Source organism: Thalassobacter stenotrophicus, from assembly GCF_001458315.1.
Lineage (GTDB): Bacteria > Pseudomonadota > Alphaproteobacteria > Rhodobacterales > Rhodobacteraceae > Thalassobacter > Thalassobacter stenotrophicus.
In genome coordinates, this window is sequence record NZ_CYRX01000033.1 from 502,157 (window position 1) to 558,229 (window position 56,073).

56 protein-coding genes (1 of these 56 running past the window's edge) are annotated in these 56,073 nt (G+C 59.2%); 37 read left to right on the forward strand and 19 right to left on the reverse strand.

Annotation, left to right across the window (positions count from 1 at the left end; genetic code table 11):
- Together THS5294_RS16940 and THS5294_RS16945 are read left to right on the forward strand one after the other, a co-directional pair.
- Positions 1-545: the end of an adenylosuccinate synthase gene (locus THS5294_RS16940; RefSeq protein ID WP_038004767.1), read on the forward strand. It extends 751 nt beyond the left edge of the window; the window shows 545 of its 1,296 coding nt (coding positions 752-1,296); the start codon falls outside the window, past its left edge; its stop codon occupies positions 543-545.
- Between the two features lie 81 nt (positions 546-626).
- Positions 627-854: a DUF2842 domain-containing protein gene (locus THS5294_RS16945; RefSeq protein ID WP_058124649.1), complete on the forward strand. Its 228-nt coding sequence runs from the start codon at positions 627-629 to the stop codon at positions 852-854.
- Between the two features lie 170 nt (positions 855-1,024).
- Here the strand turns inward: THS5294_RS16945 and THS5294_RS16950 are convergent, their stop codons facing one another.
- A complete protein-coding gene (locus THS5294_RS16950) occupies positions 1,025-2,893 on the reverse strand; it encodes a hypothetical protein (protein WP_058124650.1) in 1,869 nt (622 codons plus the stop codon).
- A gap of 120 nt (positions 2,894-3,013) precedes the next feature.
- Here THS5294_RS16950 and THS5294_RS16955 point away from each other — a divergent pair, with 120 nt between their 5' ends.
- The 6 genes from THS5294_RS16955 to THS5294_RS16980 all read left to right on the forward strand — a co-directional run bounded on the left by THS5294_RS16955 (position 3,014) and on the right by THS5294_RS16980 (position 8,301).
- Positions 3,014-3,697 carry a thiamine diphosphokinase gene (locus THS5294_RS16955; protein WP_058124651.1) on the forward strand — a complete coding sequence of 228 codons (684 nt, stop codon included), beginning with the start codon at positions 3,014-3,016 and terminating at the stop codon, positions 3,695-3,697.
- A 37-nt stretch (positions 3,698-3,734) separates the two neighbouring features.
- Complete coding sequence (gene rpiA, locus THS5294_RS16960; protein ID WP_058124652.1) at positions 3,735-4,523, forward strand: ribose-5-phosphate isomerase RpiA; 789 nt, start codon at positions 3,735-3,737, stop codon at positions 4,521-4,523.
- An 18-nt stretch (positions 4,524-4,541) separates the two neighbouring features.
- On the forward strand, positions 4,542-5,981 hold the full coding sequence (locus THS5294_RS16965; protein ID WP_058124653.1) for an FAD-dependent oxidoreductase: 1,440 nt from the start codon (positions 4,542-4,544) through the stop codon (positions 5,979-5,981).
- A gap of 81 nt (positions 5,982-6,062) precedes the next feature.
- Complete coding sequence (gene hflK / locus THS5294_RS16970) at positions 6,063-7,229, forward strand: FtsH protease activity modulator HflK (protein WP_038004778.1); 1,167 nt, start codon at positions 6,063-6,065, stop codon at positions 7,227-7,229.
- Positions 7,229-8,101, forward strand: coding sequence for a protease modulator HflC (gene hflC / locus THS5294_RS16975; RefSeq protein WP_038004780.1), 873 nt, complete (start codon positions 7,229-7,231; stop codon positions 8,099-8,101). The genes hflK and hflC overlap by 1 nt, the downstream gene beginning before the upstream one ends.
- Complete coding sequence (locus THS5294_RS16980) at positions 8,101-8,301, forward strand: DUF2065 family protein (RefSeq protein ID WP_038004783.1); 201 nt, start codon at positions 8,101-8,103, stop codon at positions 8,299-8,301. Before hflC ends, THS5294_RS16980 begins: the two co-directional genes overlap by 1 nt.
- Positions 8,302-8,328: 27 nt before the next feature.
- On the opposite strand, the gene THS5294_RS16985 is transcribed toward THS5294_RS16980, so the two are convergent.
- Positions 8,329-8,739: a c-type cytochrome gene (locus tag THS5294_RS16985; protein ID WP_233486505.1), complete on the reverse strand. Its 411-nt coding sequence runs from the start codon at positions 8,737-8,739 to the stop codon at positions 8,329-8,331.
- Between the two features lie 112 nt (positions 8,740-8,851).
- On the opposite strand from THS5294_RS16985, the gene THS5294_RS16990 reads away from it, so the two are divergent.
- From THS5294_RS16990 to THS5294_RS17005, 4 genes are all read left to right on the forward strand, one after another.
- Entirely contained in the window at positions 8,852-9,337 is a 486-nt protein-coding gene (locus tag THS5294_RS16990) for a flavodoxin family protein (protein ID WP_058124654.1), read from the forward strand.
- Between the two features lie 228 nt (positions 9,338-9,565).
- On the forward strand, positions 9,566-12,358 hold the full coding sequence (locus tag THS5294_RS16995; RefSeq protein WP_038004788.1) for a bifunctional aconitate hydratase 2/2-methylisocitrate dehydratase: 2,793 nt from the start codon (positions 9,566-9,568) through the stop codon (positions 12,356-12,358).
- Positions 12,359-12,491: 133 nt separating this feature from the next.
- On the forward strand, positions 12,492-13,343 hold the full coding sequence (locus THS5294_RS17000) for an MBL fold metallo-hydrolase (protein ID WP_058124655.1): 852 nt from the start codon (positions 12,492-12,494) through the stop codon (positions 13,341-13,343).
- Positions 13,344-13,538: 195 nt separating this feature from the next.
- On the forward strand, positions 13,539-15,005 hold the full coding sequence (locus tag THS5294_RS17005) for a Do family serine endopeptidase (RefSeq protein WP_082645067.1): 1,467 nt from the start codon (positions 13,539-13,541) through the stop codon (positions 15,003-15,005).
- A gap of 75 nt (positions 15,006-15,080) precedes the next feature.
- On the opposite strand, the gene THS5294_RS17010 is transcribed toward THS5294_RS17005, so the two are convergent.
- Positions 15,081-15,617, reverse strand: coding sequence for a peptidoglycan-binding domain-containing protein (locus tag THS5294_RS17010; protein ID WP_082645068.1), 537 nt, complete (start codon positions 15,615-15,617; stop codon positions 15,081-15,083).
- Positions 15,618-15,651: 34 nt separating this feature from the next.
- Positions 15,652-16,041, reverse strand: a complete 390-nt coding sequence (locus THS5294_RS17015) for an OB-fold nucleic acid binding domain-containing protein (protein WP_058124656.1) — start codon at positions 16,039-16,041, stop codon at positions 15,652-15,654.
- Between the two features lie 103 nt (positions 16,042-16,144).
- On the opposite strand from THS5294_RS17015, the gene THS5294_RS17020 reads away from it, so the two are divergent.
- Entirely contained in the window at positions 16,145-16,468 is a 324-nt protein-coding gene (locus tag THS5294_RS17020) for a 2Fe-2S iron-sulfur cluster-binding protein (protein WP_038004792.1), read from the forward strand.
- Positions 16,469-17,230 carry an FG-GAP repeat domain-containing protein gene (locus tag THS5294_RS17025; protein ID WP_233486506.1) on the forward strand — a complete coding sequence of 254 codons (762 nt, stop codon included), beginning with the start codon at positions 16,469-16,471 and terminating at the stop codon, positions 17,228-17,230.
- 38 nt (positions 17,231-17,268) lie between these two features.
- Here THS5294_RS17025 and THS5294_RS17030 read toward each other — a convergent pair whose 3' ends face one another.
- Together THS5294_RS17030 and THS5294_RS17035 are read right to left on the reverse strand one after the other, a co-directional pair.
- Positions 17,269-18,645: a helix-turn-helix domain-containing protein gene (locus THS5294_RS17030; protein WP_058124657.1), complete on the reverse strand. Its 1,377-nt coding sequence runs from the start codon at positions 18,643-18,645 to the stop codon at positions 17,269-17,271.
- A 56-nt stretch (positions 18,646-18,701) separates the two neighbouring features.
- Positions 18,702-19,928, reverse strand: a complete 1,227-nt coding sequence (locus tag THS5294_RS17035; RefSeq protein ID WP_058124658.1) for a multidrug effflux MFS transporter — start codon at positions 19,926-19,928, stop codon at positions 18,702-18,704.
- A gap of 230 nt (positions 19,929-20,158) precedes the next feature.
- Here THS5294_RS17035 and THS5294_RS17040 point away from each other — a divergent pair, with 230 nt between their 5' ends.
- From THS5294_RS17040 to THS5294_RS17065, 7 genes are all read left to right on the forward strand, one after another.
- The gene (locus THS5294_RS17040) at positions 20,159-21,691 is read left to right on the forward strand and encodes an acyl-CoA carboxylase subunit beta (protein ID WP_038004798.1); all 1,533 of its coding nucleotides are present in this window, start codon (positions 20,159-20,161) and stop codon (positions 21,689-21,691) included.
- Positions 21,692-21,713: 22 nt separating this feature from the next.
- Positions 21,714-22,028, forward strand: a complete 315-nt coding sequence (locus tag THS5294_RS17045) for a hypothetical protein (protein WP_233486507.1) — start codon at positions 21,714-21,716, stop codon at positions 22,026-22,028.
- Positions 22,021-22,395, forward strand: a complete 375-nt coding sequence (locus THS5294_RS17050) for a DUF6497 family protein (protein WP_133244392.1) — start codon at positions 22,021-22,023, stop codon at positions 22,393-22,395. Before THS5294_RS17045 ends, THS5294_RS17050 begins: the two co-directional genes overlap by 8 nt.
- Before the next feature lie 205 nt (positions 22,396-22,600).
- Entirely contained in the window at positions 22,601-22,738 is a 138-nt protein-coding gene (locus tag THS5294_RS18460; protein WP_162834952.1) for a hypothetical protein, read from the forward strand.
- Between the two features lie 75 nt (positions 22,739-22,813).
- Positions 22,814-23,197 (forward strand): hypothetical protein, encoded by a 384-nt coding sequence (locus THS5294_RS17055; RefSeq protein ID WP_038004803.1) that lies wholly within the window; start codon positions 22,814-22,816, stop codon positions 23,195-23,197.
- Positions 23,198-23,465: 268 nt separating this feature from the next.
- On the forward strand, positions 23,466-23,675 hold the full coding sequence (locus tag THS5294_RS17060; RefSeq protein WP_038004804.1) for a YMGG-like glycine zipper-containing protein: 210 nt from the start codon (positions 23,466-23,468) through the stop codon (positions 23,673-23,675).
- 147 nt (positions 23,676-23,822) lie between these two features.
- Entirely contained in the window at positions 23,823-25,823 is a 2,001-nt protein-coding gene (locus THS5294_RS17065) for an acetyl-CoA carboxylase biotin carboxylase subunit (protein WP_058124661.1), read from the forward strand.
- A gap of 98 nt (positions 25,824-25,921) precedes the next feature.
- On the opposite strand, the gene THS5294_RS17070 is transcribed toward THS5294_RS17065, so the two are convergent.
- The gene (locus THS5294_RS17070; RefSeq protein ID WP_058124662.1) at positions 25,922-26,392 is read right to left on the reverse strand and encodes a DUF4174 domain-containing protein; all 471 of its coding nucleotides are present in this window, start codon (positions 26,390-26,392) and stop codon (positions 25,922-25,924) included.
- Between the two features lie 342 nt (positions 26,393-26,734).
- Here THS5294_RS17070 and scpA point away from each other — a divergent pair, with 342 nt between their 5' ends.
- From scpA to proS, 6 genes are all read left to right on the forward strand, one after another.
- On the forward strand, positions 26,735-28,879 hold the full coding sequence (gene scpA, locus THS5294_RS17080; RefSeq protein ID WP_058124664.1) for a methylmalonyl-CoA mutase: 2,145 nt from the start codon (positions 26,735-26,737) through the stop codon (positions 28,877-28,879).
- 105 nt (positions 28,880-28,984) lie between these two features.
- On the forward strand, positions 28,985-30,082 hold the full coding sequence (locus THS5294_RS17085; RefSeq protein WP_058124665.1) for an AI-2E family transporter: 1,098 nt from the start codon (positions 28,985-28,987) through the stop codon (positions 30,080-30,082).
- Positions 30,079-30,759: a P-loop NTPase family protein gene (locus THS5294_RS17090; protein WP_038004810.1), complete on the forward strand. Its 681-nt coding sequence runs from the start codon at positions 30,079-30,081 to the stop codon at positions 30,757-30,759. Before THS5294_RS17085 ends, THS5294_RS17090 begins: the two co-directional genes overlap by 4 nt.
- A gap of 50 nt (positions 30,760-30,809) precedes the next feature.
- Positions 30,810-33,017: an RNA degradosome polyphosphate kinase gene (locus THS5294_RS17095; protein ID WP_058124666.1), complete on the forward strand. Its 2,208-nt coding sequence runs from the start codon at positions 30,810-30,812 to the stop codon at positions 33,015-33,017.
- Positions 33,018-33,088: 71 nt separating this feature from the next.
- Positions 33,089-34,636 carry a Ppx/GppA family phosphatase gene (locus tag THS5294_RS17100; protein WP_058124667.1) on the forward strand — a complete coding sequence of 516 codons (1,548 nt, stop codon included), beginning with the start codon at positions 33,089-33,091 and terminating at the stop codon, positions 34,634-34,636.
- A 61-nt stretch (positions 34,637-34,697) separates the two neighbouring features.
- Complete coding sequence (proS, locus tag THS5294_RS17105; protein ID WP_058124668.1) at positions 34,698-36,038, forward strand: proline--tRNA ligase; 1,341 nt, start codon at positions 34,698-34,700, stop codon at positions 36,036-36,038.
- Positions 36,039-36,134: 96 nt separating this feature from the next.
- Here the strand turns inward: proS and THS5294_RS17110 are convergent, their stop codons facing one another.
- Genes THS5294_RS17110 through ccmA form a run of 5 tightly spaced genes read right to left on the reverse strand, consistent with a single transcriptional unit; the run spans position 36,135 to position 38,936 of the window.
- Positions 36,135-36,707: a DsbE family thiol:disulfide interchange protein gene (locus tag THS5294_RS17110; RefSeq protein WP_306434254.1), complete on the reverse strand. Its 573-nt coding sequence runs from the start codon at positions 36,705-36,707 to the stop codon at positions 36,135-36,137.
- Complete coding sequence (gene ccmD / locus THS5294_RS17115) at positions 36,700-36,870, reverse strand: heme exporter protein CcmD (protein WP_233486508.1); 171 nt, start codon at positions 36,868-36,870, stop codon at positions 36,700-36,702. The genes THS5294_RS17110 and ccmD overlap by 8 nt, the downstream gene beginning before the upstream one ends.
- On the reverse strand, positions 36,867-37,595 hold the full coding sequence (locus THS5294_RS17120; protein WP_038004814.1) for a heme ABC transporter permease: 729 nt from the start codon (positions 37,593-37,595) through the stop codon (positions 36,867-36,869). Before THS5294_RS17120 ends, ccmD begins: the two co-directional genes overlap by 4 nt.
- Before the next feature lie 55 nt (positions 37,596-37,650).
- Positions 37,651-38,307, reverse strand: a complete 657-nt coding sequence (gene ccmB, locus THS5294_RS17125; protein ID WP_058124669.1) for a heme exporter protein CcmB — start codon at positions 38,305-38,307, stop codon at positions 37,651-37,653.
- Entirely contained in the window at positions 38,304-38,936 is a 633-nt protein-coding gene (ccmA, locus tag THS5294_RS17130) for a heme ABC exporter ATP-binding protein CcmA (protein WP_058124670.1), read from the reverse strand. Before ccmA ends, ccmB begins: the two co-directional genes overlap by 4 nt.
- Before the next feature lie 164 nt (positions 38,937-39,100).
- Here ccmA and acnA point away from each other — a divergent pair, with 164 nt between their 5' ends.
- Positions 39,101-41,791 carry an aconitate hydratase AcnA gene (gene acnA / locus THS5294_RS17135; RefSeq protein WP_058124671.1) on the forward strand — a complete coding sequence of 897 codons (2,691 nt, stop codon included), beginning with the start codon at positions 39,101-39,103 and terminating at the stop codon, positions 41,789-41,791.
- Between the two features lie 66 nt (positions 41,792-41,857).
- Here acnA and THS5294_RS17140 read toward each other — a convergent pair whose 3' ends face one another.
- Positions 41,858-42,040, reverse strand: coding sequence for a hypothetical protein (locus THS5294_RS17140; RefSeq protein WP_058124672.1), 183 nt, complete (start codon positions 42,038-42,040; stop codon positions 41,858-41,860).
- 230 nt (positions 42,041-42,270) lie between these two features.
- Between THS5294_RS17140 and THS5294_RS17145 the strand changes: the two genes are divergently transcribed.
- Genes THS5294_RS17145 through nthA form a run of 4 tightly spaced genes read left to right on the forward strand, consistent with a single transcriptional unit; the run spans position 42,271 to position 43,985 of the window.
- The gene (locus THS5294_RS17145) at positions 42,271-42,702 is read left to right on the forward strand and encodes a protein tyrosine phosphatase family protein (protein ID WP_306434255.1); all 432 of its coding nucleotides are present in this window, start codon (positions 42,271-42,273) and stop codon (positions 42,700-42,702) included.
- The gene (locus THS5294_RS18855; RefSeq protein WP_058124674.1) at positions 42,699-43,040 is read left to right on the forward strand and encodes an SH3-like domain-containing protein; all 342 of its coding nucleotides are present in this window, start codon (positions 42,699-42,701) and stop codon (positions 43,038-43,040) included. Before THS5294_RS17145 ends, THS5294_RS18855 begins: the two co-directional genes overlap by 4 nt.
- Positions 43,030-43,293 carry an SH3-like domain-containing protein gene (locus tag THS5294_RS18860; protein ID WP_038004821.1) on the forward strand — a complete coding sequence of 88 codons (264 nt, stop codon included), beginning with the start codon at positions 43,030-43,032 and terminating at the stop codon, positions 43,291-43,293. Before THS5294_RS18855 ends, THS5294_RS18860 begins: the two co-directional genes overlap by 11 nt.
- 50 nt (positions 43,294-43,343) lie before the next feature.
- A complete protein-coding gene (nthA, locus tag THS5294_RS17160) occupies positions 43,344-43,985 on the forward strand; it encodes a nitrile hydratase subunit alpha (protein ID WP_058124675.1) in 642 nt (213 codons plus the stop codon).
- On the opposite strand, the gene THS5294_RS17165 is transcribed toward nthA, so the two are convergent.
- Together THS5294_RS17165 and THS5294_RS17170 are read right to left on the reverse strand one after the other, a co-directional pair.
- Entirely contained in the window at positions 43,982-44,677 is a 696-nt protein-coding gene (locus tag THS5294_RS17165; RefSeq protein WP_058124676.1) for a DUF1223 domain-containing protein, read from the reverse strand. The genes nthA and THS5294_RS17165 overlap by 4 nt on opposite strands.
- A gap of 79 nt (positions 44,678-44,756) precedes the next feature.
- Positions 44,757-45,206, reverse strand: a complete 450-nt coding sequence (locus tag THS5294_RS17170) for a methyltransferase family protein (RefSeq protein ID WP_072936589.1) — start codon at positions 45,204-45,206, stop codon at positions 44,757-44,759.
- A 221-nt stretch (positions 45,207-45,427) separates the two neighbouring features.
- Here THS5294_RS17170 and THS5294_RS17175 point away from each other — a divergent pair, with 221 nt between their 5' ends.
- Entirely contained in the window at positions 45,428-47,458 is a 2,031-nt protein-coding gene (locus THS5294_RS17175; protein ID WP_058124678.1) for an enoyl-CoA hydratase-related protein, read from the forward strand.
- Here THS5294_RS17175 and THS5294_RS17180 read toward each other — a convergent pair.
- Positions 47,455-48,441, reverse strand: coding sequence for an ester cyclase (locus THS5294_RS17180; RefSeq protein ID WP_058124679.1), 987 nt, complete (start codon positions 48,439-48,441; stop codon positions 47,455-47,457). The genes THS5294_RS17175 and THS5294_RS17180 overlap by 4 nt on opposite strands.
- 102 nt (positions 48,442-48,543) lie before the next feature.
- Between THS5294_RS17180 and THS5294_RS17185 the strand changes: the two genes are divergently transcribed.
- Genes THS5294_RS17185 through THS5294_RS17195 form a run of 3 tightly spaced genes read left to right on the forward strand, consistent with a single transcriptional unit; the run spans position 48,544 to position 51,607 of the window.
- Positions 48,544-49,593, forward strand: a complete 1,050-nt coding sequence (locus tag THS5294_RS17185) for an ABC transporter ATP-binding protein (protein WP_058124680.1) — start codon at positions 48,544-48,546, stop codon at positions 49,591-49,593.
- Complete coding sequence (locus THS5294_RS17190) at positions 49,586-51,064, forward strand: GMC family oxidoreductase (RefSeq protein ID WP_158508609.1); 1,479 nt, start codon at positions 49,586-49,588, stop codon at positions 51,062-51,064. Before THS5294_RS17185 ends, THS5294_RS17190 begins: the two co-directional genes overlap by 8 nt.
- Positions 51,065-51,079: 15 nt before the next feature.
- The gene (locus THS5294_RS17195) at positions 51,080-51,607 is read left to right on the forward strand and encodes an ester cyclase (protein WP_058124682.1); all 528 of its coding nucleotides are present in this window, start codon (positions 51,080-51,082) and stop codon (positions 51,605-51,607) included.
- Positions 51,608-51,610: 3 nt separating this feature from the next.
- Here THS5294_RS17195 and THS5294_RS17200 read toward each other — a convergent pair whose 3' ends face one another.
- On the reverse strand, positions 51,611-51,826 hold the full coding sequence (locus THS5294_RS17200; protein WP_038004833.1) for a hypothetical protein: 216 nt from the start codon (positions 51,824-51,826) through the stop codon (positions 51,611-51,613).
- 107 nt (positions 51,827-51,933) lie between these two features.
- On the opposite strand from THS5294_RS17200, the gene THS5294_RS17205 reads away from it, so the two are divergent.
- Positions 51,934-52,215, forward strand: coding sequence for a DUF2312 domain-containing protein (locus THS5294_RS17205; RefSeq protein ID WP_038004835.1), 282 nt, complete (start codon positions 51,934-51,936; stop codon positions 52,213-52,215).
- A gap of 67 nt (positions 52,216-52,282) precedes the next feature.
- On the opposite strand, the gene THS5294_RS17210 is transcribed toward THS5294_RS17205, so the two are convergent.
- Positions 52,283-54,667 carry a methyl-accepting chemotaxis protein gene (locus THS5294_RS17210; protein ID WP_058124683.1) on the reverse strand — a complete coding sequence of 795 codons (2,385 nt, stop codon included), beginning with the start codon at positions 54,665-54,667 and terminating at the stop codon, positions 52,283-52,285.
- Between the two features lie 105 nt (positions 54,668-54,772).
- Positions 54,773-56,035, reverse strand: coding sequence for a phosphoribosylamine--glycine ligase (purD, locus tag THS5294_RS17215; RefSeq protein WP_058124804.1), 1,263 nt, complete (start codon positions 56,033-56,035; stop codon positions 54,773-54,775).
- Positions 56,036-56,073 lie beyond the last annotated feature (38 nt).

The window sequence follows — 56,073 nt, forward strand, 5'->3', positions numbered from 1 at the left end:
CGGGTGTGGGCATTGGGCCCGGCTCGGTCGATTATGTTTTGGGCATCGTAAAGGCCTACACCACGCGCGTCGGTGAAGGCCCGTTCCCGACGGAGCTTGAGGATGCGGATGGTCAGCGTTTGGGCGAGCGCGGCCATGAGTTTGGCACGACCACCGGGCGCAAGCGTCGCTGTGGTTGGTTCGACGCCGCACTTGTGCGCCAGACTTGTGCCGTGTCCGGGGTCACCGGGATTTCGTTGACAAAGCTGGATGTTCTGGACGGGTTTGAGACGCTGAAAATCTGCGTTGGTTATGATCTGGACGGTACGCGGATGGATTATCTGCCCACCGCTGCGGATGAGCAGGCGCGCTGTGTGCCGATCTACGAAGAAATGGACGGCTGGTCGGAGTCGACCGAAGGCGCGCGGTCTTGGGCCGATCTGCCTGCGGCTGCGATCAAGTACGTGCGCCGGGTCGAAGAGTTGATCCAGTGCCCAGTCGCGCTATTGTCCACATCGCCGGAGCGTGATGACACCATTTTGGTGACCGACCCCTTCGCGGATTGATCGCAGCGCCCGAATGGGCGTGACACATTTGCCAATCGGGCGCGCCTTATGGGGCGCCCATATCGCCCCAAGGAGTGCCCCATGGCCCTGAGCTACAAAGCCCGTCGTCGTTGGTCGTTGGTCATCCTGCTTGTCGGGTTGCCCGCCTATATCGTCACGGCGGTGACGATTGTGAACTGGCTGGAGCGTCCGCCCCTGGTGGTGGAGCTGTTCGTGTATATCGCCCTTGGTGTTGTCTGGGCGTTTCCGTTTAAGTCCGTGTTCAGAGGGATCGGTCAGGCCGATCCGGATGCGCAGCCCAAGGACTAGACCTCAGCCCTTCGCGGGCTTCGCACGTCAAATTATGAAAAAATGGCGGAAGGATCGTAAGGATCGCTTCCGCCAGTTTGTTTGGAACGAGCTTCCAAAATCGGAAAGGGGGCGCCTCGTTCCTGCGCTCGCCTTGTTTGTGAGGGCGGCGTTCAGCCGCCCGAGGTGAGTTAGCTTGCGGACCGTTTGGCGGCAGGCTCTGCGTAGCGCGAAGTCCGTGTCAGCTCGAACGAGCCGCGCTTGATTTTCTTGATGGTGCCATTGCGCAGGAGTTGGCCAAAGCTGCGCAGGCCCTCTTCGCGGCTGAATGTTTCGTCTGCTTCCATCGCGAGGTGCAGAAGTTTGGGGCGTGAAAAGCTTTCGCGGCCCTGCACAAGTTGGCTGTAGGCGGCAGCTGCTTCTAGGATATCGACCAATTCTTTGGCGCCTAGTTCGGTGGCGAAATCCTCAAAGTCGGACCCAAGCTCAGCGCGGTTTTCACCTGCGGCAGCGGCCACGGAGGCGAGCGTATCGCGATCGCTTTCAAAGCTGTCGGTCATTGCGCGGCGGACCCGGCGGGGCAGGACTTTGCCGCCAATGGGCTCTGCACGCGGAGCGGAGATTTCATCGGTATCTTCTGGCGAGGGCGCTGCGAGGTTCTCAATTGCGTCATCTTCTGCCGTATCGTCCAGATCGTCGAGGCTATCCTCGTCCGACCCATCGTCCACACGCTGCTCGGATACGAGTACGAGGGGAGTAGCGCGCTCCACTTCCATGGCCTCTGGGGTTTCGGTCTGTGGTTCCGCAATCCGAGGCTCTTGGTCTTTGACGGCGTTTGCCAGATCCTCGCGGTAAGCTTCGGTTTCGTCGTTTTCCTCGACGCTAGCGGCTGGGGCGTCTGCGTTACGGGCGGCAACGGCGGCCTTGAGGTGCGAGATATTGGCATGCGCACGGGAGGTTTCGGCCCCGTCAAAGCGGGTTTCAGTGGCGTCGAACAAACGCTCCAGATCGGCGGGGTTGTTCATCGCCGTTGCAGGCAGGGCTTCGGCGCGGCGCTTGGCGGTTTCGGCTTCGATCCGGGCCAGACTGGCCAGCATCTCGGCCTCATCCTCTGGGGAAATCGTGTCGTCTTCGGCAGAGACGTCGGGCTTGGACACCTGCATCTTGGCAATATCTTTTGCGGATTTCAGAACCCTTGTCACAATTGCGCGGGCGATGGGCGCGGGCTTGGCAATCGGGGCGAGGGGCGCTGTGTCTTCGATCGTTTCGATTTGGTGGCCATCATCCAGGGTGCCGTCATCAAAATCGGTAACCTCAAAGCTGTCCTCGATCATTTCCGGCTCAGAGGGTGGAAGAATGTGATCATCGGCCAAGAGGGCGGCGATGCTGTCTTCTGCCGTCTCTGAGATATCCTCGGCGTGCTGATCCTCAGAATACGTGTCGATAAAGGCATCGTCATCTTCGGGGTCGGTGTCTTGGGCGACGACGGCGCGGATGCGGGCCAATCGGTCGGCAACGGTCGAGGTGTCCTCGGGCGTCTCGACCTCTTCTTGGTCGGTGATTTCGACCTCGGCGGGGGCCTCTTCGATGATGGTCTCATCCGCCACGTCTTGGACCGGTTCTTCGATTTCTTCGGTCACTTCGGGGGCGTCGTCTGTATCTTCGTCAATCGCTTCGATGTGCTCGGCGATCTCTGGTTCATTCTCAATTTCAAGGGTTTCTGGAACCTCTGGCGTGATCGGTTCAGGTGTCTCAGTGACGGTATCGGTGGGGCGCAGGGTTACGGCATTGTCGCCCATCTGCGCCGAAACGGAAGCCTGGGTATTCACCTCCGCAATGTGTTTTAGCATGTCGGCGTCTAGCTTTGGCGGTTCTGCCCCAAAGAAACGATCCTCCGATGCGAGGTTGCGAAAATACTCGGAAATGTCTTTCATGGTTGAGAAGGGATCATCAAACCCCTCCAAGGTGCATGAAAATGTGCCATAAGACACTGTGAGAATTTTGCTCGCGTTGACCATTTCTTGCTGCACTTTCTCCCCGGAATGTCCGAGGCTATCCATACCTTGTCAACGATTGGTTAAACAAAACGATTCCAGTTAAAAGGCGACGCGTTTGGGGCGATTTCAGGATGATTAACCACAAATTAGGCATAATTGCGGCGCTGGAGGGAGCTCTGTCTTATGATCGTAACCAGTGAAACCGGTGTCACCTTGGTGGGTGGCGCGCCGATTTCGGCCCAGATGCTGGGGTTGTGCCTTGAACGTGCGCCGACGTTGGTGGCCGCTGATAGTGGCGCGGGCCGTGCGCTGGCGCTTGGGCATCGGGCAATCGCCACCATCGGAGACCTCGATAGCCTTGATCCAGACGTGCGCGCGCGCCTGCCGTCTGACAGCTTGCACCCCATCGCGGAGCAGGACACCACGGATTTTGCCAAGGTCTTGCGCAGCGTAGAGGCACCGTTTCTGTTGGGGATCGGGTTCACTGGTGCGCTGCTGGATCACACTTTGGTCGCCCTCAGCACGCTCGCCGCCCATAAGGGAGCGCCTTGTGTGCTGGTCTCGGACCATGAGGTGATCATTCACGCGCCGCGCTCCTTGTCGCTGAACCTGCCGCTGGGCACGCGGGTGTCGTTGTATCCCCTGTGGCCCGTGACGGGGCGGTCCCGCGGGCTGGAATGGCCGATTGAAGGGCTGACGCTCGGGCCGCAGAACCAGTTGGGCACCTCCAATCGGGTGATCGCGCGGGACGTGCACTTGGAATTTGACGCGCCGGGAACGCTCGTATTTTTGCCGCCAGAGATGTTGGACGCAGCACTCGCGGGCTTGGGCATTTCCGCTCGCAGCCCCGGCGTGGGCGGTTTATAGAGAACGCGCCTGCCACCTTTTATGCAAGGATTCTGCCGTGTCCGCTGATCTGAACCCCATCGAAAAAGCAAAATATGTCTCGGCGCGCCGGGCCGTTGACTATGTTGAGGACGGGATGCGCGTCGGATTGGGCACCGGCTCAACCGCGGCGTGGATGGTGCGGTGTCTGGCTGAGATGGTGCGCAACGACGGGCTTAACATTACGGGCGTGGCCACCTCGACCCGGACGGCCGAATTGGCGACGTCGCTGGGTATCAAGGTCGTGGACCTGAACGAAGCCAAGTGGCTGGACGTCACGATCGACGGTGCAGACGAATTTGACGACAACCTGACCCTGATCAAAGGGGGCGGTGGCGCGCTGCTGCAAGAAAAGATCGTGGCCACGGCCAGCGACAAAATGGTCGTGATCACGGACCCGACCAAGCACGTCAAAACGCTGGGTGCGTTCCCGCTGCCGGTTGAGGTGATCCCCTTTGGTTGGCAGACGACCCAGTCGCTGATCGAAAAGGCGCTGGTCGATCTTGATGTGGATGGCCGCAACATCACGCTTCGGCTGAACCAAGATGCGTCGTTCCGCACCGATGAGGGCAACTTGATCCTTGATCTGCACCTAGAGCGGCTAGAGGATGCGCAGCAGGTAAGCCACGTGCTGAACCAGATCCCGGGCGTTGTGGAAAACGGGTTGTTCATCAACCTATGCGACGTCGTGATCGTGGGGGCCGCCGACGGCAGCGCGATTGTGCGTGACATTAATAACGGCACAGTGACCAACGAACAGGTCGCCGTGAATGAGAGCGACAGCATCTTTACGGATGTTGGTGGCTAGACTTTGGAAGGAACTGCAATGGCGTTTGACTATGACCTCTTCGTAATCGGAGGCGGGTCGGGTGGTGTGCGTGCAGCCCGTGTGGCCGCAGGCGAAAACGGCGCCAAGGTGGCTCTGGCAGAAGAAAGCCGGTACGGCGGCACCTGCGTGATCCGGGGCTGTGTGCCCAAAAAGCTGATGGTGTTCGCCTCCAGCTATGGCAGCGTCGCACAGGATGCGGGCGCCTATGGCTGGGACGTCACGCAGGGCGGTTTCGACTGGACCAAGTTCCGCACCAAGATGAACGCCGAGTTGGACCGGCTTGAGGGTGTCTATCGGTCGCTGCTGAAAAATTCAGGCGTTGAGAGCTTTGATCAGCGTGCACGGGTCAAAGACCCTCACACCGTTGAGCTGGCTGATGGCCGAACCTTTACCGCCAAGCACATTCTGCTGGCTATGGGCGGGCGTCCGGTGCGCCCCGATATGCCCAATGCGCATCTGGCGATGGTGTCGGATGACATCTTTAATATGCCCAAAATGCCCAAAACCGTGCTGATTGTGGGCGGCGGCTATATTGCATGTGAATTCGCCTGCATCCTGCAAGGGCTGGGTGTGCAGGTGACGCAATACTACCGTGGTGCGCAGATCCTTCGGGGCTTTGATGATGAGGCTCGTGGCCTGATTTCTGAGGAAATGCGGACCCAAGGGATCGATATCCACACGGGGGCCAACGTGCTGCAAATGGCACCAGAGGCGGCGGTGAAGGCCGCGGGCGGTGCCGATGCGGCGATGGCCTATCCCGCTGGTGAAACCCCGGTGATGACTGGCGACGGGGACGGCCCGCTATGGGTCAAATCCACCACCGGCCATGAAGGCGTTTACGACGCTGTGTTCTTTGCTACGGGCCGCGCGCCCAACACGGACAACATGGGCCTAGAAGACGTCGGCGTGAAACTGGGCCGTGCGGGTGAGGTTGTCGTGGACGACTACAGCCAGACCGATGTGCCCTCGATCTACGCCATTGGCGACGTGACCAACCGGGTCAACCTGACGCCTGTGGCTATCCGCGAAGGTATGGCTTTTGTTGAGACCGTGTTCAAAGGCAACCCCACCAAGGTTGACCACGATTTGATCCCATCTGCGGTGTTCACACAGCCAGAAATGGGGACTGTCGGCCTAAGCGAAGAGGCCGCGCGAGAGATTGAACCCGTTGATATCTATTGCACATCTTTCCGTCCGATGAAGTCCGCCTTTGCCGGTGCGCCCAACCGCGTGTTGATGAAGCTGGTCGTCTCCAAGGCGACGGACATCGTTCTGGGCTGTCATATTGTGGCGCCTGACGCGGGCGAGATGATCCAACTTGCGGGTGTCGCCGTGAAAATGGGCGCAACCAAAGCGGATTTTGATCGCACCGTCGCCGTTCACCCCACGATGTCTGAGGAAATCGTGACCATGAAGAACCCGGTGCGGAGCGCCTAGTAAGGGCTTGAATATTCGTCCTTCGACCACAAGTTGAAGAACAACGCTAAAGAGATAAGACGACAAAAGGGGAAGACCTGTATGGCTGGGAATAACGGCGGCCCTTGGGGCGGCGGAGGCGGCTCTGGCGGCGGTGATGATGACCGCGGCGGCAACCGAGGCGGGGGCGGACGTCGCCCCAACGGCAATGGCGACGGGCCTCAAATCCCTGAAATTGATGAGCTGGTGAAAAAAGGCCAAGAGCAGTTGCGCGTCCTGATGGGCGGCAAAGGCGGTGGCGGCAATGGCCGTGGCCCAATGGGCGGCAGCGGCGGCCCGATCTTTACCAAAGGCACCATCGGTTTGGCGGCCTTGGCGGCTGTTGGTCTGTGGGTCTATGCTTCGCTCTATACGGTCCGCCCGGAAGAACAATCCGTTGAGCTGTTGTTCGGCGAATACGTGGCCACCGGCAATTCGGGTCTGAACTTTGCGCCTTGGCCCGTTGTGCGCGCCGAAGTGATCCCGGTCACGACGGAGCGGACTGTGGACATCGGCACAGGTCGGGGGCAGGCGGCGGATGCTGGTCTGATGCTTACGGGTGATGAGAATATCATCGACATCGATTTCCAAGTGTCTTGGAACATCAGCGACCCGCGTGCCTTCTTGTTCAACCTGCGCGATCCCGAGCAATCGATCCGCGCTGTGGCTGAGTCCGCGATGCGTGAAATCGTGGCACAGTCTGAACTGGCTCCGATCCTGAACCGCGACCGCGAAGCCATTGCGCAGCGCCTTGAAGAACTGATCCAGTCCACCCTCGACAGCTATCAGTCCGGTGTGGCGATCTTGCGTGTCAACTTTGACCGCGCCGATCCGCCCGAAGAAGTGATTGATGCCTTCCGCGAAGTGCAGGCCGCTGAGCAAGAGCGTGACCGGCTGCAAAGCCAAGCTGATGCCTATGCCAACCGTGTGCTTGCGGGCGCGCGTGGTGAATCTGCTCAGCTGTTAGAAGAAGCCGAAGCCTACCGGGCGCAGGTTGTGAACGAAGCCGAAGGTGAAGCCAGCCGTTTCGTCGCCGTTTTGGGCGAATACACCAATGCCCCTGAAGTGACGCGCAAGCGGCTCTATCTGGAAACGATGGAGAACGTTCTGGGCGGTCTCGACAAGATCATCGTTGATGACAACATCGGCGGTGGTGGCGAGGGCGGTGGCCAAGGCGTCATCCCGTTCCTGCCCATCAATGAACTGCGCCGTGGCGGAGGAACCAACTGATGAACAAATCAACTTTCCTGATCCCGGTCGTCGTTGTTGCGCTGGTCGGTGTGCTGTCCTCGGTGTTTATCGTGGATGAACGTGAAAAAGCGCTCGTGCTGCAATTTGGTCGTGTGGTTGCGGTCAAGGAAGACCCCGGTCTGGCCTTCAAACTGCCGCTGATCCAAGAGGTTGTCCGTTATGACGACCGCATCCTGAGCCGCGATGTGGACCCGATTGAGATCACGCCGTCGGATGATCGTCGTCTCGTGGTTGACGCGTTTGCCCGATATCGGATTTCCGACGTTGAAGACTTCCGCGAAGCTGTGGGCGTTGGTGGCATTCGGACTGCCGAAATCCAGCTTGATCGGATTTTGCGGTCGCAGTTGCGGGCCGTTCTGGGTTCGGTGTCGTCTAACGACATTCTGAGCACGGATCGGGCGGTTCTGATGGACCGGATCGCGACACTTGCCCGGAATGAGGGCCGTCAACTGGGTCTGGAAATCATCGACGTTCGCCTCAAGCGGACCGACCTTCCGGCGCAAAACCTTGACGCGACCTTTGCTCGGATGCGCGCAGAGCGTGAACGCGAAGCTGCAGATGAGATCGCCCGTGGTGAAGAAGCCGCGCAGCGGATCCGTGCCCAAGCGGACCGGACCGTGGTTGAGTTGGTCTCGGACAGCACACGTCAGGCCGAGATCGTTCGTGGTGAAGCCGATGCGCGCCGCAACAACATCTTTGCTCAGGCCTTTGGTCAGGACCCGGAATTCTTTGAGTTCTACCGCTCGCTCACGGCCTACAGCCGCGCGTTGCAGGGGAACAACTCGACGATGGTTCTGTCGCCCGACAGTGAGTTCTTTGACTACCTAAAAGCGGACACTGGTCGTCAGTAATGATCGAAGCAGTGTTACTGGGCCTTGCGATGGCCCTTGTGATTGAGGGGCTGGTGCTTGCACTGGCCCCTCGGCGTTTGGAAGACCTGATCGCGATGATTGCGGAAATCCCGTTTGAAACCCGCCGCATGATCGGCCTGATTTGTGTGGGCTTGGGTGTCGTGGGCGTCGGATTTGTGCGGGCGGTGTTTGGGGGTTAGCCCCGATTTTGGCCCGGTTCATGGGGGCTATTCGCCCTGAAGGCTTTGCAGATAGCTGATCAGGTTTGCCAACTCTGGGCTGACAAGGACCGGCTGGCCGCTTTCGACCTTGAGCGGGACGTTTTGATCGGCCTCAAGAAACGCGCCAAAAATCGGCATGTCGCCGCCGTGGGCCAGCAACGGGGACCGACCGTCGATTTGCATCAAAGTCTGTTCTGTCGGAAAGGTCCCACCGTTGCGATCCGATAGTGTGGTCAGGTCTGGTGGTGCGATGGCGAGCATCTCGGCCATTGGCCCCGTACCCGCGCCGCTTTTGCCGTGGCATTGCCAGCAATAGGTTTGGAAAAAGTCGCGCCCGGCTCGTGGGTCGGCCTCTTGCGCCTGCGCGGGTAGGGTCGCGGCCAGCGCGACTGTTAACACTCGAAGTCCCATCGACATTGGTCACCTCCTGCTTTCAGTGTACCAAAATGGGCGGTTTTCGACAACGCTGCTGCATTTTGTGCGCGGGATTGGCGTGTTAAGACAGGTTAAACCACCGGAGCCGCGCACCATGACCCAACTGCTGATCGTGTATCATTCCCGCACAGGTGGCAGTCTGCAGATGGCGCAGGCCGCTGCGGACGCGGCGGGGCAGGAATGCGAAACGGTCCTGAAATCCGCGCAGGATACAGGGCCGGATGACCTATTGGCGGCAGATGGCTACATCTTTTGCGCGCCCGAAAACCTTGCGGCGATTTCGGGTGTGATGAAGGATTTCTTTGATCGGTGCTATTACCCGGTTTTGGGTGAGTTGAACGGGCGGCCCTATGCGCAGATGATCTGTGCAGGGTCTGATGGGCAGAACGCGGCACGTCAGACGGCGCGCATCGCCACAGGTTGGCGTCTGCGAGAGGTGCAGGAGCCGCTGATCCTGTGCACTCATGCCCAAACGCCAGAGGCCATTTTGGCGCCGAAGTCCCTGACGGAGGCCGAGTTGGCCCCCTGTCGTGATCTGGGGGCTGCGATTGGGGCGGGGCTGAGCCTGGGCGTGTTCTAACCCGTCTGTTGTGCAGGAAATATGTCGCGTTGTGGATGGGGCCCGAGTCGGTGTGTAATCACCCCTAGCGGCGTTAAATTCAGGCCAGTGGGGCAACATGCCACGTTTTCCGTGCTTGAGATTTTGTCCGCCATAGTATACCGCGGCATACAATTGCTTCTCGGGAGCGGTGACCCACGGGTCCCGGCGTCGAAGCTGCCCTCTAAACTCTAACTCGTCGGGATCATCATGAGCTTGTACACAGCCTACCTAGAAGAGATCGAAACGCGCAAAACCCAAGGTTTGCACCCCAAGCCGATTGATGACGGGGCGCTGACCTCTGAGATCATCGCGCAGATCAAAGATACCAGCAACGCGCACCGCGAAGCGTCGCTTGAGTTCTTTATCTACAACACGATCCCCGGCACGACGCCCGCTGGCCGTCAAAAGGCTGACTTCCTCAAGGAAATCATTCTGGGTCAGGCGAACGTTCCCGAAATCACACCTACCTTCGCGTTTGAGCTGCTGTCGCACATGAAAGGCGGCCCTTCGGTTGAGGTTCTGCTGGATTTGGCGCTGGGTGATGACGCGGATATCGCGAGCCAAGCCGCCGAAGTCCTCAAGACCCAAGTGTTCCTTTACGAGGCGGACACCGACCGTCTGGCTGAGGCGTTTGCTGCAGGCAATGCCGTCGCCAAAGACATCCTCGAAAGCTACTCAGACGCTGAGTTCTTCACCAAGGTGTCGGACATCGACGAAGAGATCAAAGTCGTCACCTATATCGCGGCTGAGGGCGATATTTCGACCGACTTGCTGTCGCCTGGCAACCAAGCGCACTCTCGCTCGGACCGTGAACTGCACGGTAAGTGCATGATTACCGAACGCGCGCAGCAAGAAATCGAAGCCCTCAAGATTCAGCACCCCGACAAGCGCGTGATGCTGATCGCGGAAAAGGGGACGATGGGTGTTGGGTCCTCACGGATGTCGGGCGTGAACAACGTCGCACTGTGGACCGGCAAAAAGGCCAGCCCCTACATTCCGTTCGTGAACTATGCGCCCATCGTGGCAGGTACCAACGGGATTTCGCCGATCTTTTTGACGACCGTCGGCGTGACCGGTGGTATCGGTGTCGACCTGAAAAACTGGGTCAAAAAGGTTGATCAAGACGGCAACCCCATCCTGAACAACGACGGCAACCCTGTGTTGGAGCAGCGCTATTCGGTGGAAACCGGCACCGTCCTGACGATCAACACCAAGGAAAAGAAACTGTTCTCTGAGGATGGTTCCGAAGAGTTGGTCGACATGGCCGACAGCTTCACGCCGCAAAAGGTTGAGTTCATGAAGGCCGGTGGCTCCTACGCTATCGTGTTCGGCAAAAAGCTCCAGACATTTGCGTGCGAAACGCTGGGCATTCCGCTGAAATCCGCCTTTGCACCGTCCAAAGAAATCTCGCACGAGGGCCAAGGCCTGACCGCTGTTGAGAAAATCTTTAACCGCAATGCTGTTGGTGTGGCTTCTGATACGCCCCTGCACGCGGGATCGGACGTTCGGGTCAACGTCAACATCGTCGGCTCGCAGGACACCACCGGCCTGATGACCAGCCAAGAGCTGGAGGCCATGGCGGCAACGGTTCTGTCGCCCAAGGTTGACGGCGCGTACCAGTCCGGGTGCCACACCGCTTCGGTTTGGGACCTCAAGGCGCAGGCCAACACGCCCCGCCTGATGGCATTCATGCACAAGTTCGGCCTTGTGACGGCACGTGACCCCAAGGGCGTCTATCACGCGATGACGGACGTGATCCACAAGGTGCTGAACGACATCACCGTGGACGATTGGGCCATCATCATCGGCGGCGACAGCCATACGCGGATGTCCAAGGGCGTGGCCTTTGGTGCGGACTCCGGTACGGTTGCACTGGCACTGGCCACGGGTGAGGCGACAATGCCCATCCCAGAGTCGGTCAAAGTGACCTTCAAGGGCCAAATGGCCCCACACATGGATTTCCGCGATGTGGTCCACGCGACCCAGTTGCAGATGCTGGAACAGTTCGGCGACAACGTCTTCCAAGGGCGCATCATCGAAGTGCACATCGGCACATTGCTGGCCGACCAAGCGTTCACGTTCACCGATTGGACCGCAGAGATGAAGGCCAAAGCCTCGATCTGTATCTCTGAGGATGAGACGCTGATCGAAAGCCTTGAGATCGCTAAGTCGCGGATCCAGATCATGATCGACAAGGGTATGGAAAACGATGCCAAGATGTTGACCGGCCTGATCGCGATTGCCGACAAGCGGATTGCGGAAATCCGGTCCGGCGAAAAGCCCGCGCTGACGCCAGACGCTAACGCCAAGTACTTCGCCGAAGTCGTGGTCGATCTGGATGCCATCAATGAGCCGATGATCGCAGACCCTGACGTGCGCAACGCCGATGTGTCCAAGCGCTACACCCACGACACGATCCGTCCAATTTCGTACTACGGTGCGGAAAAGAAAGTGGATTTGGGCTTTGTTGGTTCGTGCATGGTGCACAAGGGCGACGTCAAGATCGTGGCGCAAATGCTCCGTAATCTTGAGAAATCCACCGGCAGCGTTGAGTTCAAGGCGCCACTGGTTCTGGCCGCACCGACCTACAACATCATTGATGAGTTGAAGGCCGAGGGTGACTGGGAAGTGCTGCAAAAGTACTCAGGCTTTGAGTTCGACGACAACGCGCCCAAAGAAAAGGCGCGGACCGAGTATGAGAACATTCTCTATCTTGAGCGCCCCGGCTGTAACCTGTGCATGGGCAACCAAGAGAAAGCGGCCAAGGGTGATACGGTGCTGGCGACGTCCACACGTCTGTTCAAAGGCCGTGTGGTTGAGGATGCAGGCGACAAAGCGGGTGAGAGCCTGCTGGCCTCCACGCCGGTTGTCGTGCTGTCCGCAATTTTGGGGCGCACCCCCACGGTTGAGGAATACAAAACCGCTGTCGAGGGCATCGACCTGACCAAGTTCGCGCCCCCCAAGGCCGAAGGAATGGCGAGCCTGTCCGCGCACTACTAAGCCGCACTCGCTTTGCAAATAGGGGGCCATCCGGGACAACCGGGTGGCCCTTTTTCGTTACTGGCGTTCGCTGTTGGGGGCGGCTTCCATATCGTGCAAAAGCGGCTAGGGTGCGGACAACCAAGGGGGGCATATGAACGATATCATTCTACTCGGCACCAAGGGTGGTCCCGCGATCCGGCAGGGCGGGGCACTGCCTACGGCGTCGTTGTTGCGGCTGGGCGGGCGGACTATTCTGATCGATTGTGCCATTGGCGCGGCCCGCAGCGCGGTTGAGGCGGGCGTGGGCCTGCTTGAGATTGACGATATCTTTATCACTCACCTGCATTCTGATCATGTGCTGGAATTGGGGCCGCTGATTTACACAGCTTGGACGACAGGGCTGCAACGGCAGATCACGGTCTATGGCCCGCCGGGAATTGCGGAATATTGGCAGGGGTTCATGGCCTCTCTGGCGTTTGACTATAAAATCCGTCTTGCGGATGAAGGGCGCCCACCGCTGCTGGATTTGATCAAGATTGAGACCTATACTGAGGGTGCTGTGATGCAGGACGACACGCTCAGCGTTGCGGCTTTGCGTGTAGATCACCCGCCCGTCACGGACTGCTTTGCACTGCGGTTTACGGGTGCTGGCGCGACGGTCGTATTTTCCTCCGACACTTGTTATTTCCCACCGCTTGGCGCGTTCGCCAAAGGCGCGGACGTGTTGGTGCACGAGGCGATGTTGACCGATGGTGTTGAGGCTTTGATCAAGCGGACACCGGGGGCCAGCCGCCTGCGGGAGCATCTTTATGCATCACATACGCGGGCCGAAGATGTGGGGCGGATCGCGACGGCAGCAGGCGTGGGGCATTTGGTGCTGAACCATTTGTTGCCAGCCGATGATCCCAACTTTTCCGAGCGTGATTGGCATGCCGCGATCCAACCCACATGGGACGGCCCGCTCACCGTGGGGCGTGATGGTTTGTGCATCCCGCTTTCGTGACTGGCCATTCGCAAGCTTTTGCCCAAAACGGCGCGACTTGCAGATATTTGGCTCTAGGTTAACCATAGATTAAGAGACATCTCACACTGTTGTGAGAGGCGCGCTCTATTGAAAGCTCCGCCCGAGGCCCCGATATGCATCAGCACGGGCGCACCGGGTACGGGCCGCGCCGACAGGGTTCAGGAGGACGATCATTTGACACTTAAAACTACCGCACTCGCCCAGCCCGCTCAGACCCAGCCGACATGGCTGCGGGGCTTGTGGCTTTTGGTATTGGGCGTGGCACTGACGCTGGCGCAGGCGATAGCCGCGCAGGCCCGTGGCGCCCCTGACAGTTTTGCCGACCTTGTGGAGCAAGTCTCGGGCGCGGTGGTGAACATCACCACATCGACCACCGTGGAACGCGGCACCGGGCCCCAAGTGCCGCGCGGCTCTCCGCTGGAGGATTTCTTTGAAGAATTCCGCAACCGACCCGGTCAACAGAACCGCCCCCAACGTCGGTCCTCGGCGCTTGGGTCCGGGTTCGTGATCTCAGAGGACGGGTATATCGTGACAAACAACCACGTCATTGAAGGCGCGGATGAGATCTTGATCGAGTTCTTTTCTGGTGCGGAACTGCCCGCCGAAGTGATCGGGACCGACCCCAACACCGACATCGCGGTACTTAAGGTGCAAAGCGATATCCCCCTGCCGTTTGTGCCCTTTGGGGATAGCGATGCGATGCGCGTGGGCGATTGGGTGATGGCGATGGGCAATCCGCTGGGCCAAGGGTTCTCGGTCAGCGCGGGTATCGTTTCTGCGCGGGAACGCGCGTTGTCGGGTACCTATGACGACTACATCCAGACCGACGCCGCGATTAACCGGGGCAACTCGGGTGGGCCGTTGTTCAACATGGATGGCGAGGTGATCGGCGTGAATACGGCGATCCTGTCGCCCAATGGTGGCTCCATCGGGATCGGCTTTGCGATGTCCGCAACCGTTGTGACCCGCGTCGTGGATCAATTGCAGGAATTTGGCGAAACCCGTCGCGGCTGGTTGGGTGTCCGCATCCAAGACGTGGATGCGGAATTGGCCGAAGCGCTTGAGCTGGACGCCGTCCAAGGCGCGCTGATCACCGATGTGCCCCCCGGTCCCGCCCTTGAGGCAGGCTTGCAGGCGCGTGATGTGATCTTGTCCTACGAGGGTGAGACCGTTGAGGACACGCGCGGTCTGGTGACGATGGTCGGCAACTCGGACGTTGGCGCGGTTGTACGCGTCGTGGTGTTCCGCGATGGCGGCACGCAGACGATCCTTGTGACGCTGGGCCGTCGTGAAGAAGCCGAACGTGCGGTGCCCGCTTCTGCCCCGGTTGAGGAAGTCCCGACCGAGCAAGAGTTGATGGGGCTGACCGTCGGAGTGCTCGATGACCAGTTGCGCGCTGAATTGGACCTGCCGGAGGCTGCATCGGGTCTTGTAGTCAAGGAAGTGGATGAGGCCAGCGAGGCCTTTGCCAAAGGCCTGCGGGTCGGTGACCTGATCACTGAGGCCGGCCAGACTGAAGTCAGCACTTTGGTCGAACTGGAGGAAAAGATCGCAGCGGCAAAAGCAGCGGGGCAAAAAAGCCTTCTGTTGCTGATCCGCCGCGGTGGTGATCCTCGGTTCGTAGCCCTGTCGCTGGGCTAAGCCGCCGCCTTCGCGCAGCAGCATAAAGACAAACGCCCCGGCCACCATCGTGTGAGCCGGGGCTTTTTATGCGCACTAGGTGCTGTCGTCGCGGGGCACAGCCACAAGGCCCAGCGTTCGGGCAGCATCGATACTTAGCACACCACTATCGGGCCCTTGGGGGCGTTGATAGGCGCGCACGGCAGCGCGGGTGGGCGCGTCATAGGTGCCGCTGATGGGGCCGTCATAGTACCCCCGTGCGGCCAAAGCACGTTGGAGCGTGGCAATGAACGCGGGGTCTTGGCCGAGCGCGCAGGGAATTTCAAACCAACGGTTCCCATCATCGACAATGCGCTGCCGGGTTCGGGTCCGATAGATTGGTGGCTGTGTGATCGTGCCCGCGCTGGAGATTTGGGCGGGCTGGATTAAAAGCCGCTCAGTGATGGTTTCGATGACAGCGGGCCGTGTGGTTTTGGACCAGCAGGCATCGGGGTTGGCCTGCGCGCGCAGCTCAGCGGGGGCTTTTGCGGCGGGGATAATGCTGGGTTCAGTTGTGTCCAACGCGCCGCCGGGTGGCGCGCATGACGGGGCGAGGCAAAGCGCAATAAGGGCGGTGAAAATTCGGTGGGACACTGCTGAGATCCGGTCTGAAGCCGTTTGGCCAAGATTAACGCGGTTTGGGCTTATGGGAAAGTGACGGTAAGGGGGGGGCGCCCAACTGTTCGTGAACACGCGGCAGATCGGGGGACAAAAGTGCGTCTAGCATAGGTGAGATGTCCTCAACATTTTCGGCGACTAGGTGGGGCACTGGCCCTTGTCGCTGAACCCGGCCCGTCACGCGAAGCAAACGTCCGGCGATGATTGCCCTGCGAAACCGCTCATAAACCGATTTCCAGACAATCACGTTGCAGGTGCCTGTTTCATCCTCAAGCGTAAGAAAGATCACCCCCTTGGCCGTGCCGGGACGGTGGCGCACCAGCACGAGGCCCGCCACCGTGAGCCGAGTTGTGTTGGGGGCCGCATTCAGCGCGGCGGTGGTGATGCAATGCGAGGGCATTAGAACAAAAATAGAACAATTGATGCGAAATGCAAATCCCGTTTGCCCCCGAGGTCCGCGACAGCTACATCGCAAGAGGACACGACTGAAGGAGCATCGGCGCATGGCCAAAATCACCTACATCGAGCACGGCGGCAAAGAGCATGTCGTGGAAGTTGCTAACGGGCTGACCGTTATGGAAGGCGCGCGGGACAATGGTATCCCGGGTATTGAAGCCGATTGCGGCGGGGCTTGCGCTTGCTCAACCTGCCACGTTTATGTGCATGCGGATTGGGTTGAAAAACTACCTGCAAAAGACCCGATGGAAGAGGACATGCTGGATTTTGCGTTCTCACCGGATGCAGCGCGTTCGCGTTTGACCTGCCAGCTTAAGGTCAGCGACGCGTTGGACGGCCTTGTCGTGCAAATGCCCGAAAAACAAATCTAAATGGTGGCGGCGCCGCGTCCACACGCCCGCTTGTGGCGCGGTCTGGTGCGCGGCGTTTTGCTGGCCGCGAGCCTGTGGCCCGGCCTAGCGAATGCGCTAGAAATCACTGCGGCGCGCTATTCCGGCGCGACGCAGATCTATGGCCATCTTGTGCTGGGAAAGCCGCACAATTGGTCGACGCTTGATGTGACACTGTCAGATGGCCGCGTGACTAGCGTCATCTTGTCTGAGCGGGTGTTCGAAGACATAGCCCCGCGGTTGGCGGACATGGATGGTGACGGCAATCCCGAAATACTGACGGTTGAGGCGACGCCCGGGCAAGGCGCGCGTGCGGCGTTCTATGGTTTGGGTCCAGATGGGCAGCTTGGGCTGCGCGCGGCCACGCCTTACATCGGTACGGACAATCGCTGGCTTGCGCCTGTGGGCGTGGCCGATTTTGATGGCGACGGGGCTGTGGAATTTGCCTACGTTGACCGCCCTCATCTGGCAAAGACGCTGCGTGTGTGGCGCTGGAACTCAGCGCCGGATGGTGATGTGCGGCTGCAAGAACTGGCCATGGTGGGTGGGCTGACCAATCACCGGATTGGTGAGGATTGGATCACCGGTGGTGTTCGCGATTGTGGCGATGGGCCCGAGATGGTGTTGGCGCGGGGCAATTGGGCCGGAATGGTCGCTGTGCGATTTATTGGTGGGTTTCGCTTGCGTGAATTAGGGGCTGACACCTCACGCATCGCGTTTGATCGGGCGCTGCGTTGTGACTGAGCCCGTGGATGGATATTTGTGAACCAAAGAAGCTGGTCTTAGGGTTGTACGTCGTAGGGCAGGATATCGCGCCGGTTTGGGTCAAGTTGGAGGCGGCTTTCCAGCGGCGGGACGGACCGTTGATGGCAGCCTGCGCGGTTGCAGATGCGGCATGAAATTCCGATCGGTTCAAAGGGTGCACTGAGGTCCATTCCATCCGCGTACACGATGGATTTGGCGTGCACGACCTCACACCCGAGGCCGATCGCGAGGCGCCGTGTCGGGGCGGAGTAGCTGCCTCCGGATTTTGAGACATCGCGCGCGAGGCAGAAGTATTTCACCCCGTCTGGGGTTTGTGCCAGTTGGCGCAGGAACTGACCGGGTGTTTCAAAGGCGCGGTGGACGTTCCAGAGGGGGCAGGCCCCGCCGTAACGTGCGAATTGGAGCCGTGTTGCAGAGTGGCGTTTGGTGATTGTGCCTGCCTGATCAACACGGACAAAGAAGAATGGCACGCCTTTGGCGCCGGGGCGTTGGAGGGTTGATAGTCTGTGGGCGACCTGTTCCAGAGATGCGTTGAAGCGGTGGGCGAGCAACTCTAGGTCGTGACGGACGTCTTCTGCGGCGGCCTTGAAGCGGGCGTAGGGCATAAGTGCCGCTCCTGCGAAATAGTTCGCGAGGCCTACTTTGGCGATATCGCGGGCCTGCCCTGAGAGGCGTGCGAGATCGAGAGTTGCCTCAAGGATTGGGTCCTTTTCGATGAGTGCGAACTGGTGAAGCATCTGGAACAGTTGCGTCGATTCCGGGCTTTGGGCTGAGACGGTCAGAACGTTGCCCTCAAACCTACGGACTGGTCCATCGGCGACTTCGACGGTGACGCCGCGGGCGCGCAGGGCAGCTGCGAGCGCCTTTTTCACATCACCGCCCTCGCGTTCGACAAAGTTTTCAGCGTTGCGGTCGACGGCGTCGATGTAATTGTCGCAGTAGTGGAAGAAGTCGCGTACTTCTTCCCACGGGCTTTGGCCGACGCCTTCACCGGCGGAGCCAAGGGCCTCATCCATGGAGGCGAGGCGTTCATTGCTTTGACGGTAGGCGCGGTGCAGTTCCAGGAACGCGCGCGCGAGGCCTGGGGCGTTGGATGCGGTTAGCCGTAGGTCCGCAAGAGGTGGCGGGTCTGAGAATACCGGATCGGCCAATGCCTCGCGCATATCGGTCACGACCCGCTCTGCATCGCCCTCAGACAACTCCGTGACGTCGAAGCCAAATTCGCCCGCGAGGGCAAGCACTACCCGTGTGGATACGGGCCGGTTGTTGTTTTCCATCTGGTTCAAATAGGGGAGCGAGACGCCGAGTTTTCGGGCGAAGTCAGTTTGGTTGAGAGACAGGCGGCCCCGGACTTCGCGCAGCTTTGCACCGGCATATAATTTGCGCTGGCTCATGGTTGCTCTCCTTTGCAGATTTGCAGCGTGATTTTACGCGGCTTTGCAAAGGGGCGCTAGGGGGTGATCGTGTGCCCTAACCTGCGGTCGCGCCGGACCGTTGCAACAATGGTTGCGACGCCGCAAATGGCTGAGGCCAGCATGATCAGAATGAGGGGCATTGCGCTGTTGCCGGTGCCTAGGGCGGCACCCGCCAGTGCCGATAGTGCTGCGCCTCCGCCGATCATCATCGCGCCGCCCAAGCCGCTGGCGGTGCCCGCAAGGTGGGGGCGGACTGATAGCATTCCAGCGGTTGCATTGGGCAAAACCAACCCATTGCCGACGCCCACAAAGGTCATCAGGCCGAAAAACACAAAGCGGCTTTCGATGCCAACGGCAAACAGCAGGGCCATCATGCCGATGCCCGAGCAGGAAAACAGTGAGCCGCGCAGAACCATCGTGTTGATGCCAAGGCGTTGGCTGTAGCGCCCTGACAAGAAGTTTCCGCAGAAATAGCCAATAGCGGGGGCGCCCAGAAATGCGCCTACTGTTGCTGGGTCCATTTTGAACAGCGTGACCCCCACGTAGGGTGCGCCGCCCAAGTACGCAAAGAACGCACCAGACGTGAATGCCGCACCCATAGCGTACCCCCAGAAACGCGGCGATGTGAGCAGTTCGGGGTAATCGCGGATTTGGGCGATCATGCTGGTGGAGGTGGCCTTGGCGGTTTCACCAAGGTCAAACCAGCTGAGCGCCCAAAGGCCCAGCCCCGCAATCAGCAGGAGCCAAAAGCTGGCCTGCCAGCCAAAAGCCGCATCTAGCCCGCCACCAATGGCTGGGCCGATCATGGGTGCCACTGACATGCCCATCGTGACGTAGCCGATCATCGATGCGGCTTCATTTGTGGGCACCATATCGCGGACAACGGCCCGGCTGAGGACCATGGATGTCACGATGACGGCCTGCGCCATGCGAAAGAGCAAAAACGTCTCAATGCTTTGTGCGATAAGGCAGCCCAAGGTCGCTACGCAAAACAACCCGCACCCCCACAAGATCACGGGGCGGCGGCCATATCGGTCGGATAGGGGGCCGACAATGACCTGAAGCACTGCGTTCATGGCCAAATAGACTGCGACCGATAGCTGCATTAGGCGATAGTCAGTCTCAAAATAAGCGGTCATATTCGGCAGTGAGGGCAGAAAAATGCTCATCGTGAGGGCCGCGATGCCGGCAAGCATCACGAGTGTAAAGACAGTGGGCGGGGTGGATCGGTCGAGAAAGCGGACCGTTGGGCGGGTAGACATCCTTTGTTTCCTAGGGAGTTAAGGTTAACAAGTCTATGTGTGCGCCTGTGTGGTGGCGCACACTGCGGCGGTCCGGAATACACAGAGCGGCTTGGTATATCTCAAATATTCGCAAATTTGCAATTCGCCAAAATATGCATATGCAGCATTTGCAAATATTCTAACTGAGCCTTCCCAGATCGCGCGTCACTGCATAGAAGGTCTCAACACCAAAAAGGGAGTCCCCGGACATGAAGGATATTCTGAGCGAGTTGGACGAACGCCGTGCCGCGGCGCGTGCCGGGGGCGGAGAGCGCCGCGTGGCGTCACAACATGCTAAGGGCAAGCTGACTGCCCGTGAGCGCATCGACCTTCTGCTCGATGAGGACAGCTTTGAGGAATATGATATGTTCGTGCGCCATCGCTGCACGGACTTCGGGATGGAGGCGGAGCGGCCTGCGGGGGACGGTGTTGTCACTGGATGGGGCACAGTTAACGGACGTCAGGTCTATGTGTTTTCCCAAGACTTCACCGTGATGGGCGGCTCCGTCTCCGAGACGCATGGTGCCAAGATCTGCAAGATCATGGATATGGCCATGCAAAACGGCGCACCCGTGATCGGGATCAACGATTCCGGCGGTGCGCGTATCCAGGAGGGCGTCTCATCGCTGGCGGCCTATGGTGAAGTGTTCCAGCGCAACATCGACGCCTCGGGCGTTGTGCCGCAAATCTCGATGATCATGGGGCCGTGCGCGGGTGGGGCGGTGTATTCGCCCGCCATGACCGACTTTATCTTTATGGTCAAAGACAGCTCCTACATGTTCGTCACTGGCCCCGACGTGGTGAAAACCGTGACCAACGAACAGGTCACCGCAGAGGAATTGGGTGGTGCGACCACGCACACCAAGAAATCCTCGGTGGCAGATGCGGCGTTTGAAAATGACGTTGAGGCCTTGGCTGAGGTGCGTCGCCTGATCGACTTCCTTCCGCTCAATAACCGGGAAAAGCCCCCGGTCCGGCCGTTCTTTGATAGCCCCGACCGGGTTGAGCCGTCGCTCGATACATTGGTACCCGAAAACCCCAACGCGCCGTATGATATGCGCGAGTTGATCCTGAAAACCGCCGATGAAGGCGATTTTTACGAAATCCAAAAGGATTTCGCGGGCAACATCATTACAGGGTTCATCCGGTTGGAGGGACGCACTGTCGGTGTGGTTGCCAACCAGCCTATGGTGCTGGCTGGGTGTCTCGATATTGACAGCTCCCGCAAGGCGGCACGGTTCGTGCGGTTCTGTGATGCGTTCGAAATTCCGCTGCTGACGTTCGTGGATGTGCCCGGCTTCCTGCCCGGCACGACCCAAGAATACAACGGCGTGATTAAGCACGGTGCGAAGCTGCTGTATGCGTATGGCGAAGCCACCGTGCCAAAGGTCACTGTTATCACGCGCAAAGCCTATGGCGGTGCTTATGTGGTGATGTCGTCCAAGCACTTGATGGGCGATGTGAACTACGCGTGGCCCACATCCGAGATCGCCGTGATGGGTGCCAAGGGTGCGACTGAAATCCTCTACCGCTCTGAGCTGAATGATCCCGAAAAGATCGCGGCGCGTGCGGCGGATTATGAGGATCGCTTTGCCAACCCGTTTGTCGCCGCTGAAAAAGGCTTTGTGGATGAGGTCATCATGCCCCAATCCACACGAAAGCGGGTGGCGCGGGCCTTTGCGGCGTTGCGGAACAAGTCCACGAACAAGCCGTGGAAAAAGCACGACAACATCCCGCTCTGATCGGATGGCGAAGGGCTGGCATATGTCGGTGGACGGCGCGCGGCTGACGCTTGCGCGTCGGACCCCCGTGCGCTGGGACGTGGCGGTGCAGACGGTGTTGACCGGCTGCGCGGATCGTAACCGTGCGGCCATTGCCCATCAGGTCCGCCAAGACATATGGCGGGCCTTGGCGCGGGTGCGTGGGTTTTCCCCGATTGTTGAGGTCACGCGCAGCGGCTCGGACATGCAGGTGCGGGCAGGCGGACGGCTGGACGCGTCTGCGCCGGATCTCACTGCGCGCATTGCGGGGGTGCTCAATCAACCCACGGCGCGGGCCCGGTGGTGTGCGCGTGCGTAACTGGGTGCTCGCCTTTGTGCTTGGCCTTGCGGCGGGGCAGGCGGGGGCAGTGCCCTCGGGTCAGCCGCTAGCGCTGTGGCAGATCGCGTGGGAACGGATGCAGGGCACCCAAGACCTGCAATTGGTCATCCGTGCCATCGCGCCCAAGGTCGGTGCATTGGGGTTTGAAGCCGCGCAAGCGGACATGGATTGGATTTGCGCGACCCATGGCCTGACGCTGAGCGGTTTGCCCCATGGCGCCGCCGCCCAAGTCGTGGTCAACCTGATGGACACACCTATCCCGCGCGGCACGTCCAACCCGGACGTCGCGCAGTATTTTAGCGTATATGAGCTGGCCGATGGGGCCTGCATCTTGGAGGACTTATGAAGCGGCCACACGACCTTGAGCTGCGATGTTCACCTGCGGGGAGGGTTGGTGCATGTGCGCAACAACCCGCGCATGTGAACGCACGCCCGTATGTTTTCCACACCGATTCCGATATGCTGCAAAACGATTGCAGTGGTGCAGTCGGCAGTCGTCGGGAGGGTTGCGTCGATGCATCGTCCCCCCGCACCCCATTAAGGAGAGCAGAATGTCCAAAAGCCTCAAAGCGCTTATTGCCGTCGGTTTGGTCGCCATCGTTGCGGCCTGTAGCAGCGGCACCCAAGAAGAAATCGTCATCGTTGAGCCCACGCCTCTCGAAGCGGAACCTGTCTCCGGCAAGTTCTGAGCCGCGTGACCTGAACACCCTCATGTGGCGGGCCGTTGCCTCCGCCACATGGACCCCTTCGGTGGGGGGCAGCGCATGCTAAAGCACCGTGGCTTTCCGGGCCGTCTTCCGGGCACTGACTATCAGTTTGTGATCCGCCGCGCGAACCCGCGTGGAGTAACGCCCCTAGTGGCGCGCAGACGTTTTCCTGACCGTAAACCTGCCGATCGGCGCGCCGATGAGGGCTTTATGGCTGCGTTGTGGTCCCACTTCGGGCCAGAGCCGTTTGAGCGGGGCAATTTGGACGCAGGCCGTCTGAACTGGCTGCTCGACCGTGAGGTTGTGGCCGTCGAAGAGGATTTCGACCCCGTCAGCTACGACTCGCTTTTGCGGATCGATGAGGCCGTGGCGCGCGTGTCTTTCCCGCGTGTGTTTGAGGCCGAAAGCTTTGACGACTGGGACGAGGAAACCGAGGAATGACCTTGGGATTCGGCGCAAATTCGCTGATGGCGAAACCCAGTGAGCCAATTCGCGCCGATCGTAATTTGAATGAGCGTTCCTGCTGGCCTGTGCCCATAACTCGTGCACATTTGAAACCATGGCTGATTTCCCCCAAGGATTTCATGAGCCATGGCGGGGCCCTATGTTCCTCTCGCCTGGTGCAGGCTCGTCGATTTCCTCCGAGCCTGTACTCGGCTGGGAGTGCGGCGCAGGTGTCCGGGGCCCGGGACATACAGGAGACGTCAAAGTGGCAAAGACCATCAAGTTATCAGCAGTCGCAATCGTTTTATCCACGCTCATGGCGTGCAACACCGCAAGCCTGTCCGACATCGAACGTGCCGGTATCGGCGCGGCCGTCGGCTGCGCGGTGGGTGAAATCATCGAAGACGGCGAATGCATCACGGGGGCCGCAATCGGCGGCGTCGGCGGTGCATTGTCAAACGACCTCGGCCTCTGACGCCGAGTGCACTGCACCCCTGACAAGGGGTAACCACGACTCACAAGCCTCAAGGCTGCTCGGGAGGGGATCCCGAGTGGCCTTTTGGCATTTGAACGATATCCGGGGATCAGCCTCGGCAAAAGGTCAAGACAAGGGGACAGCGTAATGTTCGAGAAAATTCTAATTGCCAACCGGGGCGAGATTGCCTGCCGCGTGATCAAGACTGCCAAAGCCATGGGCATCAAGACGGTGGCGATTTATTCGGATGCGGACAAAAACGCGCTGCATGTAAAGATGGCCGATGAAGCCGTCCACATTGGCCCGCCCCCAGCGAACCAGTCCTATATCGTCATCGACAAGGTGATGGAGGCGATCAAGCAAACGGGTGCCCAAGCGGTTCACCCCGGTTATGGCTTCTTGTCCGAGAATTCCAAGTTTGCTGAGGCGCTTGAGGCCGCTGGCGTGGCCTTTATCGGGCCCCCCGTTGGTGCGATTGAAAAAATGGGGGACAAGATCACCTCCAAAAAGATCGCCCAAGAGGCCAACGTTAGCACGGTTCCCGGCTACATGGGTTTGATCGAAGACGCCGAAGAGGCTGTCAAAATCTCAAACCAGATCGGTTATCCGGTTATGATCAAGGCCTCCGCTGGTGGCGGCGGTAAGGGCATGCGGATCGCATGGAACGACACCGAAGCGCGCGAAGGGTTTCAGTCCTCCAAGAACGAAGCGGCCAACAGCTTTGGCGATGATCGGATTTTCATCGAAAAGTTTGTCACCCAGCCACGGCACATCGAAATTCAGGTGCTGTGCGATAGCCACGGCAACGGCGTGTACCTGCATGAGCGCGAATGCTCGATCCAGCGGCGGAACCAAAAAGTGGTTGAGGAAGCGCCCTCGCCCTTCTTGGATGAGGCCACTCGTAAAGCGATGGGCGAGCAGTCCTTGGCGCTGGCACATGCGGTTGGCTACGCCTCGGCGGGTACCGTGGAATTCATCGTCGATGGCGACCGTAATTTCTACTTCCTTGAAATGAACACCCGCCTTCAGGTGGAACACCCTGTGACCGAGCTGATCACGGGCGTCGATCTGGTTGAGCAGATGATCCGCGTTGCCGACGGTGAGGTTTTGGGCATCAAACAAGAAGATCTCAAGATCAACGGCTGGGCGATTGAGAACCGCCTTTATGCTGAGGATCCCTACCGGAACTTCCTGCCTTCGATCGGGCGTCTGACCCGTTACCGCCCCCCTGTTGAAGGTGCGCTGGGCGATGGCACGGTACGCAACGACACTGGCGTGTTTGAGGGCGGTGAGATCAGCATGTATTACGATCCGATGATCGCCAAGCTCTGCACATGGGGTCCCGACCGGGCCACTGCGATTGAGACAATGCGCACAGCCCTTGATAGCTTTGAGGTTGAGGGCATTGGCCACAACCTGCCGTTCGTGGCTGCGGTGATGGACCATGACATCTTTATCAAGGGTGACATGACAACGGCCTTCATCGAAGAGCAGTATCCCGACGGCTTTGAGGGCGTGACCTTGGATGAGACCGCCTTGTCGCGCGTGGCTGCGGCATGCGCTGCGATGCACCGCGTGGCCGAAATCCGCCGTACTCGTGTGTCTGGCCGCATGGACAACCACGAACGTAAGGTCGGCGACGATTGGGTCGTGACCGCGCAGGGCGCGCGCATGGATGTCACCGTGGATGCCGACAAAGACGGCGCCACCGTGCAGCTAAAAGACGGCGCAAGCCTGCGGGTCGAAAGCGATTGGACCCCTGGCGATAGTCTCGCACGGGTGATGATCGACGGAACACCTATGGTGCTGAAGGTCGACAAAATGGTCGGCGGTTTCCGCATCCGGTTCCGGGGCGCAGACATCAAGGTCCATGTGCGCACACCGCGTCAGGCCGAACTGGCCGATCTGATGCCAGAAAAACTGCCCCCCGATACCTCCAAGATGCTGCTGTGCCCCATGCCCGGTCTGATCGTCAAAATCGACGTGGCCGAGGGCGAAGAAGTGCAAGAAGGTCAGGCGCTGTGCACTGTTGAGGCGATGAAGATGGAAAACATCCTTCGCGCCGAAAAGAAGGGCATCGTCACCAAGATCAATGCGGGCCCCGGCGATAGTCTTGCCGTGGACGAAGTGATCATGGAGTTCGAATGAGCTATGACACGGCACCCCGGCATCCAGCATCACCTACACCCTGCGGGCGCTTTGGCGCCGCGCGGGGGCGTGGCTGGTGCGGATGGGGTGCCAGTTGATCAGCTACCTGCGCGCATTTCCTGTCTGCGTAGGGGCATTTTGTCGATGGAGCGTGTCAGTTCGCGCACGTCCCACGGCAAAGGTTTGCGCAGTTTCACCTGCCCGTCCTTACCAATCAGAACCATCATGAACCCCCGGGGACGCAGCTTGGTGCGCAGGGCGCTTTCACCGCTTGGGTCGGTGTCGACGATGATGACCACGTCGCGGTCCGCAAGGTCTTGGGGGCGCTGCGACAGCAGGTCCATTTGCTGGGTGAACGCTGGATCCCGCTCCGAGTTGGCAAAGACCACGATGGGCCGTGCGACCCATGCAAAGTCGTTCAAATCCACGTCATCGGCGGCAAAGATGTGGGTTTTGTCAGCCTCCCACACGGCCAGAACGTCTTGGTCTGAGACGTCAGAGGCTATGCCGGTGGTGGCGAATACTCCAAGCAGGCCAAGGCCTAAGGCAAAATGCGTCAGTCGTGTCATGGTTCCTCCAGTTCCCTCACATATAGGGGGTGCGCGGCGCGGGGCGAAGGACTTTGCGCAATTTGTTGAAAAATCGGCCCTTAACGGGCTGAGGGAACTGCCGCACCAAGGCAGTCAGACCGCCGATTTGACTGACCCTGCTGCCGAACCATTTGCATCCATCAGCCCAGATCAGGGGCAAACGATGGGCAGGATATATGGCACCGACCTCACCCGGCTGCGCGTTGGCACGGATGGTTTTGCTAGTTTTATTGACACCAAGGCGTCGCGTTCAGTGACCCCTACAGCCGCACACCCGGACGCATGTTCCGGGGCGCAGGCTTAGACAGAGAAGGACATCCCATGACGGATCAGAACACGCCGGACCGCACAAAGCTTTGGACTGAGCTTGCGACCAAAGAATTGCGGGGCAAACCCCTTGAGGACCTGACGTGGAAAACGTTGGAGGGGATCGATGTCAAGCCGCTGTATACTGAGGCCGACCTTGAGGGGTTGGATCATCTGGGTGGTATCCCCGGTGAGGGGCCGTTTACGCGCGGCGTTAAGGCGACGATGTACGCAGGCCGCCCGTGGACCATTCGCCAATACGCAGGTTTTTCGACAGCCGAGGAAAGCAACGCGTTCTACCGCAAGGCTTTGGCTGCGGGCCAACAGGGCGTGTCGGTGGCCTTTGATTTGGCAACGCACCGCGGCTACGACAGTGATCACCCCCGGGTGGAGGGTGACGTCGGAAAAGCGGGTGTGGCGATTGATAGCGTCGAGGATATGAAAATCCTGTTCGACGGCATCCCGCTTGATAAAATCTCGGTCTCCATGACGATGAACGGCGCGGTGATCCCGATTTTGGCGAACTTTATCGTCACCGGCGAAGAGCAGGGTCATGATCGCTCCGTTCTGTCGGGCACGATCCAGAATGACATCCTCAAGGAATTCATGGTCCGCAATACGTATGTTTATCCACCCGAGCCTTCGATGCGGATCATTGCGGATATCATTGAATATACGTCGAATGAGATGCCGAAATTTAACTCGATCTCAATTTCTGGCTACCACATGCAGGAAGCAGGCGCGAACCTTGTGCAGGAGCTGGCGTTTACGCTGGCCGATGGGCGCGAATACGTGCGTGCGGCGATTGCCCGTGGCATGGACGTGGATAAATTCGCGGGCCGGCTCAGCTTTTTCTTCGCGATTGGGATGAATTTCTTCATGGAGGCCGCCAAGCTGCGCGCCGCCCGCCTGTTGTGGCACCGCATCATGGAGGAGTTCGAGCCTAAGAACCCCAAGTCATCCATGCTGCGCACTCACTGCCAGACCAGCGGCGTGTCGCTGCAAGAGCAGGACCCCTACAACAACGTGGTCCGCACCGCCTATGAGGCGATGGCCGCAGCCCTTGGCGGTACGCAATCGCTGCACACCAATGCGCTCGATGAGGCGATTGCCCTCCCGACTGAGTTTGCTGCACGGATTGCGCGCAACACTCAGTTGATCTTGCAGGAAGAAACCGGCGTGACCAATGTGGTCGATCCGCTGGCGGGGTCATACTACGTCGAAAGCCTGACGGCTGAGTTGGCGGATGAGGCGTGGAAACTGATCCAAGAGGTCGAAGAACTGGGCGGGATGACGGCCGCCGTGAACTCTGGCATGCCCAAGTTGCGGATCGAGGAAAGTGCCGCGCGACGTCAGGCTATGATCGACCGGGGCGAAGAAGTCATCGTTGGCGTCAACAAGTACCGTTTGGACAAAGAAGATCCGATCGACATCATGGATATCGACAACGCCGCCGTGCGCGATAGCCAGATTGCGCGCCTAGAGCGTATCCGGTCCGAGCGGGACGATGCGGTTTGTGCCGCCGCCCTTGCCGAGGTTGAGCGTCGCGCCGCCGAGGGTGGCAACCTGCTAGAGGCTGCGGTCGATGCCGCCCGTGCCCGCGCAAGTGTTGGTGAAATCAGTCTCGCGATGGAGGCCGTGTTTGGCCGTCACCGCGCCGAGGTCAAAACCCTCGCAGGGGTTTATGGTGCCGCCTATGAGGGCGACGCAGGCTTTGCCGCGATCCAAAAGTCGGTCGAAGACTTTGCAACGGACGAAGGGCGCAGGCCTCGGATGCTGGTCGTCAAAATGGGTCAGGATGGTCATGATCGCGGTGCCAAAGTCATCGCCACGGCCTTTGCGGATATCGGGTTTGATGTCGACGTTGGTCCCCTGTTCCAAACGCCGGATGAGGCTGCGCAAGACGCGGTTGATAACGACGTGCACGTCATTGGCATCAGTTCACAGGCAGCGGGGCACAAGACGCTCGCGCCCAAGCTGGTTGCCGCGTTGGAGGCCGCAGACGCCAAGGACATCATAGTGATCTGTGGGGGGGTGATCCCACAACAGGATTACCAATTCCTGTATGACGCAGGCGTTAAGGCGATTTTCGGTCCCGGTACCAACATTCCGGAGGCGGCCCAAGACATCCTGCGCCTGATCCGTGAAGCACGGACCTAAGCGCTGGGCGCGCCACGGCGTGCCAGTATTTTGAGCCATTAGAGGCGGGGCGGTTGTATTGATCGCCCCGTTTTGCCATTTGAAGGGTTAACACAGGAGAACTGCGTGGCCTTACCCGCAAAACAACAGGTGACCTATTGGGGGCTCGTGAGCTTTGTCTTTCTGCTCGCGCTGTGGTTTTTGGGCGATATCATGCTGCCGTTCATCGTGGGCGGTGCGATTGCCTATGGGCTTGATCCACTGGCAGATCGGCTGGAAGCGCGCGGCCTGAGCCGGGCCATTGCCACGACACTGATCTCATTGTTTGCGCTGTTCATCTTTTTGCTCGCGGTTGGATTGGTGATCCCGCTGTTGGTGGAACAGACCCTTGCGTTGATCCGGTTCGCACCGGAATTGTTTATCCAATTGCGCGATGGCCTCACGGCGCGTTTCCCGCAGTTGATCGATGTCGATAGCACCGTTGGTCGGACGGTCAGCCGCGCGGTCGTTTCAATCGGTGAGGCAATCCAAGCGCAGGGCGGTGCATTTGCACAACAAATCGCATCCTCAGTTGTCGGCGTCATCAACGCGGTGGTGTTTATCGTCGTTGTGCCGGTTGTGGCATTTTACCTATTGCTTGACTGGGACCGAATGGTTGCCCAAGTGGATGACCTGCTGCCACGCGATCACGCGCCAACGGTCCGTCGCCTCGCGTCTGAGGTAGACCGCACTCTGGCCTCATTCGTGCGGGGGCAGCTGACGGTCTGCGCAATTTTGGGCACGTTTTATGCCGCGGGCCTGATGATCGTGGGCCTGCAATTCGGCGTAGTGGTCGGAGCGGTTGCGGGCTTAATCTCTTTCATCCCCTACGTCGGTGCGCTGATCGGCGGGGCCTTGGCGTTCGGCTTGGCGTTGTTCCAGTTCTGGAATGATCCAGTCTGGATCGCGGTGGTGGCAGCCATCTTTGCCGCCGGCCAAATGCTAGAGGGCAACTTTCTCACTCCCAAGCTGGTCGGTGGATCTGTCGGGCTGCACCCGGTGTGGTTGCTGCTGGCGCTTTCGGCGTTTGGGGCGGTGTTTGGTTTTGTGGGCATGTTGGTGGCCGTGCCGGTGGCTGCGATGATTGGGGTGCTCGCGCGCTTCTTGATCCAAGAGTATAAGGCCAGTCGCCTATACCTTGGCCTCGAATCGAAACGTGATCCGGACAAAGACGCCGCCGAATGAACGACACACAGCTTCCCCTTCCACTGCCCATGCGCCCCGCGATGGGCCGGGACGATTTTTTCGTCGCGCCCAGTAACGCAATGGCGCTGGCTTTCGTGGATATTTGGCCCAACTGGCCGAGCAATCGGCTTGCTGTAGTGGGCCAAGAAAGTGCGGGCAAAAGCCATTTGGCTGCGGTGTGGGCACGTGTTTCGGGCGCAAGGGTGATGCGGGCCTGTGATGTGAATGCGGCCGATGTGCCCGATTTGGCCAGCGGGCCTCTGGCGATTGAGGATATGCATGTGCCGATGGGGGCCGAAACGGAACGCGCCCTGTTTCATTTGCACAACCTGATTGCGGCAGAGGGGCACAGCCTGATGGTCACGGGGCGCGGCGCGCCGAGCAGTTGGCCCATCACACTGCCAGACCTTGCTAGCCGTTTGCAGGCCATTACGATGGCCGAAGTGGCCGCCCCCGATGACCAATTGTTGTCGGCTTTGCTGATCAAACACTTCTCGGATCGTCAAGTGACCGTATCGCCTGCGGTGATCGCCTATGTCATCCCGCGGATTGAGCGTAGCTTTGCCGCTGTTGAGGCCATCGCCCAGCAATTAGACGCCGCTGCACTCGCGGGGCAAAAGCCAATCACGCGGTCGCTGGCCCGCACATTGCTGGACACAGACGACGCAGAGGCGTAGTGTGCCTACCTTGTCATAAAGCTGTCATTTAAGCCCCTTAGGGGAAGTGCATGTTAGATAATTCACACATTCCGGCGTCTGATTTCCTCAAGTCGCCGCTGCCCGCCCCCCGTGCCTTGGACGAGGATCGGACCACCGGTCCACGCCGTTTCTTCAACCGTGAGCTGAGCTGGCTCTCGTTCAACTGGCGCGTACTCGAAGAAGCCGCAAACCCCCGTGTCCCTTTGTTGGAGAGGTTGCGGTTTTTGTCGATCTCGGCGGCGAACTTGGACGAATTCTACACGGTGCGCGTCGCGGGCCTGCGTGAACTCGCGCGCGCGGGCACCACAACGCCCGCCGCCGATGGCCGCTCTCCGGTTGAGCAATTGCGGCTGATCAATGAAAACGCCCGCAATTTGTTGTCGGCGCAGCAATCGACGTGGATCGGACTGCGGCGGTTGATGGAGACGGATGGCATTCGCCTGCTGGAGCGGGACGCCCTGACGCCCGCCGATGAGCAGATGATGGATGATCATTTTCTGGCCCAAGTGTTTCCCGTGTTGTCACCGCTCGCGATTGACCCCGCGCACCCGTTTCCGTTCATCCCGAACGAAGGTTTTTCGCTCGCTGTGATGTTGGAACGGCCCAGCGACAAACGCCGCCTGCAGGCCTTGCTGCCCGTGCCGCAACAGATCGACCGGTTTGTGCGGTTGGCGGATGAGGATGGCGTTGCGCGGTTCCTCCCGCTGGAGGAGCTGTTGTTGATGCAGATCGACGCGCTGTTCCCCGGCTATGAACTAAAGGGTCATTGCGCCTTTCGGGTGCTGCGCGACAGTGATCTTGAGGTCGAGGATGAGGCCGAAGACCTTGTGCGTGAGTTCGAGACAGCCCTCAAACGTCGCCGCCGGGGCGAAGTTGTGCGCATGAAAATCACGGCCAACGCACCAGAGGCCTTGCGCAAGGTGATCGTGGGCGAGTTGGGCGTTCAGCCTGATGAAATCATCGACATCAAAGGGTTGATCGGCCTCGCGAGCCTTAAGCAACTGGTGCTGGATGAGCGTCATGATTTGTTGTGGCCCCATTTTACCCCACGGGTGCCCGAACGCGTGCAGGATCATGACGGCGATATGTTTGCCGCGATCCGGCAAAAGGACATGCTGCTGCACCATCCGTATGAGACCTTTGATATGGTCATTCGGTTCCTGCAACAGGCGGCCCGGGACCCGAATGTTGTGGCGATCAAGCAGACGCTTTATCGGACGTCACGCAATTCCCCCATCGTTGAGGCGCTGTGCGAAGCCGCCGAGATGGGCAAGAATGTCACCGCTTTGGTCGAGCTGAAGGCGCGTTTTGATGAAGCCGCAAATATTCGTCAATCGCGGCGGCTGGAACGGTCCGGCGCGCATGTTGTCTACGGTTTTATCAACTACAAAACCCATGCCAAGATCAGCACCGTTGTCCGCCGTGAGGGTGATCAATTGGTAACCTATACCCACTTTGGGACGGGCAATTACCACCCGATCACCGCGCGTGTTTATACCGACCTGAGCCTATTTACCTGCGACGCAGCCCTTGGGCGCGATGCCACCAAGGTGTTCAATTACATCTCGGGTTACGCGCAGCCCGTTGGCTTGGAAAACCTCTCGATCTCACCGCTGGATATGAAATCGATCCTGCTGGAGCGGATTGAGGGTGAGATCGCCCATGCCAAAGCTGGGCGGCCTGCGGTGATTTGGGCCAAGATGAATTCGCTTATCGATCCCGATATCATCGACGCCCTCTATGCGGCCTCTGGTGCGGGTGTGCGCATCGATCTGGTCGTGCGGGGCATTTGTGGTTTGCGGCCCGGCGTGACGGGGCTTAGCGAAAATATCAGGGTGAAATCGGTGGTGGGGCGGTTTTTGGAACACTCTCGCATTGTGTGCTTCGGCAACGGTCAGGGCCTGCCGTCGAAAAAGGCGCGGGTGTATATCAGCTCAGCTGATTGGATGGGGCGCAATTTGAATCGCCGTGTCGAAACCCTCGTTGAGATCCGCAATGCGACCGTCAAGGCGCAGATTGTGAGCCAAATTATGGCCGCCAATCTGGCTGACGTTGCGCAAAGCTGGGTGCTGGGCCCGGAGGGCGAGTTCGAGCGTGCAGATACCTCAAAGCTCGATAATCCGTTCAATTGCCATCGGTTTTTCATGGAAAATCCGTCGCTTTCGGGACGCGGCTCTGCGGGGGCGAAGGATGTGCCGGAATTGGCGCACTCAGCCGATGATGACACTGCGCGTTGACCTGCAGGCCCTTCGCGGGCAAAGGTGACACCCAGACACCGGGATGTGTCTGAGCGACCAAGGAGATCCACATGGACGGAGCGGAACGCAGTGCGGAGCCGTGGGATCTGTTTGGAGCCCCGTTGTTCGACGACCCCAAAGCGCGTGCACTGTCGCGGGTCGGGGTGATTGACGTTGGTTCCAACTCTGTACGGATGGTGGTTTTTGACGGCGCAGCGCGGTCGCCAGCTTATTTTTACAATGAAAAAATTCTTTGTGGGCTTGGGGCAGGGCTGTCTGAAACGGGCGTTCTAAACCCCGAAGGACGTACACGCGCATTGGACGCGATCCACCGCTTTGCGATTATCGCGCGGTCCATGCAGGTGTCACCACTGGTGGCCGTGGCCACCGCCGCCGTGCGCGAGGCCGTGGATGGCGACGCCTTTGTCGCCGAGGTTGAGGCCGTGACCGGGCTGCGCATTCAATGCATCAGCGGCGAGCAAGAGGCGCGGTTTTCGGCGCAAGGTGTCTTGTTGGGCTGGCCTCAGGCGGACGGTTTGATGTGTGACATCGGCGGCTCGTCCATTGAACTGGCCGAGGTAACGCATGGCCATGTTGGTGCTTGCGTTTCAGCCCGGCTAGGGCCGCTCAAGCTTGCGGGGCTGCCCGGTGGGCGCAAGGCGCGCTTGGCTGAGATTGACGCCACGCTCGGCGCGATGCGCGAAGAGATGTCGGGCGCATACAAAACGCTGTTCCTCGTGGGCGGATCATGGCGCGCACTTGCGCGGATCGACATGGAACGCCGTGCCTATCCGCTGCATGTGCTGCACGAATATACGATGCGGCCCCAAGATGTTCGCGCGACGGTGCAATACATCGGCCTGCAAGACCTAGAGGGCCTGCGCCAACGCACAGGAACTTCGGCGGCACGTATGGCATTGGTGCCCATCGCTGGCGAAGTCATCTTGCGGCTTTTGCATCATTTCAAGCCGAGTCAAGTAGCGGTGTCGAGCTACGGCATTCGTGAGGGGCTTTTGTATGAACAGATGCCCCAATCCCTGCGCGAGCGTGATCCACTGATTGAGGCCTGCCGCTTTACGGAGGCCAAAGATGCCCGCCAGCCGGGTTTCGGGCGGACGCTGTATCATTTTATTCTACCGCTGTTTCCCAAGGTCACGGCCGCGCGCAAACGGCTGATCAAGGCTGCGTGTCTGCTGCATGATGTGGGCTGGCGCGCGCACCCAGACTACCGTGCGGATGTGGGGTTTGATCGGGCCGCACGGTCCAACTTTGGCGGGCTATCCCATGCGGAGCGTGTGTTTCTTGGCCTCGCTCTTTTGCACCGTTACCGCAACAAACGGGCCTATGAAAAATACGATAGCCTCGCGCATGTGCTCACCCCAGAAGAGGCCGAACAGGCTGAGGTTTTGGGGAAGGCAATGCGCTTTGGGGCGATGTTCTCGGCGCTTGATCCGACGTTGATGGCGACGTTGGAATGGGCGCCCAAAAAGCGGCAAATCACACTGGGTCTGCCCGCAGGTGAAGGGGAGGTCCTGTTCGGAGAGGTCGCACAGGCGCGCTTTGCCTCGCTCGAAAGCAGCCTTGGGGCCACGTCCAAGGTTCGCGTCGCGCGCAGCTAAGCGGCTTGCCCCCGGGCGTTGGCTTGGCTAAGGCAAGAGGGCACTTTTCCGGAGACTTTCCATGCGCCTGAGCCGTTATTTCCTGCCCGTTCTCAAAGAAACGCCGTCCGAGGCGCAGATTGTCAGCCACCGTTACATGCTGCGCGCGGGCATGATCAAGCAGGCGCAGGCCGGCATCTATTCTTGGTTGCCGCTGGGCTTTAAGGTGCTCAAACGGATTGAGCAAATCGTCCACGAAGAGCAGGAACGTGCAGGGCATATCCCTCTGCTGATGCCGACGCTGCAATCGGCGGATCTGTGGCGTGAAAGTGGCCGGTATGATGATTACGGCGAAGAGATGCTGCGTATCACCGACCGCCATGGCCGCGATATGCTGTACGGCCCCACGAACGAAGAGTTGATCACCGATATCTTCCGCAGCCATGTGTCTAGCTACAAGGACCTGCCGCTGACGCTGTACCACATCCAGTGGAAATTCCGCGATGAGGTTCGGCCTCGCTTCGGCGTGATGCGCGGGCGTGAGTTCTTGATGAAGGACGGCTACAACTTTGATCTGACAAAGGAAGCGGCACTGCACGCCTACAATCGCCACCTGGTGAGCTACCTGCGCACCTATGAGCGGATGGGCCTTCAGGCGATCCCGATGCGTGCGGACAGTGGCCCGATTGGTGGCGATGACACGCATGAATTCCTTGTGCTGGCTGACACTGGCGAAAGCGAAGTGTTCTACGATTCTGCTGTCACGGACCTGACATTTGGTGATCGTGCAATTGACTACGACAGTGTTGAAGAATGCGCAGGCATCATGCGTGAATTCACCGAGAAATACGCCCGCACCGATGAAACCCACGATGAGGCGAAATTCAACGAAATCCCCGAGGAACGCCGCCGCGTGGCGCGTGGGATCGAAGTGGGCCAGATTTTCTATTTCGGGACCAAGTACTCCGAGGCAATGGGCGCCACGGTTCAAGGGCCCGATGGGAAGCCGACGCCAGTTCACATGGGCTCCCACGGGATCGGTGTGAGCCGCCTTTTGGGCGCAATTATCGAGGCCAGCCATGACGACAAGGGCATCATTTGGCCCGAGGGCGTGACGCCTTTCCACGTTGGTATCGTGAACCTAAAGCAGGGTGACGCCGAGGCTGATGGCGCATGTGAAGGGCTTGAAACCGCTCTGATCAACGCAGGTCTTGATCCGCTGTACGATGACCGAAAGGAGCGGGCCGGTGGCAAGTTCGCGACCATGGATCTGATCGGTCTGCCATGGCGGATCACCGTGGGTCCACGCGGCCTGAAGAACGGTGTGGTTGAGCTCACCTCCCGTCGGACGGGCGAAAGCGAAGAGATGGCCCCCGAAGCTGCGGTCGCTAGGCTGGTTGAGATTTACGCAAAGCATCTCTGAGGGGCTGGCCCCTCAGTTCACAAAAATGGAAAACCCGCCTCAGCTGATGCTTTGGCGGGTTTTTTGATAGGCGAGTGATCGGGTCAGTGTGGCTTTTTACTGCGCCATCGCCTCCGCCCGCTCAATCGCGGGCTTGATTGTGTCTTCCATGATGCTGCGTGTGATTGGTCCTGCCCAACGCAGGACAACCGTGCCGTCGCCAGCAATCACGTAGGTCTCGGGCACGCCGTACAGGCCCCAATTGATCCCCATCCGACCGGTTGCATCGGCCACGTGGGCGGCAAATGGGTCACCAAGCTCCGCAAGGAAGTCGAGGCCATCAACTGCCTCGTCCTTGTAGTTGACCCCGTAGACGGGCAGTTGCTCAGACAATTCTTTGATCATCGGGTGCTCGGCGCGGCAAGGCACGCACCAAGAGGCCCAGAAGTTGACCAATGTTACGTCACCGCCGCGCAGGGTGGCATCCTCGAATGAAGCCAGTCCGGGCAACTCAACGCCTTCAATTGCGGGTGCTTGGCGGCCTTCGATGGTTGAGGGCAGGGCGTCGGGATTGTCACGAAATAGCCCTGGGCCAAAGAAGGCACCGATCAGGGCGGCAAATAGCCCGACAGGGATCATCGCGACCCAATTAACAGATTTCCGCTTGTCCGGGGTGGGGGTCTCACTCACCTTTGCGCGCCTTTTCTTCCTGTTGAAGCCGTTGCTTGATCTTACGGCCCTTCCACAGGGATTGCCCAATCAAAAGCGCGAGAAGACCTAGGCTGACACCATAGGCGAGGCCAACCTCTGTCGCGTATTTTCCAAGGTCTGGCAGAATGCGTGCGATGATCATGCGGCCATGCTCCGGGCATCAAGGGCGTGCAGGCGGCGGCGGCGGATTTCCATCCGCGTGCGGTAGAGGACCAGTGTCACAAACAGGCACACAAAGCCCGCCATGGATATAACCGCTGGGTACCAGAACACGTTTGATATGTTCTGCTCCTTGTCCATTGAGAAGGTCGCCCCTTGGTGCAGGCCTTGGTTCCAGAACAGGACAGCGTAGCGCGACAAAAGGGCAAAGACGGACCCGACAAGGCAAAGCACCGAGGTCAAGTCGGCGGCGGCGTCGGGGTTTTCGATCGCCTCCCACAGGGCCATGTAGCCGATATAAAACAGAAAAAGGATCAAGAACGACGTCAGGCGCGGGTCCCATTCCCAGTAGGTGCCCCACATAGGCTTGCCCCAAATCGCACCCGTAAACAGGGCAATCAGTGTCATGACCATGCCGATGGGGGCTGCGGCGCGGGCGGCAAGCGCGCTGACATGGTGGCGTCGGATGATCCATATGAGGGAGCAGACCAGCATCATCAGCCACGCATTGATCGCCATCAGGGCGGCGGGCACGTGCAGGTAGATGATCTTGACCGTTGAACCTTGGCGGAAGTCATCGGGTGTGAAGAAGAAACCCCAAACAAGCCCCGTTACGATCAGCAAAGCTGACATCACAACGAGCGGCGGCAAGAGCCACGATGAGGTCGCCATAAAACGGCGCGGATTGGCGTATTCCCACAAAGACATGGGGTGAAATTATGGGGCCGGCCCAGCAGCGACAAGGGACAAAGCGGGAGGGGTGTTAGCGCAAATTGACGCGGAGGGCGGCAGCCGTTGCGAATGGCAGCAACGCGACAGTGCCCAACGTGATGCCCGCAAGAAACGCAAGCGGGGTCGCTGTTGCCAGCCCATCGGCACCGCGTTTGACGACTTCAGCGCCGAAAATTAGCGTAGGGATATAGAGCGGTAAGACCAACAGCGACATGAGCAACCCGCCACGTTTGAGGCCGACGGTCAGGGCCGCCCCAAACGTACCCAGCCACGAAAGCGCGGGTGTGCCGACGAACAGCGACAGGATCAGCCACGACATGGCCTCCACTGGAAGGCTCAGAAATAGCCCAAGCAGAGGCGAGATCGCCACAAGTGGCAGGCCAGTCGTGATCCAATGCGCGAGCGCTTTGGATACTGCGACGCCCTCCAGCGGTAGCGGGGCGGTGGCCAACAGGTCCAGCGAGCCGTCCTCCCAATCCAGAGCGAACACCCGGTCGAGTGACAAAAGACACGCCAGCAACGCGCCGAGCCAGAGAATGCCCGGTGCAATCACGCCCAAGGTGACCGAGTTCGGGCCAACCCCGAAGGGCACCAAGACCGTCACGATCAGGAAAAACGCAAGCCCCAGCCCAAAGCCGCCGCCTGCACGGAAGGCGAGCGCGAGGTCACGGCGCAACAGGGCGATCATTCGAAGGCCTCCTCAAACGGGTCGTCGGTTTGGCGACCGGACAGTTTGGTAAAGGGGCTGATGTCGAGCACGCGGGCAGTCGGCAGGCCAAGGTCGATATGGGTCGCGATCAGGGCAGAGCCACCCCGAGCCAAATGGGCCTCAACAGCGCGGGCAAAGCGCGCAACGTTTTCGACATCGAGGCTGACGGTTGGTTCATCCATGACCCAGATGGGCCGCCCGGTGACGACCATGCGCGCAAGCGATAGGCGACGCTTTTGCCCCGCAGATAGGGCGCCGGCGCGGCGGTCGCGCAAAGTCTCAAGGTCAAAGGTTGCGATGGCTGTTTCTACAGCATGCGCACGGTCGCTTTCAAAGACTGCGGCCCAGAAGGCGAGGTTTTCCGCGACGCTCAGCTGTGCCTTGAGCCCATCGGCGTGGGCGGCGTAGGCGATGGTGTCTTCGGGTGCGTTGATCTGGCCCTCTAGCGGTGGCGTTAACCCCGCAAGGCAGCGCAGCAATGTCGTTTTGCCCGCGCCGTTCGGGCCGCGCAGGATCAACGCCTCGCCTGCGGCGACTTCAAACGTCACCCCTTCGAGGATGCGCAATTGCCCGCGGCGGCAGGCCAGGTTCGTGACGGACCATTCCATGGCTCCGGTCTAACCCCCTCATGCCACGACTGAAACCCCCGTTTCATCGCCGCGTTGGGCTGCGGCTATCGCTTTTGCAAACGCGACTGGGCCTCGCGCCCTTGTGGACGCCACAAAACCTCCCAAATTTGATATAAAGACATTCACATTAGGAGGAGCCCACCATGACTGTTGTCGTTGGCAGCGATACCGCACAGACCCGCAAAACCCTGAACATTGGGGCCGCACAGATCGATTATTATTCGATCCCCGCAGCGCAAGCCGCCGGTTTGGGGGATTTCTCAAGGCTTCCGGCGGCATTGAAGGTCGTGCTGGAAAACATGCTGCGGTTCGAGGATGGCGGACGCACGGTGTCGGTTGATGACATAAAGGCGTTTGCGAAATGGGCCGTGCAGGGCGGGCAAAACCCCCGTGAAATTAACTACCGCCCGGCCCGTGTCTTGATGCAAGATTTTACTGGGGTCCCGGCAGTGGTGGACCTTGCGGCGATGCGCGACGGTATTGTGGCACTTGGCGGCGACGCGCAGCAGATCAATCCGCTGAACCCCGTGGATCTGGTGATTGACCATTCGGTGATGATCGATGAGTTCGGCAACCCGCGCGCGTTTCAGATGAATGTCGACCGCGAGTATGAGCGCAATATGGAGCGTTATACGTTCTTGAAATGGGGCCAATCGGCGTTCAACAACTTTCGCGTGGTGCCTCCCGGTACGGGGATTTGCCATCAGGTTAACCTTGAATACTTGGCCCAGACCGTTTGGTCCGATGCCGATCAAAACGGGGTGCAGATCGCCTATCCCGACACGTTGGTCGGTACCGATAGCCATACCACGATGGTCAACGGCATGGCCGTTTTGGGCTGGGGTGTCGGCGGTATTGAGGCAGAGGCCGCGATGTTAGGGCAGCCGATTTCAATGCTGATCCCCGAGGTTGTGGGCTTTGAGCTGACCGGTCAGATGATGGAGGGCACGACGGGAACGGACCTTGTTCTCAAGGTCGTTGAGATGTTGCGTGCCAAGGGGGTCGTGGGCAAGTTTGTTGAGTTCTATGGCGCGGGTTTGGACACGCTGCCCTTGGCCGATCGGGCCACGATTGCCAACATGGCCCCTGAATACGGCGCGACCTGTGGGTTCTTTCCCATCGACGCGGAAACGCTGCGCTACATGCGCACCACGGGGCGGGATGCGGACCGCATCGCATTGGTAGAGGCTTATGCAAAAGCCAACGGCCTCTGGCGCGACGCGAACTATTCGCCGATTTATACCGACACGCTGCATCTTGATATGGGCACGATCGTGCCTGCGATTTCGGGGCCGAAACGTCCGCAGGATTATGTCGCGCTGACGGATGCAAAATCCGCGTTCACCCGCGAAATGGCCGAGACGTTTCAGCGCCCGATGGACAAAGAAGTCCCGGTGCAGGGAGAGAATTATTCTCTGTCATCGGGCAAGGTCGTGATCGCCTCGATCACATCCTGTACCAACACGTCGAACCCCTATGTCATGATCGGGGCGGGCCTTGTGGCGCGAAAGGCAGCGGCCTTGGGGTTGAACCGTAAGCCTTGGGTCAAAACCTCGCTCGCGCCCGGATCACAGGTGGTCAGCGCTTATCTAGAGGCGGCGGGCTTGCAAGAGGATTTGGATAAGATTGGCTTTAACCTTGTTGGCTATGGCTGCACGACCTGCATTGGGAACTCGGGGCCATTACAGCCCGAGATATCGGAGGCAATTGCTGCGGGCGATCTTGTGGCGACCTCAGTCTTATCGGGAAACCGCAATTTCGAGGGGCGGATCAGCCCTGATGTACGGGCGAACTACCTCGCCTCTCCTCCGTTAGTTGTGGCTTATGCACTGGCAGGCACGATGGATATCGACCTTACGACCGAACCGTTGGGTCAAGACCAAGAGGACCGCGATGTGTTCCTCAGGGATATTTGGCCCACACAAGCCGAGATCGCAGAATTGGTTGAGCAGACCGTCACGCGCGAGGCCTTTCAAACCAAATATGCCGACGTCTTTAAGGGCGATGAAAAGTGGCAAAGCGTTGAGGCCACGGATCAAAAAACCTATGACTGGCCGCCCAATTCCACCTATGTGCAGAACCCGCCCTATTTTCAGGGCATGGGGATGGAACCCGGTACGATTGAGAACGTCGAAGGCGCCAAGGTATTGGCGGTTTTGGGGGATATGATCACGACGGACCACATCTCACCTGCGGGTGCGTTCAAGGAAACGACGCCTGCGGGCCGCTATTTGATGGACCGTCAGGTGCCCTTGCGGGAGTTCAATTCCTATGGCTCGCGGCGGGGGAACCATGAGGTGATGATGCGCGGCACCTTCGCCAACATCCGTATCAAGAATGAGATGCTGGACGGGGTCGAGGGCGGCTATACCAAGGGCCCGGATGGCACGCAGATGTCGATCTTTGATGCAGCGATGGCCTATAAATCATCGGGCACGCCGCTCGTGATTTTCGGGGGCGCGCAATACGGCGCAGGCTCTAGCCGCGACTGGGCGGCCAAGGGCACGGCCCTTTTGGGCGTGAAAGCAGTGATCGCCGAAAGCTTTGAGCGTATACACCGATCCAACCTTGTCGGCATGGGGGTAATCCCACTGGAATTCACCGGCGGAGACACGCGCAAAACGCTGGGTCTGACGGGGGAGGAGACTGTCTCGATCCACGGGCTCGACACGGTGAAACCGCTACAGGAGGTGCCCTGTACGATTACTATGAGTGATGGCTCGACCAAGGAAATCACCCTGAGATGCCGGATCGATACCGAGGTTGAGATTGAATACATCGAAAACGGCGGCGTGCTGCATTACGTGCTGCGTAACCTTGCCAAGGCGAGCTAGGCGCGCAGCCAAACCGATTAGGCCCCGCCGGATGATATGGCGGGGCTGATATGCAGGCGGCCGAGGCTAGACCGGCATATTGTCCCACATGTCGTCATCGGCTTCCTCAACCTTTGGGGCAGGCTCGCTACGGTCCTGAAACAATGCAGGCTGAAGCAGCATTTTCTGCATTTCGATCATCTGACGCGACCATAGATCAATCGTTTCAGCGGTCGGTGTGTCGGGGGCAGTCCGTGGTAGGGTGGCCATCGTGTTCCTCCTTATTGAGACCTTTGGCAACAGTATGCCCCGGATGTGTGACAGGTTCTTTGCGGTGCATCAGATGAGTGACGTTTTTTGTGCTTACCCACAGGTTGAATAATTGGAGCCGCGCTAGAGTTTGGGCGTGGGAGCAGTTGAACCGGCGCGCGTCTCGGTCCACGATGGTGCCAACCTGCAGGGCGAACCCGCCCGCACCACCGGAAGACACCTAAGGAGTAATGATGGATCTTAGACAATTAGCGCCCGGCTTTTTTGCGGCACCGCAATTGGAGCCCTCAGACATGGCGGCGCTGGCCGCACAGGGCGTGACGACCGTAATTTGTAACCGCCCCGAGGTGGAGAACCCTCCGCCACTACAGGCCGCCGCGATGCAACAGGCCGCTGAGGCGGCAGGCCTCGCGTTTGTGTTCAACCCTATCACGATGGGCGCTATGACGATGGACAACGTGGAGGAGCAATCCGAGGCGATGGCCGGCAGCGAAGGCGCGGTCGTGGCCTATTGTGCGTCGGGCACACGTTCTGCGATCATGTGGGCCTTGGCGCAGGCGGGGCAAATGCCCACCGATGACATCCTGAGCGCGACGGCCTCTGGGGGATATCAACTGGACGGGCTGCGCGGGCAGATTGACGCGCTCGCGGCTGAGGCATGAGCGGGCTGGACGGCAAACGCTGGCACGATATGGGTGGCGCGCTTGCCGGGCCAATCCCGCAGGATGACCATGACTTTGCCCTTTGGGAAAAGCGGGTAGATGCGTTGATGATCCTCGCCTCAGGTGCGGGACATTTTACCGTGGATGGGCTGCGTCGCGCGCTGGAAGACATGGGCGAGGCGGCCTTTGAAACCATGACCTACTATGAGCGTTGGGTTGCGGCGATCAATCAAAACCTGTTGGAGCAGGGGGTCTATTCGATCGCTGAGTTGGGCGAAAAGATGCAGGCCGTGCAGGCGCGCGGTGAGACCTACGGTGAGGCGAGCAATGCTGGATAAGGTACGGGTGCGCACTTGGGCACCGCCGGGGCATGTTCGCACGCCCAGCTACCTGCGCGGCAAAATCGGCGAGGTTGAGCGGACCTTGGGCCCGTTTGGCAACCCCGAGCAGCTTGCATATGGTCTGCGGGCGGACCCTTTGGCTCTGTACCGGGTGCGGTTTCGGATGGGCGATGTTTGGGGGGCAGATGCAGAGCGTCCCGAAGATGTGCTTGAGGCGGAAATCTATGCCCATTGGCTTGAGCCCGTTTGATGGCGTTGGAATTTTGAGTATTTTTGGAACAAAGGAGGGAGGGGTGCGCGATGCCACATGATCACCATGACCATGATGAATTGAGCCCGTCTGGCCATCCTTACCGTGCAGATCAAGACGGACCGCTGAGCTATTGGCAGGTCATGGAGATCGCGGTGCGGGAATTGATGATCGAAAAGGGCGTGACAACGGCGGAGGCTGTGTCGGCCCAGATTGAGGCGATGGATGCGCGCAATCCTGCGCACGGGGCCGCAGTTGTGGCGAGGGCTTGGGTTGATCCCGCGTTTCGGGCGCGGCTGTTGGCGGATGGGTCGGCGGCCTGCGCCGAGATGGGGTTCGATGTAGGGCCTATGCGTTTGATCGCGATCGAGAACACGGCGGACGTTCACAACGTGGTCGTTTGTACGCTGTGTTCTTGTTATCCGCGTAACTTGTTGGGCTTGCCGCCTGATTGGTACAAATCGCGGGCGTACCGGTCCCGCACTGTGCGTGAGCCGCGTAAAGTGTTGTCTGAGTTCGGCTTGGAGCTGCCCGCGGGAGTTACACTGCGAGTGCATGATAGTACGGCGGATATGCGGTATCTTGTGGTGCCCGCGCGGCCCGAGGGCACTGCGGATTTGAGCGAGGCTGACCTTGCTGCGTTGGTCACGCGGGACGCTATGATTGGCGTTGGTGTGGCCAAAGCGCCCTAATCGATGCGTAGCGTCGCAAGGTAGGGGCCATAGTTTTCCCCTTGGGCAAGCACCACGCGCCGCGCCGGTGGTTCGGGCGCGGGGGGCAGTGTGACCGTTAGAGGGCGCGCGCCATCAAAGCGTTCAAGTGCGGTCCAATCCGTTACGACATGCGTATAGGTCACAGATTTGCCTGCGTTCTCACCGGAGGTGATGTCCACGGTTTGTGACGGCGTATAGGTCACAAGTATGATCCGAGCGGGCGGGTCGATTGGATTGTCAGCCTCTGCACGAATGGTAATGCCGTTCGGCCCTGAAGCCACCGTCATGCGCATGGCGGGCGCGCGTTCCGTGTGGGCCGCAATCTGTTCCATGACTTGCATCGGTTTGGCGCCTGCCACGTGGTCGGTGCCGCCCACCACCATATGCGGCGTGTAGACGACGGTACTGCCAGCGGCGCGGGCATACCCCTTTTGACGTTTTCCAAAGGCCGGCTGGGCAAAGGTGTCGGGCCAACCGATATAATCCCAATAGTCCACGTGCAAAGCCAGTGCGATAACGTCCTCATTGCGGCCCAACTCACCCAGCAGCGCATCTGCGGGTGGGCAAGAGGAGCACCCCTGCGAGGTGAAAAGCTCCACCACCACGGGATCAGCCTGAACGGCGGATAGGGGAAGAAGGGCAAGAACGCAGGCCGCGAGAGTGTGACGCATCAAGATGGCTCCGATGTTTGGTAATCTTGCATATAGAGCAGCCCACGGCGCAACGCCAATCAAGCAATTGCGAGCGGTGTCAAAGCCAGCGGCGCGTGCGGGAGATATAGTCAAGCGCGGTGTCGCCAAACGTCAGGTGCAAGGCGATCTCTTCGGGTTCGATGAAGCGACGTTGCAAGATGAGGGCGAAGATCGCGGGCAGGGGCAATGTGATCAGGGCACCGTGCCAGAAAACGGCTGCGGCGGCGATGGCGACCATGCCCAGATAGATCGGGTTGCGGGTTACTTTGTATGGCCCCTCAACGATGAGGACGCGTGGGGTGTGGTGCGGCTCAATCGTGGTTTGCTTTTGGTAAAACCATGACGCGGACCAGACGATGAGCCCTAGGCCCAGCAGAAGTAAGATGACCGAGATGAATGTGGCGACTGGCCCTGCAAAAGTAGCGAGTGGTAGCCACGAGGCAAGCGCCCACGTCAGGAGCAAACAGGCCAGCAGCCAAAGTGGCGGGAGGTCGGGAAACCCTTTCATCGTGGCCAACACCGATCAAGCGGCTGCCACGCATGCGCAAACTGCGGCGCTGAGGTCACAAGGGGATGCAAACATTCCATTCGCCCTGGTCGCAAGCGGCAAGAGACTTGTCAACGGCGCTGCGGCTGCGAACACTTAGGTATTATTGACGGATCAGCTTTGCGCGCGGTGTATTTGAGCGCGCGGGTTGGCACAGACCGAGGCATTTGATGAAAGATAGCATGACCCAAACGCGGCCCCAATTTGTGAACCGCTATGATCAGCGAGGTGTTGCAATTATCACGTTGGCGCATCCTCCGCGGAATGGGCTGGAGCCGGAGGTCATTGCCGAGGCTCAATCGGTTGTTCAGGCGGCGCTGTTAGATGCTGATGTGCGGGCATTGGTGATCAAGGGTGGGGGCACGGGTTTCGCGTCAGGCGCGGATTTGCGTGGCGCGGTGGTGCGGCCGGATCCGGCATTGTCGGCGCTGTGCCGGATGCTTGAGGACGCGCGCAAGCCGACTGTCGCCGCGATCCATGGGGCTGCGATTGGCCCGGGACTAGAGTTGGCGCTGGCCTGCCACTTTCGCGTCGCACAAGTGGATACGCAATTCTCATTCCCGGACATCGCGCTGGGCTGGTTGCCTGCGGCGGGCGGAATACAAAGGTTAACGCGGATTGTCGGCGGGCGTGCCGCCATGAGCGCGCTGCTGGGTGGGCGCGCATTCGGCACGCGGCGGGCTAAACAATTGGGACTTTTGGATATAGTCACCCAAGGCGCACCATTGGACGCCGCGATAACACGGGCCTTGCAGGTTGCCCCGCGCCCGACGCGAAAACGGTTGGATGCCTTGGTTCATTCAAAGCTGGATCTTGAGGCTCTGGCCGCGGAGCGGACCAAGCGGGCTGTTGTTGATGCACCAACTGCTGCGCCACGTGCAATTCTGGCCTGTATTGAGGCCGCTTTGACGGATGATATGGCATCTGGTTTTCGGCTGGAGGCACGATTGGCGGCAACCTGTGCAGAGGACCCGGCCGCGCGGGCTCTGCGTGCTATCTTTCTTGCGCGGCGGGATGCGGTGCGGCCCAATGCCTTAGATATAGGGCAGGTTTCGGTCGGGCGGCTTGGGCTAGTGGCAAGCGGTGACGCGCAGAGTGATCGGATCGCCGCCCTTTTGGGAGCCCGCGCTTTGCGTGCGAATTTGGCATTGGTCGTGGGCGGCGATGATCCTGATGCTCGTGCTAGGCTGAATGCTCAGATTGAGCGTCACCTCCAGCGGTCTGAGGTTGCGGGTCATCTTTCGGCCGGACGCCTCAATGCCCTAATGAATGGGATTAACCTAGTCGAAAACTTGCAGGATATCGGGTCATGCGATGTGGTGTTTATGGGCGGGGTGCGGCCTGATGTGCTTGCACATATGCGGGGCGATGCAGTCTGCTTGTGCCCGTCGGACGGACAGGTCGTGCCTGCGCCGCTGGCTGCTCAAGTGTTGCCCTGTCGGGGGTTGATGGCGCCGCGCGCGGTGTTGGAGCTGTGCCCGTCTGAGACTACCAGCCCAGAGGCGCGGGCCCTTGGCCTCGCATTAGCGCGTGCATTAGATCAGCCCGCGATTGAGGTTCCAGCAGGCAAGCCACCGGTGTTGCCTGCGCTTGAGGCAGCTTGGCTCGTGGCCGCAGATCATTTGCTTATGGCGGGGGCGAGCGTGGCGCAGATCGACGCGGCTTTTGCCAAGGCTGGCTGGCGCGAGGGGCCGTTTGTACGGCAAGACCGCTTCGGCATTGTGGCCACTCGGACCCGCATCGCACAGGCCGCGGCGCATCAGTCGGAAGGCGGCATCAAACTAGCCGCATCCTTGATCGCGGCGGGGCAAAACGGGATCAAATCCGGCTTGGGCTATTACACGTGGGACGCCGGTGAACTTGTGGGCGAAAATCCGGCGGTTCAATCGGCGATCGCGCTTTTGCAGCCTGCCCAAAAACCGGTCCTTGATGCCGATATCGTGCCCTATTGCGCGGCGGCGATTAGCAATCAAGCGGCGCGGATTTTGGGCGCGCAGGGTGTTGCCCGCGCCTCTGACCTAGATGTGGCGGCTGTGTTTGGCTTGGGTTGGCCGCGCGCTCAGGGCGGTCCCATTTGGGCGGCTGAGGATGAGGGGCTGGGCCTTCTTCTGAGCCGTATCTGGGGCTATAGCACGCGCGATTCCACGTTTTGGCAGCCCGCCCCACTGCTCGAAAACGCCGTGGCCAAGATGCGGGAAACGCTTGTGCCCTAAAGCGTTCGGCGGGGTGCTCCTGCGTGGTGTGCTACCCGCGCTAAGACGTCTACGCCCATCTGGGCCGCGAGCCCGAGGATGTCGATTGGTAGCCAATTTTCCGCGATCCGATCACCATCGAACCGGTAAAAGTCCATGACTGACATTCTGATGGGGCGGCCTGTGGGGGCCATGCCGAGGTATTCACCCGTGTGGGTCGCGCCCACGTCACCGCCTGTTACGGCAAAGTCACCGTCCCCAATTCGGATGAAATGACCGATTGCGTAACGATCTGGAAAGGCGTGTAAAAACGGTATCTGGTGATGCGCGCGAAACCCTGCAAGGCCGCGGGTCGTACCGATACCGCCCCCGGCATAGTACATAAAGTTTTCGGTCCACCAGTCAGACATCGGCATGGAATCGAGCGATTTTCCGTCAAAGCTCAAAAGGGCGTCGTGCATCGCAAAGACGCGGGTCAGTGCATCTGCAGGACCCGCCCTGTCGAGCAAAACACCGCCACCGCCTTTGGGCCCCGGCCAGTGACCCGGCGCACCAAGAGGCGCGGCCAAGGGCCAGCGGCCCACTTGCAACAACAGGTCCGCAAGATCCCAAATTAGCCAAGACCGCCTCAGGCGACCGTCCTCAAAGTAATGCGCCTCACCGTAGCGTAGGGTGACGACGCCGTGGCTGGGCGGAATGCCAAACAGTGGCGCGCTAAAGGTACCTTGATAACTGCCCATGCAGGCGACCAGCGGTCCAAATCGCTCAAATTTTGCCCGCGGGTCTGGGTGGTTTTCGCCTGCAAGAAAAATGTCGTCTCTCCGCTCCCCATCGGGCAGGGCGCGGCGCAACGCGTGCCATATCTCCGCCACGTCCGCGCCGCCTGTCACATGGCCGACCGGATGCATGGCCTGCGCTTGGGCGTCTTCGTGTGGGGCGGTGGTACCTGAGAAAAGGCCCTGAAGGGTGGCGAAAGCCTCTGATTTCAGCTGAGCGAGATCCATTTGACGATGCGTTCCGTGATTTTTGCAAACCTATGCAAAAACTCTTGCCCCGCCCTGCGCGCGCTGTCTAGTGTGCTTGCGACACAACAGAGGTAGCAGATCATGGCCGAGATCGTCTTAAAGGATGTGACGAAGCGTTGGGGCGATTTCGTCGGCGTGCATAAATTTGATCTGACGATTGCTGATCGGGAATTTTTGGTCCTTTTGGGCCCCTCTGGCTGCGGCAAAACCACGACCATGCGGATGATCGCGGGCCTTGAGGACCCGACGTCTGGTGACATCGTGATTGGCGGCAACCGGGTTAATGACCTCGACCCAAAGGATCGGGATGTGGCGATGGTGTTCCAAAGCTACGGTCTTTATCCGAACATGGACGTCTATGAGAACATCCGTTTTCCACTGAAGGTGCGTAAAGTGCCAGAGGCCGATCATCACGACAGGGTGATGAAAGCCGCCGCTATGGTTGAGTTGGAAGAGTTTTTGCATCGCAAACCCGCCGCGTTGTCGGGTGGACAGCGTCAGCGGGTCGCTTTGGCGCGCGCAATCGTGCGCAAACCCCAAGTGTTCTTGATGGATGAGCCGCTTTCCAACCTTGATGCCAAGTTGCGCGTATCGACCCGTGCACAGATCAAAAACCTGAGCCATGAGCTTCAGGTCACCACGATTTACGTCACACACGACCAGATCGAGGCTATGACGCTTGCGGATCGTGTAGTCGTGATGAAGCAGGGCAAGGTGCAGCAAGTCGGCACCCCGACCGAGATTTATGATCGACCGGCCAATACGTTTGTCGCGGGCTTCATTGGCAACCCTGCGATGAACCTGATGGAAGGTGAGATGCGCGATGGCACCTTTACGGGCGACAACATAACTGTTTCTGGATTTAGCGGCGTTGCCAATGGCCCCGTGATCTGTGGGTTTCGTGCTGAGGACGCCAGCGTCGCGCAAGGCGAAGGCCAGTTGAGTGCCCCGGTTTATTCGATGGAATTATTGGGCGATAGCACGATGGTCACCGTCAAAGCCGGAGGCGCATTGGCGGCCGTGAAGGCGGGAAAAGAGTTCCGCACACAGATCGGTGCGCCCTTTGCCGCAGACATTCCTGTCGGCATCTGCCATCTGTTTGATGCGCAAACCGGCGAACGGGTTGGCTAAGACGTTTGATCTGATCGTTGTCGGGGGCGGGGCTGCGGGTGCGACGTGTGCTGGCCGCCTGGCGGCGCAGAATCCCACGCTTTCGATTGCCTTGCTTGAGGCTGGTCCATCGGATCGGCACCCTTTGGTGCGAGTTCCGTTTGGCCTGATTTGGTTGATGGGGTCGCAGCGCGATTGGGCCTATCGCACCGTGCCTCAAACAAGTTTGGGCGGACGGTGTATTTCCGTGCCTCGGGGCAAGATGTTGGGCGGATCGGCATCGATGAATTCGATGGTCTGGTTCCGGGGCCGCGCGGATGACTATGACCACTGGGGCCCAGGGTGGGGTTGGGATGATGTCCGCCCTCATTTCGAGGCGGTTGAAGAACAAATGCGGCCCGCGCCCTTGCGTGATCCGCATCCACTGAGCGCCGCCTTGGAGCAGGTCCACGGTGGCCCGCCAACGCCCGAGACTGTGTCGAGCGGACCGTTCATTGTGAACATTAAAAACGGGCAGCGCCGCTCACCTGTGGATGCTTTTTTGCGAGGCACCAATGTTCATGTGCTGAAGGGGCAGCATGCTCGTAAGTTGACGCTTACCAATGGGCGAATTCAGGGTGTGGAGACTTGCGGGGGTGACAAAATCATGGCCCGTGCAGGCGTCGTTCTCAGTGCGGGGACAATTGGAACACCACAAATTTTGATGCAGTCGGGTTTGGGTCCTGCCAACATGTTGCGGAACACTGGTATCACCCTGCAGCATGATATTCCCGGGGTGGGCGCCAATTTGCACGATCATCCAGCTGTGGCGGTCCATCACGAAAGACGCGGTTCGGGACGTGGGCTGACATTTGCGCAATTGCCGCTTTGGGCCCTAGCGCCGTTTCAATGGCTTGTGTCTGGGCGCGGGCCTTTGGCTTCGAATACTGTCGAAGCGGGTGCGTTCCTGTCTGGTAAGGACGGCGTTGCTCCTCAGTTTCAGGTTCATTTTGTCCCGACACGCATTGGCTATGGCAAGCGAGCGATAGGTTTCGGCGCGGGGTACTACGCGGATGTTTGTTTGATGCAACCGCGCTCGCGTGGGAGTATGACGCTTGGGACCGACGGCGCGGTGCAGATTGATCTTGGGTTGCTGAGTAATCGTGATGATAGGGTGAAGTTGCGCGAGGGCCTGTGCGCCCTGCGCGCGCTTTTGCGCGCAGCCCCCTTCGGCCAGCGGTCGGCACCGGAAGTGTTCCCGGCGACGGGTGATGATACTGCGGCAGTTGACGCACATATCGATGCACGTCTGGGAACCGCGTACCACCCGGTTGGAACATGTGCGATTGGTGCGGTCGTTGGCCATGATCTTGCGGTTCGTGGCATTCGCGGGCTGTGGGTTGCTGACGCGAGTGTTATGCCGCGTATCACATCTGCGAATACAAATGCGCCCTCTATCATGATCGGTCACCGCGCAGCGCGGCTGATCACACAACAAATCAAAGCCAAATAGCAAAAGGACGTCCCCATGAAAGGCAGCCGCCCCGAACAAGCCACCCTCACGCGTGAAGCCGATATGTCCAAGACCGAAGAGACCCGGGCGGTAATCGAAGGTATGGTCGATGGATTGAATGACCACCGCATTGCCGACATCGGAGAGTTCTTTGCTGAAGGTTTTCGTTGGATGGGTAATACGGGATGTGGCACCAAAGAAGGCCTGCGCGCGTTTCAAGAAAACTGGCAAAAGCCCTTTCAGGCTGCGTTTTCGGACAAAGTCTGCGTGGATGAAGCGCGACTTTATATGGGTGAGTGGGCCGCAGCTTTTGGTCGGCAAGAGGCCAATCATTCAGGCCGGTTTATGGGCGTCGAAGCCACAGGTAAGCGGATTACAATCCGCTACATGGATTTTTGGAAGGTTGAGAACGGTAAGATTGTCGATAATTACGTAATGGTAGACTTTCCCCACGTGCTCGCACAGCTCGGGGTTGATGTTTTCAACGGCGAAGGTTGGGAAGCGTTTGATCGCGGTGACAAGCAGCCGCCACAGCCGGGGTAAGCGTCAGCTGAGAAAGATGCCGACAACAACCAACATCAAGCCTAGCGCGGATATAGCCACGGCACCGAGGTTCAGTGCCACCAACCCGCGTAGGCGCAGCTCCATTTCTGCACCTTCAAGTCCTGCACGCTTGGCTTTCACCGCAATAGCGACACACCATACAAGCAGCGCTATTCCCGCGAATGTCATGCCTGCGCCGATCCACACCATCCATTCCATGGTTTTGCTCCCTTTGAGTTGCCCTTCGCTAGCGTCAGAATCCCCGTTGCGCAAGACGGGTCGTCAGGATAGGCACGGTGCTCATTCCGTTCCGCAGGAGCTTGCTTATGTCCGATATGTCCGCCGAAACCCACTCGAACTCAACGCCCGATAGCTACCGTGTCACAGCCGACGAACTGCGTCAGTTCATCGAACGTCTTGAGCGCCTTGATCAAGAGAAGAAGGACATTGCTGAGCAGCAGAAGGAAGTGATGGCCGAAGCCAAAGGGCGGGGCTACGACACTAAGGTTATGCGCAAAGTAATGGCGCTGCGGAAGCGTGAGCCTGACGATATTGCCGAGGAAGAGGCAATATTGGACATGTACAAAGAAGCCCTGGGGATGCGCTAGGCGCTCTATAGTTCCAGCGTGGCCTTGGTGTTTGAACCCAAAGGCTACGTTTTAACTTGTATACTGCTTATGCCACCAAAGCGTTCTGTCCGTCTTCTGTGGTATCCTGCTGTGTTTTGAATGCGCCAACCGCGCCCATTAGGCTTGCCGCTTCCTCGTTCATTACATTGATAGCCGCAGTTGTTTCCTCGAACATTGCTGCGTTTTGTTGGGTCGATTGGTCCAGATGAGCACATACTTCGTTCACTTCAGCTAGACCTGAACTTTGTTGATCCGACGTTTCTGCAATGCGTTGAATCCGATCGGAAATTTCCTGCACGCGCGTAGCGATCGCTTCAAGTGAAGAGCGGCTTTGGTCGACCAGTGCCACACCGTCCCCGATGCTTTTGTCGTTGAGTGAAATCAAGCCAGCAATCTCTTTTGCGGCCTCAGAAGAGCGGCCAGCGAGACTGCGAACTTCATTGGCGACAACCATAAATCCGCGACCAGCTTCACCCACTCGGGCGGCTTCAACGTTAGCATTCAGGGCCAAAAGGTTGGTTTGGAAGGAAATGTCGTCGATCAGGTCAATCACCTTGTTGATTGCGGCGGAGCTTTTCTTGATCTCCTCCATCGCCTGAACGGTTTCTTGCAGAAGGGTATTGCCTTGATGGGTTGCCCGGTTCACATCGGCGGCGTCTGCGCTGGCTTCACGTGCGATGCCAGATGCCTCTTGAACCGACGTCGTGAGCGCGGCCAAGGAGACGGTGGTTTCTTGGAGCGACGCTGCATTGTTTTCAGTCCGTTTTGCCAAGTCTTGAGCGGCAGAAGCGATGCTATCGGTTGAGTCGCGCATATTCATGCTGCTGTCGCGGATGCTGCTAACGATTTTCGTCAGGCTGTCCATCGCATCGTTTACGCTGCCGATGATCAGTTTAAAAATACCATCGTATTGGCCTGCAACTCGGTGGCTCATATCGCCCTCAGCCAAAGCTTCAACCGCTGTCTTAATAGCAGAGAGGCTGGTTTCCGTTGCCTGGCCGATCTCATTTATGCCGACGCAAAGCTCTTTGAATGTGCCTTCTTTGTCCTCGACGGGGAGCCGCTTTGAGAAATCACCATGGGCGAAAGATCGTACAACTGACGCGATTTCCTCCGCGATCTTTTCGTTCGTTTTGCGGGCTTGTTCCTCATTCGCGGCTTCGGCCAAAGCGGTTCGTTCCGCGGTCGCTGCTGCTTCGCGCTCCTGCTGTCGCCGTGTTTCGACTTCGTTGCGTTCACGCTCCTGCAACTCTGCTTCTCGGGATTGAGCTTCAAGAATGCTGTCGCGGAATGATGCGATTGCGGCCGACAGTTGCCCCAGTTCAGTTTCTGTTACCTCGGGCACTTCGGTTTGCAATTCGCCCTCTGCCATTTTTGTCGCGACAGTTGAGATCTCAACCACCGAGTTGCGAATGACCCGTGCCATCAGCACGCTGAAGGCCAAGCACAAGAGGAAACAAGCTGTTAGCCCTGCGACTGTCAGGATACCGTTTGTGAGGATTTGTCTTTGGGCGGCATTGGTGAACGCGAGCAAATCTGCGGTGAGCGAGTCTTCAAATTCCTTCAAAAGGTTGATTTTGTTTGTCTGTGCGGAGAAGTGTGCGGGCCCTGTGATGCCCTCAGTCGCACCACTTAATCCACCCGCGTTCGCCACATCGCGCATACGCTGAACACTGGTCGCGGCCTCAGAGGACATCAATGTATCAAACCGAGCGATCTGTTCTGCGGTCGCGTCGGATTTGAACTGCGAATAGTACACGTTTTGCGCAGCGATCAGCACGTTGAGGCGCGTTAGGGACTGCACCGTAAAGCCCGCCGCGAAGCCACCGGAACCGATGGCGCGCTCAATGCCGGCTCGCTCCTTGCCTTGCAAGAAAGCGGAATAGGCGGAAATGGCTGCAAAGCTGCGTGGGTCTGGGCTTTGCGCGGCAAAGGCGCGGATTGCTGATAAGACGTCTGCGTTGAGCTTGGTGTAGTAGGCGACAGCCTGGCCCACCGAAACCGATTGCGCATCCACTTGCGACCGCATGTCATCCATCACGGCAAGCTGGGTTACGATGCCCTTAAGCTGTGGATTGATCGGATTGTCAGGATACCGTTGCGATAGCTCTGCAATCTGCCCTTTGATCTCTGTGCGTAGCTTCGTCGTCAACTCGCGCTGATCACGCAATTCGGGGCCGAATGTTTGACCCTTTGAGCTAAGAAATAGGGCGGATGCGCCCCGCTCTTTTTGCTGTTCATGCACCAATGCGGATAGCCGCGTTGAAAAGGTCGTATATGTGATTAACGTGCTGTAATCACTGTATTCCCTCACACTTTTCACAGTGGAAAAGAGCGACAGCATCGCGGCAAGAACAATGGGCAGGGCGGTCGCTGCAAGGATAGCCCAAAGAATCGGTTTATGGCGAAGGAATGCAGTGATTTTGGGCATCAGGAGCTCTCAGGTTGTGCGAGTGTTCCATCCTGCTACCGCAAAATTCTTTATTGTCTGTGAACAGGCAGGCCGCGCTATGGGCCTGCCGTAGTTTTTGGGGCGTTACAGCGCCCGCCACCCGATATCACGGCGGCAAAAGCCACCGGGCCAATCAATTGTATCGACCATCTTATAGGCGCGTTCGCGTGCTTCTGCGAGGCTATCTGCCCGCGCGGTCACCGCCAACACCCGGCCGCCTGTTGCCACGATTGCGCCATCTTTTGCCGCTGTACCTGCGTGGAACACCATGGTTTTGCTGTCTTCTGCAATGTCGTCCAGCCCGTTAATCTTGCTGCCTTTTTCATAGGCGCCAGGGTAGCCATTGGCAGCCATCACAACGGTCATCACGTGATCATCCGCCCAGTGCACCTGCGCTTGCGAAAGCCGCCCTTCGGCACAGGCAAGCATAACATCCAATGCTTGCCCACCAAGGCGCATCATCAGGCATTGGCACTCAGGGTCACCAAATCGCACGTTATATTCCACGAGGCTTGGCTGGCCGTCTTTGATCATCAGACCGACGAACAAAATACCCTGATAAGGGCTGCCGCGACGTGCCATTTCCGCCATCGTTGGCCGCACGATTTGCGCAAGTGTTGCCTCTACCACTTCGGGCGTCATCACGGGCGCGGGGGAATATGCGCCCATACCGCCAGTGTTGGGACCGGTGTCGCCATCACCGACGCGCTTATGATCTTGAGCGGTGCCGAGCGGCATGAGGTTTTCGCCATCGACCAGCACAAAAAAGCTGGCCTCTTCACCTTCGAGGAAGGCTTCGATCACGACCTCCGCGCCGGCATCGCCAAACGCACCGCCAAAGATATCCTCTAGCCCGGCAAGGGCTTCGGCCTCTGTCATCGCAACAATCACGCCTTTGCCCGCAGCAAGCCCGTCGGCTTTGACGACGATAGGCGCGCCCTGTTGGCGAACGTAATCCTGTGCGGGGGCCAGTGCGGTGAAACGTGCGTATGCGGCGGTTGGGGCACCTGCGGCATCGCAGATCTCTTTGGTGAACGCCTTGGAGGCTTCTAGCTCAGCCGCGGCTTGGCTGGGGCCAAAGCACGCGATGCCCGCCGCGCGGATCACGTCAGACACGCCAGCGGCCAAAGGCGCCTCAGGTCCGATGATTACAAAATCCACTGCATTTGCCACGGCAAAGTCCGTCACCGCAGCGCCGTCCATAATGTCGAGGTCTGCGCACCAAGCGAGGTGCGCCATACCCGCGTTTCCGGGCGCCACAATCAAGCGGTCACATTTTGGGTTTTGCTTGACCGCCCAAGCCAGCGCATGTTCGCGCCCGCCGCTGCCGAGGATCAGAATATTCATGCGGGCCTCCTTGGGCATCATCCAGTTGGCCTCGGTTT

Excerpts from the sequence above, each read along its gene's own strand:
- THS5294_RS17030 (WP_058124657.1), bottom strand. The coding sequence starts at position 18,645 with ATGAGCCAGCGCAAATTATATGCCGGTGCAAAGCTGCGCGAAGTCCGG.
- THS5294_RS16955 (WP_058124651.1), top strand. The coding sequence starts at position 3,014 with ATGATCGTAACCAGTGAAACCGGTGTCACCTTGGTGGGTGGCGCGCCG.
- THS5294_RS17090 (WP_038004810.1), top strand. The coding sequence starts at position 30,079 with ATGAACGACACACAGCTTCCCCTTCCACTGCCCATGCGCCCCGCGATG.
- THS5294_RS17120 (WP_038004814.1), bottom strand. The coding sequence starts at position 37,595 with ATGTCTTTGTGGGAATACGCCAATCCGCGCCGTTTTATGGCGACCTCA.
- THS5294_RS18855 (WP_058124674.1), top strand. The coding sequence starts at position 42,699 with ATGAGCGGGCTGGACGGCAAACGCTGGCACGATATGGGTGGCGCGCTT.
- THS5294_RS17175 (WP_058124678.1), top strand. The coding sequence starts at position 45,428 with ATGACCCAAACGCGGCCCCAATTTGTGAACCGCTATGATCAGCGAGGT.
- THS5294_RS17065 (WP_058124661.1), top strand. The coding sequence starts at position 23,823 with ATGTTCGAGAAAATTCTAATTGCCAACCGGGGCGAGATTGCCTGCCGC.
- THS5294_RS17180 (WP_058124679.1), bottom strand. The coding sequence starts at position 48,441 with ATGGATCTCGCTCAGCTGAAATCAGAGGCTTTCGCCACCCTTCAGGGC.
- THS5294_RS16990 (WP_058124654.1), top strand. The coding sequence starts at position 8,852 with ATGACCCAACTGCTGATCGTGTATCATTCCCGCACAGGTGGCAGTCTG.
- THS5294_RS17145 (WP_306434255.1), top strand. The coding sequence starts at position 42,271 with ATGATGGATCTTAGACAATTAGCGCCCGGCTTTTTTGCGGCACCGCAA.
- ccmD (WP_233486508.1), bottom strand. The coding sequence starts at position 36,870 with ATGATCATCGCACGCATTCTGCCAGACCTTGGAAAATACGCGACAGAG.
- hflK (WP_038004778.1), top strand. The coding sequence starts at position 6,063 with ATGGCTGGGAATAACGGCGGCCCTTGGGGCGGCGGAGGCGGCTCTGGC.
- THS5294_RS16965 (WP_058124653.1), top strand. The coding sequence starts at position 4,542 with ATGGCGTTTGACTATGACCTCTTCGTAATCGGAGGCGGGTCGGGTGGT.
- hflC (WP_038004780.1), top strand. The coding sequence starts at position 7,229 with ATGAACAAATCAACTTTCCTGATCCCGGTCGTCGTTGTTGCGCTGGTC.
- THS5294_RS16980 (WP_038004783.1), top strand. The coding sequence starts at position 8,101 with ATGATCGAAGCAGTGTTACTGGGCCTTGCGATGGCCCTTGTGATTGAG.
- purD (WP_058124804.1), bottom strand. The coding sequence starts at position 56,035 with ATGAATATTCTGATCCTCGGCAGCGGCGGGCGCGAACATGCGCTGGCT.
- THS5294_RS17185 (WP_058124680.1), top strand. The coding sequence starts at position 48,544 with ATGGCCGAGATCGTCTTAAAGGATGTGACGAAGCGTTGGGGCGATTTC.
- THS5294_RS17200 (WP_038004833.1), bottom strand. The coding sequence starts at position 51,826 with ATGGAATGGATGGTGTGGATCGGCGCAGGCATGACATTCGCGGGAATA.
- THS5294_RS17195 (WP_058124682.1), top strand. The coding sequence starts at position 51,080 with ATGAAAGGCAGCCGCCCCGAACAAGCCACCCTCACGCGTGAAGCCGAT.
- THS5294_RS17000 (WP_058124655.1), top strand. The coding sequence starts at position 12,492 with ATGAACGATATCATTCTACTCGGCACCAAGGGTGGTCCCGCGATCCGG.
- THS5294_RS17035 (WP_058124658.1), bottom strand. The coding sequence starts at position 19,928 with ATGTCTACCCGCCCAACGGTCCGCTTTCTCGACCGATCCACCCCGCCC.
- THS5294_RS17140 (WP_058124672.1), bottom strand. The coding sequence starts at position 42,040 with ATGGCCACCCTACCACGGACTGCCCCCGACACACCGACCGCTGAAACG.
- THS5294_RS16945 (WP_058124649.1), top strand. The coding sequence starts at position 627 with ATGGCCCTGAGCTACAAAGCCCGTCGTCGTTGGTCGTTGGTCATCCTG.
- THS5294_RS17025 (WP_233486506.1), top strand. The coding sequence starts at position 16,469 with ATGGTGGCGGCGCCGCGTCCACACGCCCGCTTGTGGCGCGGTCTGGTG.
- THS5294_RS17095 (WP_058124666.1), top strand. The coding sequence starts at position 30,810 with ATGTTAGATAATTCACACATTCCGGCGTCTGATTTCCTCAAGTCGCCG.
- THS5294_RS17055 (WP_038004803.1), top strand. The coding sequence starts at position 22,814 with ATGCTAAAGCACCGTGGCTTTCCGGGCCGTCTTCCGGGCACTGACTAT.
- THS5294_RS17040 (WP_038004798.1), top strand. The coding sequence starts at position 20,159 with ATGAAGGATATTCTGAGCGAGTTGGACGAACGCCGTGCCGCGGCGCGT.
- proS (WP_058124668.1), top strand. The coding sequence starts at position 34,698 with ATGCGCCTGAGCCGTTATTTCCTGCCCGTTCTCAAAGAAACGCCGTCC.
- THS5294_RS17045 (WP_233486507.1), top strand. The coding sequence starts at position 21,714 with ATGTCGGTGGACGGCGCGCGGCTGACGCTTGCGCGTCGGACCCCCGTG.
- THS5294_RS17210 (WP_058124683.1), bottom strand. The coding sequence starts at position 54,667 with ATGCCCAAAATCACTGCATTCCTTCGCCATAAACCGATTCTTTGGGCT.
- THS5294_RS18860 (WP_038004821.1), top strand. The coding sequence starts at position 43,030 with ATGCTGGATAAGGTACGGGTGCGCACTTGGGCACCGCCGGGGCATGTT.
- THS5294_RS17165 (WP_058124676.1), bottom strand. The coding sequence starts at position 44,677 with ATGCGTCACACTCTCGCGGCCTGCGTTCTTGCCCTTCTTCCCCTATCC.
- THS5294_RS17015 (WP_058124656.1), bottom strand. The coding sequence starts at position 16,041 with ATGCCCTCGCATTGCATCACCACCGCCGCGCTGAATGCGGCCCCCAAC.
- THS5294_RS17070 (WP_058124662.1), bottom strand. The coding sequence starts at position 26,392 with ATGACACGACTGACGCATTTTGCCTTAGGCCTTGGCCTGCTTGGAGTA.
- THS5294_RS17100 (WP_058124667.1), top strand. The coding sequence starts at position 33,089 with ATGGACGGAGCGGAACGCAGTGCGGAGCCGTGGGATCTGTTTGGAGCC.
- THS5294_RS18460 (WP_162834952.1), top strand. The coding sequence starts at position 22,601 with ATGTCCAAAAGCCTCAAAGCGCTTATTGCCGTCGGTTTGGTCGCCATC.
- nthA (WP_058124675.1), top strand. The coding sequence starts at position 43,344 with ATGCCACATGATCACCATGACCATGATGAATTGAGCCCGTCTGGCCAT.
- ccmB (WP_058124669.1), bottom strand. The coding sequence starts at position 38,307 with ATGATCGCCCTGTTGCGCCGTGACCTCGCGCTCGCCTTCCGTGCAGGC.
- acnA (WP_058124671.1), top strand. The coding sequence starts at position 39,101 with ATGACTGTTGTCGTTGGCAGCGATACCGCACAGACCCGCAAAACCCTG.
- THS5294_RS16985 (WP_233486505.1), bottom strand. The coding sequence starts at position 8,739 with ATGTCGATGGGACTTCGAGTGTTAACAGTCGCGCTGGCCGCGACCCTA.
- scpA (WP_058124664.1), top strand. The coding sequence starts at position 26,735 with ATGACGGATCAGAACACGCCGGACCGCACAAAGCTTTGGACTGAGCTT.
- THS5294_RS17020 (WP_038004792.1), top strand. The coding sequence starts at position 16,145 with ATGGCCAAAATCACCTACATCGAGCACGGCGGCAAAGAGCATGTCGTG.
- ccmA (WP_058124670.1), bottom strand. The coding sequence starts at position 38,936 with ATGGAATGGTCCGTCACGAACCTGGCCTGCCGCCGCGGGCAATTGCGC.
- THS5294_RS17170 (WP_072936589.1), bottom strand. The coding sequence starts at position 45,206 with ATGAAAGGGTTTCCCGACCTCCCGCCACTTTGGCTGCTGGCCTGTTTG.
- THS5294_RS16950 (WP_058124650.1), bottom strand. The coding sequence starts at position 2,893 with ATGGATAGCCTCGGACATTCCGGGGAGAAAGTGCAGCAAGAAATGGTC.
- THS5294_RS17205 (WP_038004835.1), top strand. The coding sequence starts at position 51,934 with ATGTCCGATATGTCCGCCGAAACCCACTCGAACTCAACGCCCGATAGC.
- THS5294_RS16995 (WP_038004788.1), top strand. The coding sequence starts at position 9,566 with ATGAGCTTGTACACAGCCTACCTAGAAGAGATCGAAACGCGCAAAACC.